Annotated in this window: 31 protein-coding genes; 19 read left to right on the top strand and 12 right to left on the bottom strand. The window is 59.3% G+C overall.

Annotated elements, in window-relative coordinates:
- Positions 1-61 precede the first annotated feature (61 nt).
- The 5 genes from msrA to aceE all read right to left on the bottom strand — a co-directional run bounded on the left by msrA (position 62) and on the right by aceE (position 9,649).
- Positions 62-709: a peptide-methionine (S)-S-oxide reductase MsrA gene (gene msrA, locus NTD86_RS21345; RefSeq protein ID WP_262205266.1), complete on the bottom strand. Its 648-nt coding sequence runs from the start codon at positions 707-709 to the stop codon at positions 62-64.
- A 67-nt stretch (positions 710-776) separates the two neighbouring features.
- Positions 777-3,464 (bottom strand): putative bifunctional diguanylate cyclase/phosphodiesterase, encoded by a 2,688-nt coding sequence (locus NTD86_RS21340; RefSeq protein WP_262205264.1) that lies wholly within the window; start codon positions 3,462-3,464, stop codon positions 777-779.
- A 186-nt stretch (positions 3,465-3,650) separates the two neighbouring features.
- Positions 3,651-5,039: an alkaline phosphatase D family protein gene (locus NTD86_RS21335; protein ID WP_262205262.1), complete on the bottom strand. Its 1,389-nt coding sequence runs from the start codon at positions 5,037-5,039 to the stop codon at positions 3,651-3,653.
- 306 nt (positions 5,040-5,345) lie between these two features.
- Positions 5,346-6,992, bottom strand: a complete 1,647-nt coding sequence (gene aceF, locus NTD86_RS21330) for a dihydrolipoyllysine-residue acetyltransferase (RefSeq protein WP_262205261.1) — start codon at positions 6,990-6,992, stop codon at positions 5,346-5,348.
- Positions 6,993-7,003: 11 nt separating this feature from the next.
- Entirely contained in the window at positions 7,004-9,649 is a 2,646-nt protein-coding gene (aceE, locus tag NTD86_RS21325) for a pyruvate dehydrogenase (acetyl-transferring), homodimeric type (protein WP_262205260.1), read from the bottom strand.
- A gap of 384 nt (positions 9,650-10,033) precedes the next feature.
- Here aceE and glnE point away from each other — a divergent pair, with 384 nt between their 5' ends.
- The 8 genes from glnE (at position 10,034) to NTD86_RS21285 (ending at position 20,117) form a co-directional block, all read left to right on the top strand.
- Positions 10,034-12,976, top strand: a complete 2,943-nt coding sequence (gene glnE / locus NTD86_RS21320; RefSeq protein WP_262205258.1) for a bifunctional [glutamate--ammonia ligase]-adenylyl-L-tyrosine phosphorylase/[glutamate--ammonia-ligase] adenylyltransferase — start codon at positions 10,034-10,036, stop codon at positions 12,974-12,976.
- 195 nt (positions 12,977-13,171) lie between these two features.
- Positions 13,172-14,206, top strand: coding sequence for a lipopolysaccharide heptosyltransferase II (gene waaF / locus NTD86_RS21315; protein WP_262205257.1), 1,035 nt, complete (start codon positions 13,172-13,174; stop codon positions 14,204-14,206).
- Positions 14,207-15,268, top strand: a complete 1,062-nt coding sequence (waaC, locus tag NTD86_RS21310) for a lipopolysaccharide heptosyltransferase I (RefSeq protein WP_262205256.1) — start codon at positions 14,207-14,209, stop codon at positions 15,266-15,268.
- Positions 15,268-16,389, top strand: coding sequence for a glycosyltransferase family 4 protein (locus NTD86_RS21305; protein ID WP_262205254.1), 1,122 nt, complete (start codon positions 15,268-15,270; stop codon positions 16,387-16,389). The genes waaC and NTD86_RS21305 overlap by 1 nt, the downstream gene beginning before the upstream one ends.
- Positions 16,389-17,195 carry a lipopolysaccharide core heptose(I) kinase RfaP gene (gene rfaP, locus NTD86_RS21300; RefSeq protein WP_262205253.1) on the top strand — a complete coding sequence of 269 codons (807 nt, stop codon included), beginning with the start codon at positions 16,389-16,391 and terminating at the stop codon, positions 17,193-17,195. The genes NTD86_RS21305 and rfaP overlap by 1 nt, the downstream gene beginning before the upstream one ends.
- A complete protein-coding gene (locus NTD86_RS21295; RefSeq protein WP_262205251.1) occupies positions 17,195-17,929 on the top strand; it encodes a lipopolysaccharide kinase InaA family protein in 735 nt (244 codons plus the stop codon). Before rfaP ends, NTD86_RS21295 begins: the two co-directional genes overlap by 1 nt.
- Positions 17,926-18,678 carry a lipopolysaccharide kinase InaA family protein gene (locus tag NTD86_RS21290; protein WP_262205249.1) on the top strand — a complete coding sequence of 251 codons (753 nt, stop codon included), beginning with the start codon at positions 17,926-17,928 and terminating at the stop codon, positions 18,676-18,678. Before NTD86_RS21295 ends, NTD86_RS21290 begins: the two co-directional genes overlap by 4 nt.
- Positions 18,678-20,117, top strand: coding sequence for a lipopolysaccharide kinase InaA family protein (locus NTD86_RS21285; protein ID WP_262205248.1), 1,440 nt, complete (start codon positions 18,678-18,680; stop codon positions 20,115-20,117). Before NTD86_RS21290 ends, NTD86_RS21285 begins: the two co-directional genes overlap by 1 nt.
- A 394-nt stretch (positions 20,118-20,511) precedes the next feature.
- Here the strand turns inward: NTD86_RS21285 and NTD86_RS21280 are convergent, their stop codons facing one another.
- Both NTD86_RS21280 and NTD86_RS21275 read right to left on the bottom strand, forming a co-directional pair.
- Positions 20,512-22,590 carry a TonB-dependent receptor family protein gene (locus NTD86_RS21280; protein WP_262205246.1) on the bottom strand — a complete coding sequence of 693 codons (2,079 nt, stop codon included), beginning with the start codon at positions 22,588-22,590 and terminating at the stop codon, positions 20,512-20,514.
- 125 nt (positions 22,591-22,715) lie between these two features.
- The gene (locus NTD86_RS21275) at positions 22,716-24,071 is read right to left on the bottom strand and encodes an MATE family efflux transporter (RefSeq protein WP_262205245.1); all 1,356 of its coding nucleotides are present in this window, start codon (positions 24,069-24,071) and stop codon (positions 22,716-22,718) included.
- Positions 24,072-24,386: 315 nt separating this feature from the next.
- Here NTD86_RS21275 and NTD86_RS21270 point away from each other — a divergent pair, with 315 nt between their 5' ends.
- The 7 genes from NTD86_RS21270 to NTD86_RS21240 all read left to right on the top strand — a co-directional run bounded on the left by NTD86_RS21270 (position 24,387) and on the right by NTD86_RS21240 (position 32,591).
- Positions 24,387-26,144, top strand: a complete 1,758-nt coding sequence (locus NTD86_RS21270; RefSeq protein WP_262205244.1) for a carbamoyltransferase — start codon at positions 24,387-24,389, stop codon at positions 26,142-26,144.
- On the top strand, positions 26,128-27,258 hold the full coding sequence (locus NTD86_RS21265; protein ID WP_262205243.1) for a glycosyltransferase: 1,131 nt from the start codon (positions 26,128-26,130) through the stop codon (positions 27,256-27,258). Before NTD86_RS21270 ends, NTD86_RS21265 begins: the two co-directional genes overlap by 17 nt.
- Positions 27,258-28,154, top strand: coding sequence for an antimicrobial resistance protein Mig-14 (locus NTD86_RS21260; protein ID WP_262205241.1), 897 nt, complete (start codon positions 27,258-27,260; stop codon positions 28,152-28,154). Before NTD86_RS21265 ends, NTD86_RS21260 begins: the two co-directional genes overlap by 1 nt.
- Before the next feature lie 83 nt (positions 28,155-28,237).
- Complete coding sequence (locus NTD86_RS21255) at positions 28,238-29,662, top strand: PIG-L deacetylase family protein (RefSeq protein ID WP_262205239.1); 1,425 nt, start codon at positions 28,238-28,240, stop codon at positions 29,660-29,662.
- Positions 29,659-30,615, top strand: a complete 957-nt coding sequence (locus tag NTD86_RS21250; RefSeq protein ID WP_262205237.1) for a glycosyltransferase — start codon at positions 29,659-29,661, stop codon at positions 30,613-30,615. Before NTD86_RS21255 ends, NTD86_RS21250 begins: the two co-directional genes overlap by 4 nt.
- 66 nt (positions 30,616-30,681) lie before the next feature.
- Entirely contained in the window at positions 30,682-31,443 is a 762-nt protein-coding gene (locus NTD86_RS21245) for a glycosyltransferase family 2 protein (protein WP_262205236.1), read from the top strand.
- A gap of 47 nt (positions 31,444-31,490) precedes the next feature.
- Entirely contained in the window at positions 31,491-32,591 is a 1,101-nt protein-coding gene (locus NTD86_RS21240) for a glycosyltransferase (RefSeq protein ID WP_262205235.1), read from the top strand.
- Here NTD86_RS21240 and NTD86_RS21235 read toward each other — a convergent pair.
- Positions 32,588-33,145, bottom strand: coding sequence for a lipopolysaccharide kinase InaA family protein (locus NTD86_RS21235; RefSeq protein ID WP_262205234.1), 558 nt, complete (start codon positions 33,143-33,145; stop codon positions 32,588-32,590). The two genes, NTD86_RS21240 and NTD86_RS21235, sit on opposite strands and share 4 nt — an antisense overlap.
- Positions 33,146-33,282: 137 nt before the next feature.
- Between NTD86_RS21235 and NTD86_RS21230 the strand changes: the two genes are divergently transcribed.
- From NTD86_RS21230 to hldE, 3 genes are all read left to right on the top strand, one after another.
- Entirely contained in the window at positions 33,283-34,449 is a 1,167-nt protein-coding gene (locus NTD86_RS21230) for an O-antigen ligase family protein (RefSeq protein ID WP_262205233.1), read from the top strand.
- Positions 34,450-34,464: 15 nt separating this feature from the next.
- Positions 34,465-36,273 (top strand): lipid A export permease/ATP-binding protein MsbA, encoded by a 1,809-nt coding sequence (gene msbA, locus NTD86_RS21225; RefSeq protein ID WP_262205232.1) that lies wholly within the window; start codon positions 34,465-34,467, stop codon positions 36,271-36,273.
- A 108-nt stretch (positions 36,274-36,381) separates the two neighbouring features.
- Entirely contained in the window at positions 36,382-37,803 is a 1,422-nt protein-coding gene (gene hldE / locus NTD86_RS21220; protein ID WP_262205231.1) for a bifunctional D-glycero-beta-D-manno-heptose-7-phosphate kinase/D-glycero-beta-D-manno-heptose 1-phosphate adenylyltransferase HldE, read from the top strand.
- A gap of 158 nt (positions 37,804-37,961) precedes the next feature.
- On the opposite strand, the gene NTD86_RS21215 is transcribed toward hldE, so the two are convergent.
- From NTD86_RS21215 to NTD86_RS21200, 4 genes are all read right to left on the bottom strand, one after another.
- Complete coding sequence (locus NTD86_RS21215) at positions 37,962-38,918, bottom strand: metal ABC transporter ATPase (protein ID WP_262205229.1); 957 nt, start codon at positions 38,916-38,918, stop codon at positions 37,962-37,964.
- A gap of 41 nt (positions 38,919-38,959) precedes the next feature.
- Positions 38,960-39,772, bottom strand: coding sequence for an aldo/keto reductase (locus tag NTD86_RS21210; RefSeq protein WP_262205227.1), 813 nt, complete (start codon positions 39,770-39,772; stop codon positions 38,960-38,962).
- On the bottom strand, positions 39,769-40,950 hold the full coding sequence (locus NTD86_RS21205; RefSeq protein WP_262205225.1) for an NAD(P)/FAD-dependent oxidoreductase: 1,182 nt from the start codon (positions 40,948-40,950) through the stop codon (positions 39,769-39,771). The genes NTD86_RS21210 and NTD86_RS21205 overlap by 4 nt, the downstream gene beginning before the upstream one ends.
- A gap of 135 nt (positions 40,951-41,085) precedes the next feature.
- Positions 41,086-41,418 carry a DMT family transporter gene (locus NTD86_RS21200; RefSeq protein ID WP_262205222.1) on the bottom strand — a complete coding sequence of 111 codons (333 nt, stop codon included), beginning with the start codon at positions 41,416-41,418 and terminating at the stop codon, positions 41,086-41,088.
- Between the two features lie 147 nt (positions 41,419-41,565).
- Between NTD86_RS21200 and waaA the strand changes: the two genes are divergently transcribed.
- On the top strand, positions 41,566-42,843 hold the full coding sequence (waaA, locus tag NTD86_RS21195) for a lipid IV(A) 3-deoxy-D-manno-octulosonic acid transferase (protein WP_262205221.1): 1,278 nt from the start codon (positions 41,566-41,568) through the stop codon (positions 42,841-42,843).
- Positions 42,844-42,881: the final 38 nt, after the last annotated feature.

Genomic DNA, 42,881 nt, shown 5'->3' with positions numbered 1-42,881 from the left:
AAAAAAAAAAAAAAAAAAAACCCCCCCCCCCCCCCCTCGCTCCTACAGGAGGGGTGTGGCGTCAGATCGGGCAGGTCACGCCTGTGCCGCCGATGCCGCAGTAGCCTTGCGGATTTTTCGCCAGGTATTGCTGGTGGTACGCCTCGGCGAAGTAGACCGTTGGAGCCTCTTCGATTTCGGTGGTGATGGTGCCCAGGCCTGCTTTGTTCAGTTCAGCCTGGTAGGCGTCTTTACTGGCTTTGGCTGCGGCCAGTTGCTCTGGCGTGGTGCAGTAGACCACCGAGCGGTATTGGGTGCCGATGTCGTTGCCCTGACGCATGCCCTGGGTCGGGTTGTGCAGTTCCCAGAACATTTTCAGCAGGTCTTCGTATTTGACCTTGGCCTGGTCGTACACCACCAGCACCACTTCGGTGTGGCCGGTCAGGCCCGAGCAGACTTCTTCATAGGTCGGGTTGGGGGTAAAGCCACCGGCGTAACCCACGACGGTGCTGACTACGCCATCACGCTGCCAAAACCGGCGTTCCGCACCCCAGAAGCAGCCCAGACCAAAGATCGCGAAACCTACGTCGTCCAGAAACGGGCCCAGCAGCGGGTTGCCGTTAACGAAGTGGGTTTCGGGCAGTTGCATCGGTGTTTCGCGGCCCGGCAGGGCCTGATCTTGAGTCGGTAGCACGTTTTTATTCACCAGGATTTCCGAGCGTAAGACCATGTTTCAAGTCCTCTCAGTCAGATTGTAGGAAGTTAGACAGGTAGTGTGCCCGAGTGTTGCAGCCCTGTCAGGTCAGCGGTCTGCGCGGGTAGCGTTTGAGTCTGTGTTGCAGTTCGGCGCCGGGGATCGGCCGGTCGAACAGGTAACCCTGGCCTACGTCGCAGCGGTGGCGGCGCAGGAAGGCCAGTTGGGCGGCGGTTTCGACGCCTTCGGCAACCACTTTGAGCTTGAGGTTATGGGCCATGGCAATCACTGCAGAGGTGATCTCCATGTCGTTCTGGTTGTCGGGGATGTCTTTGATGAAACTGCGGTCGATTTTAATGATGTCGATCGGGAATTTCTTCAGGTAGCTGAGTGAGGAATACCCGGTACCGAAATCGTCCATGGCCAGGGTCAGGCCCAGTTCCTTGAGCTGATCCAGCTGCAGGCGGGTGTCGTCGGTGGCTTCCAGCAGCAGGCCTTCCGTCAGTTCCAGCTCCAGCAACGCCGGGGACAACTGTTCTTCTTTGAGGATGCTGGCAATCGAGGCGACCAGATCCGGGTCTGAAAACTGTTTGGGTGACAGGTTGATCGCTACCTGCAAGTTGCCAAACCCCGCCGCACTGAGTTGCTTGCTCATGCGGCAGGCCTCACGGGCGACCCATTTACCAATCGGGATGATCAGCCCGGTTTCTTCCGCGACGCTGATGAACTGGTCGGGGCGGATCATGCCTTTTTCGGGGTGGTTCCAGCGCAGCAGGGCTTCCATGCCCAGCAGTCGCCCGGTGCGCAGACAGAGCTTGGGCTGGTAGAACACATCCAGTTCGTTTTGGGTCAGGGCGCGGCGCAGGTTGTTTTCGACGAACAGTTTATAACTGGCCTCGGCGTTCAAGGTTTCGGTGAACACCTGCACCTGATGCTTGCCGTTGGCTTTGGCCTTGTGCAGCGCCAGCCCGGCGTTACGCATCAAGGTTTGTGGGTCGAGCCCGTGCAGGGGCGCGCAGGCCACGCCGACAGAGCCCGTAACGCTGATCAGTTGGTTATCGACGAACATCGGTTTGTCGAGGGTCATCAGCAACTGGCTGGCGGTTTGTTGGCCGACATCAAGGTGAGTGTTGTCCAGCAGCACCGCAAACTCGTTACTGGCGAAGCGGGCCAGGCTGGCCTCAGGGTTCAAACTGTTGCGCAATCGACGAGCCAGGCTGATCAACAGCTTGTCGCCGGTCTGATGGCCGAGGCTGTCGTTGATCCGCTTGAAGTTGTCGATGTCCACCAGCAGCAGGCAGACGTGGGTCGTGCTGTCACGCGCAAAACGCTCATCGAGGTTGCGGATAAAGGCAGGGCGGTTGCCGAGACCGGTCAGGTTGTCGGTGTAGGCCAGGCGCTCGATGCGCTGTTGCGCCAGTTTGGCCTCGGTGATGTCTTCGTAAATACCGATGTAATGGGTCAGTTCTCGGTTGTCGCCATACACCTTGGAGATCGACATCTGGCCCCAGTATGGCTCCAGGTTTTTGCGCCGGCTCTTGAATTCACCTTGCCAGCTATTGCCTTTGCTCAGGCTTGAGTGAGCATCGAAGAGCAAGTCGCTGAGGTTCTCCAGCGCCAGAAGTTCAGACAATTTGTGGCCTTGAACTTCCTCGGAGCTGTATTGGGTGATGGCGGTAAAGCTTGGGTTGACGTATTCGACCACGCCGTCGCAGTTGACCAGCAAAAAGGCATTGGCGCTTTGCTCGACGGCGCGCTGGAAGAGGTGCAAGGCGTTGGTGGCAGCGCGTCTGTTGTGGTTGTTGATCACCTGGGCGAACTGGTCAGCGAGTTCGCCCGCAAAGGCAATTTCATCGGCTTGCCAGGCCCGGGTCTTGCCGGTTTGTTCAAGGCACAGCACGCCGATCACCTGCCCGTCGATACGGATGCTGGCATCGAGCATGGCATTGGTGTCAAAGGGATTCAGGCAGGCCGCCAGCGCGCGGGTGCGCGGGTCGCGGTTGGCGTTGTGCGCATCGATGGAGCGGCTGGTGTGCAAGGCTTCGAGGTAGTCAGGAAAAAGACTCACGTCGAGCGCGTCTTGCACCACATAAGCCTGACTCTCGCGGTGATACGCAGAAATCGGCAACAGTTGGTGGCCATCGAGGGTCCAGAGGCTGGCGGCGTCAATCTGGTAGATGTCACAAGCGCTGCGGGTGATCAGTTCGGCGGCTTCTTGCAGCGAGTTGTGCTGGCTGTAACGGTGGCGGGCCAGGCGCAGAATCAAATCCTGTTGAGCGCGAACACGCTCCAGGTGCTGCAACTGTTCTTGCTGGGCGCGCTGGTTGAGTTCCAGGGCAATGTGCAGTCGGCTGTTCTGGGTTTCCAACTCGGCAACCGGCGCAGGGCTGCTGATCGGGTTTTCGAGCACCAGCAGATAGCCGCGCAACAATTGGCGGTTGTGTTGTTTGTAGGATTCGCCGACTTCCATCAGGTTCAGCGGCCCCTGGGTCGTGTGCAAGGTGTAATGCACCACGTAGTGGGAGCTGGAGCGCAGTTGCAGCTCAATCGCATCATGCAGGCGATAGCGCGCCTTGGGCTCCATCAGGCTGGCGTAGGGCGAACCCACCAGCGCGCACAACTCAGAGGCGGGCAAGCCGAAATGGCGCTCGCAGTTTGGATCAAGGTAAAGCAAGGCCCAACTGGCCTCATTAAGCCGCTCGAAACGCAGCATCCCGAGCCGCGAGGGCACGGGTAACTGCGTCACGACCTCGGCTGCCGTTCGCAGGGCAGCATCGGATGGGCTTTTCATGGGGGCACTCGCTTCACACTTGCGGATGGCATAGGGCCTCGAGCCCTGTTCCTGCGGTCTGCGGCAAGGTTGCATCATGCGTACTGAGCTGACAAGTGAACATGATTGCCACAGCACGCTAAAAGGTTAGCTTCAGGGCGGCGAGTTGCAACAGGCTGGCGCTCGCGAGTTTCAGGTTTATGACCGCTACTTCAGCTCAATCGTCACGGACGTGAGCACCTGGCCCGTCGGGTTGTAAAAATCGACCTTCAGTTGTTGGCCTTCAAGCGTCAGGCAGGCGAAGTTGTCTTCGCTGACCATGGTGCTGGTGAGTGCAACCGAGTAAAGGCCTTTCTCGTTACTGGCAAGGGGGGCGTCGAGCACTAAATTACTGGCTTTGGCATAAGGCAGCATTTTGGTGTTGCACAACGGTGACGACACGATGCCGTGCACCACAAAGTCCGGGTTCTCGCTGTGGGTGAGCTTGCAGGTGAGCGAGCCGTGGATGTCTCCGGACACCAGGATCACGTTTTTGAGGCCGTTGGCGCGAATGGTTTCGAGGAGGCGGTGACGTTGTTCGGCAAAGGACTTCCAGCCATCACCACCATGACTTTTCTGGTCGGGCATGAACATGACGCTGCTGACGATGAACTTCACTTTCGCGGTGCTGTTTATCAGCCATTTGAAGAGCGCGTACTCTTGCTCGACACCGATCATCCTGCGGTCAGCTCCGGTTAAAACGCGCTCGGTGCGACAGTCCAGGACAAACCAGTCAGTGTCGCCATCAGCAAAGGTGTACCAGTATTGGTTTACGCTGCGGTCGATGCGCCCATCGGCAAGCAATTTGTGGGCGGGGCTGTGGCTGCACTGGAAGTTTTCATAGGCCCGTATTGCATTGCGGTAGAGAGGGGCGTCCGTGTCGCTGCGGTTGGAAGGCCAGTTATCTTCGATCTCATGATCGTCGAGGATCATGTAGGTGGGGGTGCCGGCCATGAGCTGGCGGATATGGGGTTGTGAAAAGGCGGCGCGGTATTTGAGCGAGATGTCCTTGTAACTGCGATCCGGGGCCACGACATTCAAGTCATCGACGTACACCTGGTCGCCCACCATCAGCACGCCATCCAGCGGGCTGGTGGCTTTCACGGCGTTGATGGCGTTGAAGACCTTGTCGCCAAGATCGGGGCGCGACGGGACGCCCAATGTGAGCCTGAGATAGCGGCATGAGCCCACGACGTATCGATGCACCCGGTCACGTTGGGTGGACGCGCTCTTGAACTGGTAAATCGTCGAAGGCCATTGCAGCGCAATCTGTTTGACCGTCTCAGGGGTGTGGCCGGGGTGGGAAGTTGTGAACCAGCCTGCCTGGTATTCGTACTGGGTGTCGGCGCTCAAGCCGTGCAAAACCAGTGTGTCAGACATGTCGTAAGTGTCACTGAGCGCCGAATACACGCCTTCAGACCATTGCTGTGTGCCGGCCTTGCGGTGACGAATACCGGCGAAAACGCTATCTCTTGGGTCCTTTGCCCCCCTCAGGAAAATACGCGCGTGCTCCGGGGTGGTGTAGCCCACAATGGGCCCAACGGTTGGTTTTTCCACATCGAATTCCTTTCTGATGTTTAGCGATCACAGTCGCGGTGGTTAAGTCCTTTTGTTAACCGTAGAGGGGCTGCTGAGGATCCTCGCTTCCTGAAATCAGCGGGATTTGTAGTGCCGAGGTGCTGTGTGTTGAGGGAGTTTTCTGGTCACGGAATCAAGAGATTGGCGCGCACCCGCTTCTGCGGGGTGTGGGTAAGTGTTGAGGCAAAAAAAAGCCCCGCTTATTGGGCGGGGTTGAGGTACGAGCGTGGCGCTCGGAAAACAGGGCGCAGCCCCGGCCTTCGGTGAGGAAGGCCGGGACGTGGCTTACAGCAAGATGGTGCGGATGTCGCCCAGCAACTGGCTCAGACGCTGGGTGAAGCGTGCAGCTGCAGCGCCGTTGATCACGCGGTGATCGTAGGACAGCGACAGGGGCAGCATCAGCTTCGGCTGGAAGGCTTTGCCGTCCCAGACGGGCTGCATGGTTGCCTTGGACACGCCGAGGATCGCCACTTCCGGTGCGTTGACGATCGGCGTGAAGCCGGTGCCGCCAATGTGGCCGAGGCTGGAAATGGTGAAGCAAGCGCCCTGCATGTCGTCAGCGGTGAGCTTCTTGTCACGGGCTTTGGCAGCCAGTGCAGCCGCTTCCGCTGCCAGTTGCAGCAGGCTCTTCTGATCAACGTTCTTGATCACAGGCACCAGCAAACCGTCCGGGGTGTCGACGGCGAAGCCGATGTGGACGTATTTCTTGCGGATGATCGCTTTGCCGCTTGGCGCCAGCGAACTGTTGAAGTCCGGCAGTTCCTTGAGCAGGTGTGCACAGGCCTTGAGCAGCAGCGGCAGGACGGTCAGTTTCACACCGGCTTTTTCTGCAACGGCTTTTTGCGCAACGCGGAAGGCTTCCAGGTCGGTGATGTCAGCCTGGTCGAACTGAGTCACGTGCGGGATGTTCAGCCAGCTGCGGTGCAGGCTCGACGCGCCGATTTGCATCAAGCGGGTCATGGCCACTTCTTCAACTTCACCGAAACGGCTGAAGTCGACGGTCGGGATCGGCGGAATGCCAGCGCCGCCGGTAGCAGCGCCGGCAGCCGGAGCTTCCTTGGCTTTCTGCAGAGCGGTTTTGACGTAGGCCTGCACGTCTTCTTTCAAGACGCGACCGTGTGGGCCACTTGGGCTCACCGCGCTCAGCTCAACGCCGAACTCACGGGCCAGTTGACGCACGGCAGGGCCAGCGTGAACTTTGGCACCGCTTGGCGCAGGGGTAGCAGCCGGTGCCGGAGCAGGGGCGGCTTCAGCCTTGGCGGCTGGCGCAGGAGCAGCAGCCGGGGCTTCAGCTTTCGCAGCCGGGGCTGGTGCGGCCTGGGCCGGAGCAACAGGCGCCGCAGCGCCCGCTACTTTCAGCTTGAGGATGAAGTCGCCAGTGCCGACTTCGTCGTCCAGCTTGACCGCAATGCTTTCCACCACACCGGCGGCTGGCGATGGGATTTCCATGCTGGCCTTATCGGATTCGAGGGTGATCAGCGATTGATCAGCTTCAACGGTGTCGCCAGCCTTGACCAGAATTTCGATGATCTTGGCCTTGCCCGACGAGCCGATGTCCGGCACGTGAATGTCCTGAACAGACTCGCTTGCCGGTGCTGCAGCCGGGGCCGCAGGGGCCTCGGCGGCAGGGGCGGCAGCCGGTTTTTCAGCTGCAGCGGCCGGTGCAGGTGCTGCAGCTTGAGGCGCCTGTTCAGCGCCACCTTCAGCTTCCAGCTCAAGCAATTCGTCGCCTTCTTTCAAGCGGTCGCCCAGCTTTACTTTCAGGCTTTTGACGATACCGGCTTTAGGCGCAGGAATTTCCATGCTCGCCTTGTCCGATTCCAGCGTCAGAATGCTCTGATCCGCTTCGACACGGTCGCCGACCTTTACAAACAGTTCGATGACTTCGCCGTCACCGCTGCCGATGTCAGGTACTCGAATGAGTTCGCTCACAAAAATTCTCCTCAGCAGTCCAGTGGGTTGCGTTTTTCCGGGTTGATGCCGAACTTGACGATAGCGTCTGCTATCACCTTAGGTTCGATTTCACCGCGGTCAGCCAAGGCTTCCAGGGCTGCCAACACCACGAAGTGACGGTCTACTTCAAAGAAGTGACGCAGTTTTTTGCGGCTGTCGCTGCGGCCGAAACCGTCAGTGCCCAGCACTTTGAATTCCTTGACCGGTACCCACTGACGAATCTGCTCGGCGAACAGCTTCATGTAGTCAGTCGAAGCGATGACCGGACCCTTACGGCCAGTCAGGCACTCTTCAACGTAGGTACGCTGTGGCTTCTGGCCAGGGTGCAGGCGGTTGTGACGCTCAACGGCCAGGCCGTCGCGACGCAGTTCGTTGAAGCTGGTAACGCTCCATACGTCAGCGCCGACGTTGAATTCATCACGCAGGATTTTCGCAGCTTCACGCACTTCACGCAGGATGGTGCCGGAGCCCATCAGTTGAACGTGGTGAGCGGCTTCCTTGGTGTCTTCTTCGAGCAGGTACATCCCTTTGACGATGCCTTCTTCAACACCGGCCGGCATGGCAGGTTGCTGGTACGACTCGTTCATCACGGTGATGTAGTAGAAGACGTCCTGTTGCTCTTCGGTCATCTTCTTCATGCCGTCCTGGATGATCACCGCCAGCTCATAGCCGTAGGTTGGATCGTAGGTGCGGCAGTTCGGGATGGTCGAGGCCAGGATGTGGCTGTGACCGTCTTCGTGTTGCAGGCCTTCACCGTTGAGCGTGGTACGCCCGGCGGTGCCGCCGATCAGGAAGCCACGGGTGCGGCTGTCGCCAGCGGCCCAGGCCAGGTCGCCAATACGCTGGAAGCCGAACATCGAGTAGAAGATGTAGAACGGCAGCATCGGCTGGTTGTGGTTCGAGTACGAAGTACCGGCGGCGATGAAGGAGCTCATGGCGCCTGCTTCGTTGATGCCTTCTTCGAGGATCTGACCTTTTTTGTCTTCCTTGTAGAACATCACCTGGTCTTTATCGACTGGCTCGTAGAGCTGGCCGACGGAGGAGTAGATGCCCAACTGACGGAACATGCCTTCCATACCGAAGGTACGGGCTTCGTCCGGGATGATCGGCACGATGCGCTGACCGATGTCCTTGTCCTTCACCAGCTGCGCCAGGATGCGCACGAACGCCATGGTGGTGGAAATTTCACGGTCGCCGGAGCCGTCAAGGATGGCCTTGAGGGTGTCCAGAGGCAGGGTCGGAATGCTCAGGCTCTTGGCGCGACGCTGCGGTACGAAGCCGCCCAGTGCTGCACGGCGCTCGCTCAGGTAGCGGGCTTCAGCGCTGCCTTCTTCTGGTTTGAAGAATGGCAGGTTTTCGATTTCTTCGTCTTTGACCGGGATGTCGAAGCGATCGCGGAACAACTTCAGGCTGTCGACATCGACTTTCTTGGTGTTGTGCGCTGTGTTTTTCGCTTCGCCAGCGCCGGTGCCGTAACCCTTGATGGTCTTGGCCAGGATGACGGTTGGCTGGTCTTTGTGGTTGACCGCTTCGTGGTATGCCGCGTAGACCTTGTACGGGTCGTGGCCGCCACGGTTGAGTTTCCAGATCTCGTCGTCGGACAGATCAGCAACCATCGCCTTGAGTTCTGGCGTGTTGAAGAAGTGTTCACGTACGAACGCGCCGTCTTTGGCTTTGTAGTTCTGGTACTCGCCGTCGATGACTTCGTCCATGCGGCGTTGCAGGATGCCGTCGACGTCTTTGGCCAGCAGTGGGTCCCAGAAACGGCCCCAGATGACTTTGGTCACGTTCCACTGAGCACCGCGGAACACGCCTTCGAGTTCCTGGATGATCTTGCCGTTGCCGCGAACCGGGCCGTCGAGGCGCTGCAGGTTGCAGTTGATGACGAAGATCAGGTTGTCGAGGTTTTCGCGGCCAGCCAGCGAGATGGCGCCCAGGGATTCCGGCTCGTCACACTCGCCGTCACCCAGGAAGCACCAGACTTTTTGCTTGCCTGCAGGGATGTAGCCGCGCGATTCCAGGTACTTCATGAAACGCGCCTGGTAGATCGCCTGGATCGGGCCAAGGCCCATGGATACCGTCGGGAACTGCCAGAAATCAGGCATCAGCCAAGGGTGCGGGTAGGACGACAGGCCCTGACCGTCGACTTCCTGGCGGAAGTTGTTCATTTGTTCTTCGCTGATGCGACCTTCCATGAACGCACGGGCATAAACGCCTGGAGAGGTGTGGCCCTGGAAGTAGATCAGGTCGCCGCCGTGTTCTTCGGTCGGGGCCTGGAAGAAGTAGTTGAAGCCGATGTCGTACAGGGTTGCGCTGGAAGCGAAGCTGGAGATATGACCGCCCAGGTCAGAATCTTTCAAGTTCGTGCGCATAACCATAGCCATGGCGTTCCAGCGTACCAACGAGCGAATGCGGCGTTCCATGAACAGGTCGCCAGGCATGCGTGCTTCGTGGGTAACAGGAATCGTGTTGCGGTATGGAGTCGTGATGGCGTACGGCAGTTGCGAACCGGTGCGAGTAGCGAGCTCACCCATACGGGTCATCAGATAGTGAGCACGGTCTTCGCCTTCTTTGTCGAGAACCGATTCCAGGGCGTCCAGCCATTCCTGGGTTTCGACGGGATCGAGGTCTTGCATGGCTTGCTCCAGGGCGGAAAGGCTTCCAGAATCGGTTGCCTGAGTTTGCGACTGGCCTTGTGGGCAGACGACATAAATTCTTGGATGACCGGAAGGTTGATTCCGGCGTCGTGTAGTTTTACTACAAATCGTTGCTCATTTCAGCCTTTCAAGTGTTTGAACCAGTAGTAAAACTACAGCGCAGCCTTCGGTGGCCACCTGTTGAGTTGTGCGATAAATCGATATTGTTGGTGCTGTACTTGGTTTTTTGCCGTCGTGACAATGTTTTTTTGCTAAAGAAATACCTTTTAAAGCTATTTATAACCTTTGTTCGACAGTCGGATTTAACCGCTGTTTCTTCCTGTCACCGTACTCGGCATTACCATCGCCGATCAAGGATAGACCATGAGCCTTCCCTCGCTTGCCGCAATTCCCCCCCTTTTATTGCCCCTTGCCAGCCGTGCCGAAGAGTCGTGGCGCAACGCGGTGGCCGGTTTGGAAGGCGAACAGGGAGTCGACGAATGGTCATCTGAACGCTGGTCCGATTTCGCCCGAGTGAGCGCGGCTAGCGACTTCTTTATTGAACAGGCCTTACGTGACCCTTTGATGTTGCTTGAGCTGGTGAGTTCAGGTGAGCTGGATCGCAGTTTCGCCTCCGGCGAGTTGTGCGGGCAGATCGCCGAGGCCGCCCAGCAGGCGCAAACCGACGATGAACTGGGGCGTACACTGCGCCGTCAGCGGACGCGCCAGCAGATCCGCATTATCTGGCGTGACCTGACCCGACAGGCGGATCTGGTCGAAACCTGCCGCGATCTGTCGGACATGGCCGATGCGAGCATCGACCAGGCTTATCGCTGGCTGTACCAGCGCCATTGCCAGCAGTTCGGCACGCCGACCGGGCGGCGTAGCGGTGAGCCGCAGCAGATGGTGATTCTGGGCATGGGCAAGCTTGGCGCGGTCGAGCTGAACCTGTCGTCGGACATCGACCTGATTTTTGCCTACCCCGAGGGGGGTGAAACGGTCGGCTCCAAGCGCCCGCTGGATAACCAGGAATTCTTCATCCGCCTCGGCCAGCGCGTGATCAAAGCGCTGGACCCCATGACCGTGGACGGTTTTGTGTTCCGCGTCGACATGCGCCTGCGCCCTTACGGCTCGTCGGGCGCACTGGTGCTGAGTTTTAACGCGCTGGAGCAGTACTACCAGGATCAGGGGCGTGACTGGGAACGCTACGCGATGATCAAGGCGCGCGTGGTGGCCGGTGACCAGGCCATGGGCGCACAACTGCTCGATTTGTTGCGCCCGTTTGTCTATCGGCGCTACCTCGACTTCTCGGCGATTGAAGCGCTGCGCACCATGAAACAACTGATCCAGCAAGAAGTGCGGCGCAAGGGCATGGCCGACAACATCAAGCTGGGCGCCGGCGGGATTCGTGAAGTCGAGTTTATTGCCCAGGCCTTTCAATTGATCCACGGCGGTCGCGACCTCAGCTTGCAACAGCGACCGCTGCTAAAAGTGCTGGGCATCCTCGAAGGCCAGGGTTACTTGCCGCCTGCTGTCATCGTCGAGCTGCGTGAAGGGTATGAATTTTTGCGTTACACCGAGCACGCGATCCAGGCTATTGCCGACCGCCAGACACAAATGTTGCCTGACGATGAGCAGGATCAGGCGCGCATCGCCTTCATGATGGGCTTCGACACTTGGGCGCAATTCCATGAGCAACTGATGGCGTGGCGTGGGCGAATCGACTGGCATTTCCGTCAGGTGATTGCCGACCCGGACGAGGAAGAAGACTTAGATGAAGGCGAGCTGATTGTCGGCGGCGAGTGGTTGCCGTTGTGGGAAGAAGTCCAGGACGACGCCGCTGCCTGCGCGCAGCTGGAAGAAGCCGGCTTTGTCGATGCGCCCAAAGCCTTGAAACAACTGGCCAGCCTGCGCTCCAGCCCGCAGTTGCGGGCGATGCAGCGTTTGGGCCGCGAGCGTCTGGATGCGTTCATCCCGCGCTTGCTGGCACAAGCGGTTGAACATGCCAACCCGGATCTGGTGCTCGAACGGGTGTTGCCGCTGGTTGAAGCGGTGGCCCGCCGTTCGGCCTATCTGGTGCTCTTGACCGAGAACCCGGATGCGCTGCGCCGCCTGCTGACCCTGTGCGCGGCCAGCCCGTGGATCGCAGAACAGATCACCCGTTTCCCGCTGCTGCTCGATGAGCTGCTCAACGAAGGGCGCCTGTTCAAACCACCGTTGGCGCCAGAGCTGGCCGCTGAGTTGCGTGAGCGGCTCACGCGTATCCCTGAAGATGACCTGGAGCAGCAGATGGAAGCGCTGCGCAACTTCAAGCTGGCGCACCGCCTGCGGGTTGCGGCATCGGAAATTGCCGGCAGCTTGCCGCTCATGAAAGTCAGCGATTACCTGACCTGGCTGGCCGAAGCGATTTTGGAGCAAGTGCTGGCCCTGGCCTGGCGCCAGACCGTGGCCAAGTACGGCACGCCGCAGCGTCCGGACGGCAGCCTGTGCGATCCCGGCTTTATTATTGTGGGCTACGGCAAAGTCGGCGGGATCGAGTTGGGCCATGGTTCGGACCTGGACCTGGTGTTTATCCACGACGGCGATCCGAATACCGAGACCGACGGCGCCAAGCCCATCGACAGCGCGCAGTTTTTCACCCGGCTGGGCCAACGGATCATCCATTTGCTGACCGCGCAAACCAACTCGGGCCAGCTGTATGACGTCGACATGCGCCTGCGGCCGTCAGGCGCGGCGGGGTTGTTGGTCAGCTCGCTCGGAGCGTTTGAGCGCTATCAACAGAATGAAGCCTGGACCTGGGAGCACCAGGCGTTGGTGCGGGCACGGGTGCTGGTGGGCTGCAAGCAGGTCGGTGCGGCGTTTGAAAAGGTCCGGGCGCAGGTGTTGGGCCGCGAGCGCGACTTGCCGAGATTGCGTCAGGAAGTCAGCGAGATGCGCGCCAAAATGCGCGACAACCTGGGCACCCGCAGTACTGCCGCGGGCACGGCTGAGAACGCCTTTGAGCCTACGGTGCCGTTCGACCTCAAGCAGGACGCCGGAGGTATCGTCGATATTGAATTTATGGTGCAATACGCGGCCCTGGCGTGGTCCAGGGAACACCCGGAGTTACTGCGTTACACCGATAACATCCGCATTCTGGAAGGGTTGGAGCAGGCAGGGCTGATGCCCGCCACCGACGCCAGCCTGCTGCGTGAGGCGTATAAGGCCTTCCGCGCCGTTGCTCACCGCCAGGCCTTGCAAAAGGAAGCGGGTGTGGTCAGCGGGGATCAATTGGTGGACGCGCGCCGTGATGTGCGGCGCATATGGGCGCAACTGGGCTTGAGCTAAGCTACAGCTAGCAATTACAGCGGGGAGGCAAGCGTCTGAAGCCTGTCAGTAACGTGAACGCGGTCTGTGTAGGAGCGAGCTCGCCTCGCGATCTTTTGATCTTTAAAAGATCGCGAGACGAGCTTGCTCCTACAGTTGAGTGTTCTGGCTGACGAGCATCAGGCCACTGCCTCCCTTGCTTGTTTATGGAAACTTATGAATATTTTGATCGTTGGGCCCAGCTGGGTCGGTGACATGGTGATGGCGCAGACACTGTTCCAGTGCCTGAAACAGCGCCACCCACAGTGCGAAATCGATGTGTTGGCCCCCGAGTGGAGCCGCCCCATCCTTGAGCGCATGCCTGAGGTCCGCAAGGCCTTGAGCTTTCCGCTCGGCCATGGCGCCCTTGAGCTGGCCACGCGCCGCAAGATCGGCAAGTCCCTCAAGGGGCAATACGATCAGGCCATCTTGCTGCCTAACTCGCTCAAGTCGGCGTTGGTGCCGTTCTTCGCCGGGATCGCCAAGCGCACCGGCTGGCGGGGCGAGTTCCGTTACGGGTTGCTCAACGATGTGCGCACGCTCGATAAAGAACGCTATCCGTTGATGATCGAGCGCTTCATGGCCCTGGCTTACGAGCCGGGTGCCGACTTGCCCACACCTTACCCGCGCCCTGATCTGCAAATCGATCCGCAGAGCCGCGAAGCCGCCCTGCGCAAGTTCGGGCTGGAGCTCGACCGTCCGGTGCTGGCGCTGTGTCCGGGTGCCGAGTTTGGCGAGTCCAAGCGTTGGCCGTCCGAGCATTACGCCAAGGTCGCCGAGCAAAAGATCCGCGAAGGCTGGCAAGTGTGGCTGTTCGGCTCGAAAAACGATCACGGCGTGGGCGAAGACATCCGCTCGCAACTGATTCCCGGTTTTCGCGAGGAGTCCATCAACCTTAGCGGCGAAACCTCGCTGGCCGAAGCCATCGACCTGTTGTCGTGTGCCGATGCCGTGGTGTCCAACGATTCAGGCCTGATGCACGTCGCCGCGGCGCTCAATCGCCCGTTGGTGGCGGTGTACGGCTCCACCTCGCCGGGTTTTACCCCGCCGTTGGCTGATCAGGTAGAAATCGTGCGCCTGGACCTGGAATGCAGCCCGTGCTTTGAGCGCACCTGTCGCTTCGGCCACTACAACTGCTTGCGCGAACTGATGCCAGCGCCGGTGATTGAAGCCTTGCAACGTCTGCAGGTCACCCCGGTCGAGGTCAACTAGGTGCGTGTTCTGTTGGTTAAAACCTCATCCCTTGGGGATGTGATTCATGCCTTGCCGGCACTGACCGATGCGGCCCGGGCTATTCCGGGCATCACCTTTGACTGGGTGGTTGAAGAAGGCTTTGCCGAGATTCCGACCTGGCACCCGGCGGTCGGCAAGGTGATCCCGGTGGCGATTCGCCGCTGGCGCAAAAATATCTGGCAAACCCTCAAAAGCGGCGAGTGGAAGCGCTTCAAGCAAAGCCTGCGCGCCGAGAAATACGACCTGGTGATTGACGCCCAAGGGCTGGTCAAAAGTGCCTGGTTGACCCGGTACGTCAAGGCCCCGATCGCCGGGTTGGACAAAAACTCTGCGCGTGAGCCACTGGCCAGCCACTTTTATCAGCGCCGCCTGGCGGTGGCCCGCGGGCAGCATGCGGTCGAGCGTATCCGCCAGTTGTTCGCCGTGGCGCTGGGTTACGACTTGCCAAAGGGGCTGGGCGATTACGGCCTCGACGTCGAGCGCCTGATTGAATTGCCGCGCAACAAGCCTTACGTACTGTTTTTGCACGGCACCACGTGGGACACCAAGCACTGGCCCGAAGTGTACTGGCGGGATTTGACCGTGCGCATGGGCCAGCGGGGCATCGAGGTGCGTTTGCCGTGGGGCAACCCGGCTGAAAAGGCCCGTGCCGAACGCATCGCCCATGGCCTGAAAAATGCCGTGGTGCTGCCCAAGCTGAATCTTGCAGGTGTGGCTAAAGTATTGGCCAATGCCAGCGCCTGTGTGGCGGTGGATACCGGCCTTGGGCATTTGGCGGCAGCACTGGATGTGCCGACCATTTCCCTGTTCGGCCCCACCAACCCCGGGCTTACGGGTGCCTACGGCAAGGTGCAGATTCACCTGGCCAGCGATTTCCCGTGTGCACCTTGCCTGCAGAAAAAATGCACTTACCAGCCGACTGCACAGGATCAGCAGCGGTTTGATCTGAAAAACGAGTGGCCGTTGTGCTTCACTCGTCTGAACCCAGAGCGTGTCGCAAGTCGATTAAGCACGTTGTTACTGGCTGAGGAACTGCGCTGATGCAACTGGCTTTTGTGCTGTACAAATATTTCCCGTTTGGCGGTCTGCAGCGCGATTTCATGCGAATCGCCCTGGAGTGCCAGAAACGCGGGCACCAGATCCGTGTGTACACGATGATCTGGGAAGGCGACATCCCGCCGGGCTTTGAGGTGCTGGTGGCGCCGGTCAAGGCGTTCCACAACCACACTCGCAACGAAAAAATGCTCGCCTGGATGCAGGCTGACCTGGCCAAGCGCCCGGTCGACCGCCTGATCGGCTTCAACAAAATGCCGGGCCTGGACGTTTATTACGCGGCCGACGGCTGCTTTGAAGACAAGGCGCAGAACCTGCGGCATTCGTTTTACCGCTTCTTCAAGCGCTACAAACACTTTGCCGAGTACGAGCGCGCGGTGTTCGACAAGAACGCCAAGACCGAAATCCTGATGATTTCTGAAGTCCAGCAGCCGTTGTTCATCAAGCATTACGACACCCCGTTGCAGCGCTTCCATTTGCTGCCGCCGGGCATCGCGCTGGACCGCCGGGCGCCGCCGAATGCGGCTGAAATACGCGCCGAGTTCCGTCGTGAATTCAATCTGGCAGACGATGACCTGCTGCTGGTGCAGATCGGTTCGGGGTTCAAGACCAAAGGGGTCGACCGCAGCCTCAAGGCCCTGGCCGCCTTGGCGCCCGAGCTTAAAAAACGCACCCAGTTGTTAGTCATTGGCCAGGACGATCCCAAGGTCTTTCAATTGCAAAGCGCCACGTTGGGGCTGGGCGAGCATGTGCAGTTTCTCAAGGGGCGCAGTGACATTCCGCGTTTCCTGCTGGGCGCCGACGTGTTGATCCACCCGGCCTACAACGAAAACACCGGAACCGTTCTGCTTGAAGCCCTGGTGGCGGGTTTGCCGGTATTGGTCAGTGCGGTGTGTGGGTATGCCCATTACATCAGCGACGCCGATGCGGGCCTGGTGCTGGACGAACCGTTCGAGCAGACACAACTCAATGACTATCTGACCCACATGTTGTCCGACGATGCTGCACGTGCGGCCTGGAGCCAAAATGGCCTGGCCTACGCGCAGACGGCCGACCTCTATAGCATGCCGCAGCATGCTGCGGATGTGATTCTGGCGGAGCAACACTGATGAAACTGATACTTGCCGAACCCTTCAAACGCTTGTGGGAAGGACGCGATGCGTTCACCGAAGTCGAGCAACTGAAGGGTGAGGTTTACCGTGAACTGGATGGCCGCCGTACCCTGCGTACGGAAGTCGACGGTCGCGGTTACTTTGTGAAAATCCACCGGGGTATTGGTTGGGGCGAGGTCTTCAAAAACCTGTTCACCGCCAAATTGCCAGTGCTCGGTGCCGGCCAGGAATGGCGAGCGATCAAGCGTTTGCACGAAGTGGGTGTGCCGACCATGACCGCTGTGGCCTATGGCGAAAAGGGCAGTAACCCGGCGCAGCAGCACTCGTTCATCATCACCGAAGAGCTGGCGCCAACCGTCAGCCTCGAAGACTTCAGCCTCGATTGGCTCAAGCAGCCGCCGCAGCCCAAGCTCAAACATGCGCTGATCGCTGAAGTGGCGCGCATGACCGGCATGATGCACCGCGCCGGGGTGAACCATCGCGACTGCTACATCTGCCACTTTTTGCTGCACACCGACAAGCCGGTGACGGCCGATAACCTGCGCTTGTCGGTCATCGACCTGCACCGTGCCCAGACCCGCGCCGTGATAAGCCGTCGCTGGCGCAACAAAGACCTGGCCGCGTTGTACTTTTCGGCGCTGGACATTGGCCTGACTCAGCGCGACAAGCTGCGCTTCCTGCGCGGTTACTTCCAGATGCCGCTGCGCCAGATCCTGCGCGAAGAAGCCCGTTTGTTGGCCTGGCTCGAAGGCAAGGCGCAAAAACTCTACGAGCGCAAAGTGCGCTATGGAGATGCACTGTAATGGCGGGTTGGAACCTGGAACCTGCTTACCGCGCGTTGGCACATGATTTTGGCAGTCTCGATGCTGTGTTTGCCCTGCAAGGCGAGCACCTGACCCGCGATCCGTTGTCGCAAGTGATCCGTGTCGAGCGTGATGGCGTCAATTACTACGTCAAGCGCTACACCGGGGCGGGCAAGGGGCTGCGCCGTTATCTGGGGCGCCCGCGGGTGAAGTCCGAGTGGCAGAACCTCAAGCGCTTTGCCAAGTGGGGCATACCCACAGCCGAGGTGGTTGCCTGGGGCCTTGAGCGCAAGGGGTTTGCCTTTGCGCGGGGCGCGATGATTACCCGCGAACTGCCCAACACCCGCGATTTGTCGGATCTGGCGGACAATAACGATCCGCTGCTCAAGGACCGTGCCTGGGTCGACGGCGTTAGCCGCCAATTGGCGCGCTACACCAAGACCATGCACGATCATCGCTTCACTCATAACGACTTGAAGTGGCGCAACCTGCTGATCGACGATCAGGCGCACCTGTACTTGATCGACTGCCCGAACGGCGACTTCTGGCGGGGTTTCTGGCTCAAGTACCGGATCACCAAAGACCTGGCGTGCCTCGACAAAGTGGCCAAATACCACCTGAGCGCCACCCAGCGTTTGCGTTTCTATTTCCAATACACCGGGCGCACCACACTCAACGCGGCAGACAAAGAGCGAGTCCGTCATATCGTGCGTTTTTTTGAGGGCCGGGAATGACTGATTTTTTGGCAGGAGCCGAAAGGGCTTTACTGGAACGCAATGGATTGGCTGATTTCGACGCCCTGTGGAACCTGCAACTGGATGCGGTGGACGAGCCCAACACCAGCCGGGGTGGCTGGAGCACAGTGTTTCGCATGGACCTCGAAGGGCACGGTTTCTACCTCAAGCGCCAGAGCAACTACCTGACCCGCACCTTGCACAGCCCGTTCGGCGAGCCGAGTTTTGCCCGCGAGTTTCGCAATATCCAGCGTTACCAGCAGTTGGGCATTCCGGCGCTCCAAGCGGTGTTTTTTGGTGAGCGCAAAGTGGCCGGTGAGCGTCGCGCGATTTTGATGACACGCGCGCTGGACGGCTGGAGTGACCTCGACTCCCTGCTCGAGCAATGGCCGCAACTGACTCCAGTGCAGCAGCAAGCCATTTTGCGTACCTGTGGCCAGTTGGCGCGCCACCTGCACGCTTCGCGTCAGGTGCATGGGTGCTTCTATCCCAAACACATCTTTTTGCAGGCGGACGGGGCGGGCTATCGCGCCCAGTTGATCGACCTGGAAAAAACCCGGCCTTTGCTGCTGGGCCAGCGTGACCGGGTCAAAGACATCGAGCCGTTGTTGCGCCGGGCCCAGGTCTGGAACGCTGACGAGGTGCGCACTCTGCTCGCGGCGTATCTGGAACAACCGGTTGAAAGCGGATTGGTGGATGCCTGGTTTGAGCGGCTGAATGTTCGTCGCAGCCACAAGGAGAGTCGCTGATGCGCTTGTCCGAATTGCAAAAGGCCGGTCGCACGCCGTCGTTGCCGCTCAGCATCGAGCTGGCTGACGCGGCCGGGCCTGCACAGTTGCAGTTGTTGAGCCTGCTGCGGGTGCTGCCGGGGCAACGTTACGTCGGTGCCGGTGTGTGGCGCGGGCGCACGGTGCTGGCCAAGTTGATGGTCGGCAGCAAGGCGGCGCGTAACTTTCAGCGAGAACTGGCGGGCGTGCGCCTGCTGGCGGAGCAAGGCCTGACGACCCCGCAACTGCTCGCCGATGGCTTGCTGGAAGGCGAGGGTGGCTGGCTGCTGTTTGAGTACCTTGAACAGGCACAAAGCCTGGGCGATGCCTGGAGCGCGGTGCAATCGCTCCCGGTATTGGCTGACGAGCAGCAAGTCGTGCTGGCCGAGGCCCTGGAAGCGATTGGGCAGATGCATCTCAAGGGGCTGTGGCAGGAAGACCTGCACCTGGACAACCTGCTGCGCTGCAACGGCAAACTGTATTTGATCGATGGCGCGGGTATTGGCGTCGAAGAGGCGGGTAAACCGCTGTCGCGGCAAAAGGTGCTGGAAAACCTCGGCGTGTTCTTCGCTCAGTTGCCCAAGAGCCTTGAGCCGTTCATTGAAGAGTTGCTGGTGTATTACCTGCTGAGCAACGGTGAACACGCCTTGCCACTGGAAGCGTTGCTCAAGCAGGTCGAAAAGGTGCGCGCCTGGCGTCTGAACGACTTCATGAACAAAGTCGGCCGCGACTGCACGTTGTTTAGCGTACAGCGCGGAGCGTTTGCCTTGCGCGCGTTTGCTCGCGAAGAAGAAGCGGCGATGTTGCCGGTACTGGCCAAGGCCGATGCGTTGCTCGATCAGGGGTATTTGTACAAGACCGGCGGCGCGGCCAGTGTCGGCAAAGTCGACGTGGCGGGCCGCACGCTGGTGGTCAAGCGCTACAACATCAAAGGTTTTGCGCACTGGCTCAAGCGCTTTTGGCGCCCCAGCCGAGCGTGGCATTCATGGCAGGAAGGCAATCGGCTGCTGTTTCTCGGTATCGCCACGCCCAAGCCGCTGGCGCTGCTGGAAACGCGTTTTTTGTGGCTGCGCGCCAAGGCGTATCTGGTGACCGAATACCTGCCCGGGCCGGACATCATCGAGCGTTTTGCGCCGTATCAGGACAGCGGCGACGCCCCGCAAGCCGAGTTGCAGGCGTTGGATCAACTGTTTGCCGACCTGATTCGCGAGCGCATCAGCCACGGTGACCTCAAGGGCCATAACGTGTTCTGGGATAACGGCCGTTGGGCGTTGATCGATCTGGACTCGATGTGTCAGCACTCATCCCGCAGCCAATTTGCCTCGGCCTACGCCCGCGACCGTGCACGCTTTATGCGCAACTGGCCGGTGGGCAGCGCTTTGCATCAAGTGATTGACGGGCGTTTGCCGAAAGAGGTGTAACCCAACCCTGTGGGCGCTGCTGTCCAGTCTTCGACGCCGTGCTGTCGCGCAGCAAACAGGCCACCGATTACCGACAGCATCCCCCAATCGGTTCCCTCTCCTTCGGGAGAGGGGGCTCTTGATTTTTTGTACGTATCCATTGCTGCGGCAACGGCCACTTAAGTTTCTGGCCTTACGCGGCGTTACTTTGAAAAGCGCAAAGTAACCAAACGCTTTTTACTCCAACCCCTCGGTGACTCGCTGCGCAACACTTGCGTTTGGCCAGCGTAGTTTAACGGGGCTCCCTAGATCAAAAGCTAGATCAAGATCAACAGCTCGCGAGGCAAGCTCGCTCCTACAGGGCTTTTAGAATCAATCACTTATTTTGTATTTGATAAGAGCGAGGGGGGGCGACTCAGAAGCTGTACTGCGCCCCGGCCCCGGCGTACCACGAGCGGCCCGGCGCGGCTTCGTAGAAGCGGTTATTGCCATCGGCCACGATCACCGAACCCACGTATTGGCGGTCCAGCAGGTTGTCCAGGCGCAGGGTTTGGTGGAAGGTCCAGTGGTCAACCTTTTGCTCAAATTTGGCGCGCCAGTTGAAGACGCTGTAGGCCGGTGCGGCTTTTTGCGTGTTGGTGTCTTCGACATAGACTTTGCTGCGGTACATGCCTTCTATGGCGGTGCTGAGCCAGTCGACGGGTTTCCAGTTCACCTCGGCAAACAGGGTGGTCTGCGGCACCCCCGGCAGGTAGTTGCCCTTGTCCACGGTACCTTTGGGGCTGGCGAAGTCGCGGTCATAGGTGGCTTGCAGGCGGGTGTAGGCCAGGGTGGTGGTCCAGTCGTCGGCAAGCTGGCTCTCGATGCCCAGTTCAAAGCCGCGGCGCAGCGTACGGCCCGCGTTCTGATACGTGGTGCGACCGCCGCTGTTGCTCAGAACGACCAGTTCGTCGGTGGTGGTGATCTGGAAAATAGCCGCATTGATGCGGGTGTTGTCGACCTGTGCTTTGAGGCCCATTTCGTACTGTGTGCTTTCAGAGGGCTTGAGGCCAAAGTTGAAACCATTACCGCTCGGTGAGTACGCCAACTCGGCCTGAGTGGGTGTTTCAAAGCCCTTGCCGGCGCTGACATAGCCATGCAGTTCGGGGGTAAAGGCGTACATCACGCTCATCGACGGCGTGGCTTTTTCGTAGCGCTTGGTGCCGCTGTCGTCGCCGTTGCTTAAAAATTGATCATGCACGTCCAGTTCCATGGTGCTGTAGCGCAACCCGGCTTGTACCGTCCAATCGTCGATGGCCCAGTTAGCTTGTACGTACGGATCAAGGCTGCGAGCGGTGTCGATCTCGTCTCGAACCAGTGCGCCTTTTATCCCCAACTGATCGCCCACGAAGTTGTTGTAACCGTGGCGGCTGTCCCGGCTCTGATCGTAATCCAGGCCGCCAATCAGGGTCAGGTCGCCGGGCACGCTGTGCACCGGTTGCAGCCAGCGCAGGCTGCCGCCATAGAACTTGCGGTCGAATTGCACCACGCCGCCGCCCTGGTTGTTGCTGGGCGTACCCTTGGGAATCGCCAGGTACTGGATCACGCTGCGGGTGCCGGTGTAAGCATTGACCTGCAGGGTCGCGTCGCCGATGTAGCGCTCGTAGTTCAGGCCTACTTGTTGGTGGTCGATGCTCTTGCGGGTGTTGTAGGTCAGGGCCGCAGGCGTCACGGAACGCGGGTCGGCTTTGTAGGCTTCCCAGGTTTGCCCTAGCGGGTCCTGGGTGCCGTTCTGCTCCAGGCTGCTGTAGATCAGCGCCAGTTTGCTGTCTTCGTCGGGCTTGAGGTTGAGCTTGGCAAAAGTCTGGTCACGGCGGGCGGCGCTGTGGTCACGGTAGCCGTCGGTGTCCATGCGCGAGGCGTCGAGCACAAAGCCTACGTCATCTGTCGCGCCTTCGGCCGTGAGGTGGTTTTTGCTCATGCCGTCGCTGCCGACCAGGGTTTCGGCGCCAATGCGCGGCGGCCCTTCGCCGTCGCGGGAGAACATTTGAATCACTCCGCCAGCATTGCTGCCGTACAGCGTGGCCGCCGGGCCGCGCAGCACTTCGATGCGCTCGGCGGTGTCGAGGTTGAAGGTCGCAGCTTGGCCCTGGCCGTCCGGCGTACTGGCTGGAATCCCGTCGGCAATCAGCTTGATGCCCCGCACGCCAAACGCCGAGCGAGCGCCAAAACCCCGGGAGGAAATTTGCAGGTCCTGCGCGTAGTTCTGCCGGTTTTGTACCACCAGCCCCGGCACCCGGGTCAGCACTTCCGAGGCGTTGATGCCCAATTGACCGTCGCTGATTTGCTGCTGGTTGATGCTGTCGACTGAGTAAGGCAGGTCAAAGCTTGGGCTGGCGCTGCGCGAACCGGTGATCACGCTGGGGTCGAGTTCCAGCGTTTCGGCGAAGCTGGTGGGGGCGAGGCAAAGCCCCGGTAGCAGAAGGGCAAAACGGGCGGGGACAAAAAAATTCATGGGCAGTATCGGGGTTCCGTGTGACGCGACCCGTCTGGGCGACGGGTATCAGGCTAGCAGAGGGTGGGCAGTTTAGCGGGCGCAAGCGCGTGCAGACGAGCATTTAAGCGCGTGCGCCCGGCGTCTCAGGTGGGCTGGCGGCTGCTGAAGACGAAGCGCCAGCTCATCAGCAGGGTTGCCAGGGTCAGGGCGCTGATAAGGCCCAGCCACACCCCTTGCGGTCCCCAGTGCAGGCCGAAGCCCAGACCTACGCCCAAGGGAATGCCCACGCCCCAGTAGCAAAAAACCGCAATAAACATGGGTACCCGGGTGTCTTGCAGACCTCGGAGCGCACCGGCAGACAGCATTTGCAAACCATCGGGAAATTGCAGCGCGGCGGCATACATCAGCAGGGTGGACGCCAGTGCCAGCACCGACACGTCGGCGGTATAGAGGCCGGCAATCATCTGGCTACCGGTCAGTAGTACCACCGTCGAAAACAGTTGCGTGGCACCGACGAGGGCGTAGCCGGCCCAGGCCGCCTGGCGGACCGCATTGTAGTCGCCGCGCCCTAGCGCATGGCCGACGCGAACAGTTGTTGCCTCGGCCACGGCCACCGGGATCATGAAGCACAGTTGGGCCGCATTGACTGCAATCTGATGGGCCGCCAGCACCGTGGCGCCCAATTGGCTGAGCAACAAAGAGGTGGCGATAAACAAACTGCCCTGCATCAGAATCGCCACCCCAATGGGCAAGCCGACGCTGAGCAGTTGCTTGATTGTGGGCAGGCATGGCCACTGGAAATGGCTAAACAGGCGCAGGTGTGAAAAGCGCGGTGTGCGCCATAAATACACGGCAAACAGGATCGCCTGAACCCACATCATGGTGGCGGAGGCAATGCCCAGGCCCAGCGCCCCCAGCTCTGGAAAGCCCAGCTTGCCGTTGGTCAGCCCGTAGCCGAGTGGGGCCAGAACCAGCAAACCGCCGAAACCGAAGAACATGGTCGGGCGCATCCAGTGCATGCCTTCGCACACATAGCGCATGCAGAAAAAAAGGGTTAGCGCCGGGCTCCCCCAGCGCACTGCCGAGAGGAAGGCCTGGGCGCCCGGGATGATCTCCGGTGCGATGCCGACAGTGCCCAGCAAAGCGGACGCCAGACTGAGAAAGGTAAACATGATGAGCCCCAGCACCAGTGCCAGCCACAGGGCCTGCTGAAACCACGGCGCAACTTCCTCCGCCTTGCTGGCCCCGCACAACGCCGCGACTTTGGCGGTCAGGGCAATCAGGATGCCAATCGGCAACAGCATCGGCAGCCACAGTAAGGCGGTGCCGACGGTCACGGCGGCTAGTGTGTCCGTCCCGTGGTTGCCAGCAATGATGTTGTCGATAAAGGCGATCAACCCCGTCGATACGTGGCCAATCAGTAGCGGTATGACCAGTACTGCCGTTGTGCGCACTTCTTTTAGAAAACCAGAGGCTCCGGGCGCCACAGAGACTTGCATAGGGCAGTCCTTTTTGGGGGAAAGTGAGAGGCTTTTCAGCGTTGCGGTTTATCCCACCCGGTTGGAAAGTGCGGCAAGTCGGACGCTTCCTGAATTGCGTCATGCGTGTGCGCTTATAGGCAGTGAATATTCCTACGCCAGTGAAGACGCCCGTTACGGGCACTTCGCCAGCAGCAGGGCGTGGCAAATAGGGCTGGGTCATTCCCGTGCGCTTTACGCTATAATCCCGCCCTTTAGTTGTTTCTGTGCATTGCGCGCAGTACACCCTTTTTTCAGGCGCCCGCCGCCTGCCTGCATTTTTAAGAGGCTAATCCAGTGGCATTGACGATCCTTGGCCTGTCCGGCGCCCTTAGCCATGATCCCTCCGCAGCCCTCTATATCGATGGCAAGCTGGTCGCAGCGGCTGAGGAAGAACGCTTTGTGCGCGACAAGCATGCAAAGAACCGCATGCCGTACGAGTCCGCAAAATTCTGCCTTGAGCAAGCGGGTATCAAACCTTCCGACGTTGATGTGGTTGCGATCCCATTCGCTCCAATCAGCTTGTTCGGCAAGGCCCGCTGGCACTACGCCAAGCGTTACTGGTATGCCCCGGATCGCGCCCTTGACGCGATTCTGATGGGCAACCGTCGCTACAAACGCTATCGCAACAAGATTGTGTTCTGCCTGCAGCAACTGGGTTTTGATCCGAAGAAAATCAAGATCGAGCCGGTTGAACACCACCTTGCGCACGCTTCCAGCGCCTACCACTGCTCGGGTTTCAAAGAGAAAACCGCGATTCTGGGCATTGATGGCAAAGGCGAGTACGCTACGACCTTTTTCGGTTATGGCGAGAACGGCAAGATCACCAAGATCAAGGAATTCTTCGACCCGGACTCCCTCGGCGGCCTGTATGGCGCGATCACCGAGTTCCTCGGTTTCGAGATGCTCGACGGCGAGTTCAAGGTCATGGGCATGGCGCCGTACGGCGACGCCAGCAAATACGATTTTTCGCGCCTGGCCTCGTTTGAAAACGGCGAACTGGTGATCAACACCGAGTACGCCAACGTCATCGGCCTGCGCCGTTATAAAGAGAAGGGCAAGGGCTTCTACTTCTCGCCAAAACTGATCGAATGGCTGGGGCCAAAGCGTGAAGGCGATATCGCCGACGAGCCTTACATCCACTATGCCGCCAGTATGCAAGCGCTGTTTGAAAAGCTGGCGCTGCAGATGATCGACTACTACCTGGGCGACATCCTCAAGGAAACCGGCAAGCTGGCGTTTGCGGGCGGCTGCGCGTTGAACGTGAAGCTGAACCAGAAAATCATCGCTCGCCCTGAGGTCAAAGAGCTGTTCGTGCAACCGGCGTCCGGCGATGCCGGTACCGCAGTGGGCGCGGCGGCCTATGTGTCCGAGGCGCGCGGCGTACCGGTCGAGAAGATGGAACACGTCTACCTCGGCCCTGCGTACAGCAACGAAGACGTGATCGCCGCATGTGCCCGTCACCCGGGCAAACCGGCCTGGCGCAAAATCGACGGTACCCCTGAGAAAATCGCCAAGATCATGGTGGACGGCAACCCGGTGGCCTGGTTCCAGGGCCGCATGGAGTTCGGTCCGCGTGCCCTGGGTGGTCGTTCGATCATCGGTTGCCCAAGCAGCGTGGGCGTGGCTGACCGGATCAACGAACAGATCAAGTTCCGTGAGCGCTGGAGGCCTTTCTGCCCGTCGATGCTCGACACCGTGGGCCCGCAGATGATCAAGGTCGACCACCCGGCACCTTTCATGACCTTCACCTTTGAAGTGGCTGAAGAGTGGAAAACCCGCGTGCCGGAGGTTGTGCACGAAGACGGCACGTCCCGTGCCCAGGTGCTCAAGCGCGAATACAACCCGCGCTACTACGACATGATGAAGGCCCTTGAGGTGCTGACCGGCAACGGTGTGTCGTTGAACACCTCGCTCAACCGTCGCGGTGAGCCGATGGTGTGCTCTCCGACTGACGCGCTGAACATGTTCTTTGGCTCGGATCTGCAGTACCTGATCATGGAAGACATCCTGGTGGTTAAAGAAGGCGCCGAGCGTTATGAATCGCTCGACTGAGCGTCATGTGCTGCAGTTCTGCCACGGCTATGACGGGCCGTTTCTGGACTGCGCGCGCCAGTACGCCAGCCTGTTTGCCGGCAGCGGGTACAAGGTCACCACGGTCTTTTTGACCGGGGCAGCCGACCCCGAAGTCGCCGCAGGCTGTGCGTCGGACGAAGTGCTGTTCATGGAGTTCAGCTCCAAGGCCATTCGTGGCCTCAAGCTGGGCGCTATCGCGAAGCTGCGTAAAATCGCAGCGTCGCGGCCTTTCAGTTTCTGCATTGCACACCGCTTCAAGCCGATTTATATCGCTTTGTTGGCCACCGGTTTGCCGGTGATCGGCGTGCATCACGCGTTTGGCGACTACCAGCGTGGCAGCCGCAAACTGTTCGCTAACCTGTTTCGTAAACGCCTGAGCCTGCTCGGTGTGTCTGACGCGGTGCGCGACGACATGCGCCAGTGCCTGCCCAAGTGGCCGACCGGGCGCATCAGTACGCTGTACAACCGCATCGATATCCAGGCCGTGCAAGCCAGCCAACTGCCGGGCACCCAGGCGCGTGAGGCGCTGGGGTTGTCCATTGATGGTTTTATCGTCGGTAACGTCGGACGTCTGCATCCGGACAAAGACCAGGCCACGTTGATCAAAGGCTTTGCCAGCGCACTGCCGGAGTTACCGGCCGATAGCCAGTTGGTGATTCTCGGCAAGGGTCGTCTGGAACACGACCTCAAGCAACTGGCCGAAGAGCTGGGCATTGCCCGGCAAGTGAAATTCCTGGGGCAGGTACCAGACGCACGCCGGTATTTTCGGGCGTTTGATGTGTTTGCCCTCAGTTCCGATCACGAGCCGTTCGGCATGGTACTGCTGGAGGCCATGGCCGCTGGTGTGCCGTTGCTGGCCACTGCCTGCGGTGGTGCCAAGGAGGTGGTCGAGGGCGTGGGGATCCTGTTCCCGCTGGGCGATGTCGAGCCTCTGGCCCAAGGCATCAAGCACCTGTCGACCCTCACCGATGAGCAGCGCCATGCCTGTGCAGACCTGATGCTGGCGCGCCTGCAAGAGCGTTTCAGCGACCAGGCCGTGCATGATCGGTTTTGGCAACTGCCGCAAGTCACCGACCTGACTGCGGAGGCCTGATGCTGAACTTTTTCCAAGGCTGGCGTGAGCGCGGCTGGTGTGTTGTTGACGCGAGCGTTTATGCGGCCGCCTGGCAGCGCTTTGGGGGCAGTGTCGCCACGCACCCTATGGTGGTTGAGCGTTTGGCCCAATTGGCGGGCATCCCGGTGCGGTATCTGGCCTGGGAGCAGAATGGCGAGGTGAAAGCCGCGATCCCGACTTGGGGCCGCGACTTGGCGTTGTCCAAGGACGTGCTCAAGCGTGCCGGCAAAAAAGGCCTGTTCGACCTCGGTAATGCCGAGATCATCCTGCCTGCAGCGGCGGATGCCAATGTGCCTTTGCGCCACCGTGGCCGTTACCTCTCGCAGCTCAACGAAGGCCGTTTCAGCACCCTGATTCAGCAGCCCGAACAGTTGGCCATGGCGCGAACACCCGAAGAGCTGTCGAAAAAATTCCGCTACAACCAGCGCCGCGAATTGCGTCTTCTGGAAGAGGCGGGGGGCGTGGTGCGTCCGGTGACGGAATTTTCCAGCAGCGAGCTGGCGGCTATCTACTGTGATCTGTTCATGCGTCGCTGGGGCTTTGTGGCCACCGGTGCCGAGCGCATGGCCGATGTTGTCGAACTGTTGCGTGAGCTGTTGATCGGTTCTGTCATCTTTTTAAACGATGCACCTATTGCCATTCAGTTGGTGTACCGCGTTGAATCTCCCGAGTGGATCAGCGTTGAGTACGTCAATGGGGGCGTTGATCCGCAAACCCGCGATTTCAGCCCTGGCAGTGTGTTGAGCTTTCTCAATACCCAGTCGGCCTGGGAGCAGGCGCGCAGCGTCAGCAAGCCTTTGCGTTTCTCGTTCGGCCGCGCCGACCGCGAATACAAAGAGCGTTGGTGCAACCCGGTACCGGTCTTTAAAACGTAAACGATCCGTTGTAGGCGTGAGCTTGTTCGCGATCTTTAAACGCTCGAAAGACTGCTAGCAAGCCCGCTCCTACAGGAGAAAACATGAGCCGCAAACAGCAACTTCTCAAGCGTCATCGGCGCAATAAACGACTGGGCTTGCTGATCGGTCTGCTAGTGCTGATTGTCAGCGGGTTCGTGCTGGCCTGGTGGGTGCCGCTGGTCCTGGCGGTGCTGGGCTGGGTGGCTCATGAGGCCTGGTTCGCGGACCATCTTTTCTATTCCCCTCACGATGACTACCAGTATGCCTTCGACCCAGACGGCGAGCGCCTTGGCGTGCGTCTTGACGGTGAGCGCCTGGTGCTCGAGCAACCGTTGAGCCTCACGGGCAATGAAACCCTGGTCCTGGCCATCAAGGTCAGCAGTCGTGGGCTGGGACGCTTGATTGACCCGAGCGTTCAGTTGCTCGGCGGCGAACATCCCGACCAGCAGGCTTTCGAGCGCGGGGTCGACGGGCTGCGTTATTTGAATTTGAGTGAGCAGGCTGATGCATTGGGCCGTGGTGAATTGCGCCTCAAGGGGCGTCATTGCCGTGTGTCGGGGCAGCCGCAGTTGTGGGTTTTTCGTCACGCGGATTATCGCGAGCAGCGGGTGATGGTGATCGCCCCCCATGCCGACGATGCCGAGCTGGCGGCTTTTGGGTTGTACAGCCAGGCCAAAGAGGCGTGGATCGTCACCCTGACCGCCGGCGAAATCGAAGCCGAGCATTATCAGCAGATGGGCCTCGAGCGAGCCGAAGCCGCACGCCTCAAAGGTCGGTTGCGCGCATGGGACAGCCTGGCGGTACCGCGTTGGGCTGGTGTGCCTGAAGCGCAGTGCGCGCAACTGGGTTATTTCTGCCTGCAACTGCCAGCCATGCAGGCCGCCCCCGATCAGCCGATTGCCTCACGCGAGGCTGATTTGAGTGATACCCGATTATTTCGCCAACTCAATCCGTTCCCGCTGCCCGGCGATAGCGACGGAGCGCCGACCTGGAATAACCTGCTGGCGGATTTGCGCGCGCTGATCCTGCGTGCCCGTCCTGAGGTCATTGTGTTGCCGCATCCCTCGCTGGACCCACACCCCGACCATATCTGTGCACAAGCCGCAGTGCTTGAGGCTCTGCAAGGGCTTGAGTGGCAGCCGACGACGATTTTGGGCTACGCGAACCACCTGCACGACAATGACCGCTGGCCAATGGGCAACAGTGGTGACGGGGTTGCCTTGCCGCCGGTGTTCGATGCTTCGCTCAGCGTGTATCCATGCAGTTTGCCGCTGACGTTGCAACAGCAGCGTGACAAGGCCATGGCGTTGGGCATGATGCATGATTTGCAGCCGCGTGCTGCTCTAAAGCGCAGGCTACGCAGGTCAATCCAGGCGCTGCTGGCGGGCAGACGGCCATCGCCTTATGGCGAGAATGAATATTTTCGTAAAGCAGTTCGACGGCATGAGCTGCTCTGGCGCCTCAAGGCGTCGCAAGGAAACCCATGAGAGTTCTATTTCTAGTACAGAAAGAGCAGCGGGCCATTCTGGATCGCTTGTATGACGGCATCTCAGCGCATTGCGAGTGCGATACACGCTGGCTGAGCAGTGCCGAACAGCGCAACTTGCGCGGCTACTTTCGCCGCGAAGTAGACGTTTCGCGTTATGACCGCATCGTGTTTTTCTTGCGTTTTAAACAAGAAATCCGCCAGGTCGGCTTTATCCGTACCGTGCCCAACCTGGTCATCCTTGAGCACGATGCGTATCAGAATTACATCGAATGCAAATACACCGGTAAATTCAGCGCTCATTACCGGCAATTGCCGTGGGCCCGTGTGATCACTTCGGGTTTCATGGTCACCGAGCGCTTGCGCGAAGAGGGGTTTGACGCCGTTTTCGTGCCCAAGGGCTACGACCAGACTCTGTTGCATGACCTGGGTCGTGAGCGCGACATTGAGCTGGCGTTTGTTGGCAGTACCAACAGCGTGGCTTACAGTGGCCGCAAAGCATTGCTCGACGAGTTGGCCAGCGTAGAACCGCTGGTGGTGACGCGCACCAAGTCCGGTGATGACTACCGGGACACCCTTAACCGCATCCGTTTTTTTGTCAGCGCGGACGTGGGTATGGGTGAATACATGATCAAAAACTTTGAAGCGATGGCCTGCGGTTGTGTACTCCTGGCGTTTGATCAGGGTGAAGCCGAAAACCGTGCGTTGGGCTTTATCGACATGCACAACATTGTTTTTTATCGCGACATTTCAGAGCTGCAAAGAAAACTGCAACAACTGCGTAATGATCCGCAACTGGCTGCCGATATCGCTCTTCGTGGTCGTGATCTTGCGGTGTCACAGTACAGCTTCGGCCGAATTGGCCAGCGCATTGTTGAAGAGCTGCAACCGGTACTACGTCCGCATCCGCCCTTGTCCTGGGTTGATCGGGTGCGATTGAAACTGGGGGTTTAAAACAGCCACCGGCTCAATCGTGGTGATACCCAATGGACTGAAACTATTAATGAGAGGAGGCGAACCGTGCGGTTCTGCCAAGAAAGTGACATCACCCTGGTTGTGACCAGCTGCGGCCGTCTTGACCTGCTCAAGCTGACGCTCGAAAGCTTTGACCGGTTCAATACCGCCCCCATTCGTGAAGTCTTTATTACAGAAGACTCGGGCGATGAGGCCGTACGCGAGGCCATTCCGCCCAACTGGCTTGAGCACTGCACGGTTTTCGTGAATAAACCGAAGCTGGGGCAGTTGGCCTCCATTGATCTGGCCTACTCTAAAGTCAGCACGACTTACATTTTTCATTGTGAGGACGATTGGGAGTTTTATCGTCCGGGCTTTGTCGAAGACTCAAGAGTCATTCTGGAGAACAAGCCGGAGATTTTGCAGGTCTGGCTACGCAGCTACGCTCACGACTTGCGAATTCACAGCCCTTACCTACATTACGGTAAGCGAGAAGTAATTGGAGGCGTTGCGTGCTACCCGGTGCTGTCGGATAAACCTGACTGGCAGAGCTTTTCGCTCAACCCTGGATTACGCCGTTACAAAGAATATTTGTTGTGTGCGCCTTTTAGCAGTCATGGTGGCGAAAAATCGCTATCCAAGCGCTATGCAGAACTTAATCTGCAAGCGGTGGCACTAGAGGCTGATGCGGTGTTACACACAGGCTTTGGCAATCATGTCGAGCTGCCTGAAGAGCGCCAGCGCAAGTTGCGTCGCGGCCGTCGTGAGCGGGTCAAGTTGTTCGTTACGTTGTTGGTGGGCGTGTTAATAGGCGTCCTTATCAGTTAGCAGGTACAGGTTTGAATGGTGATGATTGAACGGCGAGGAAGCGTGTGATGAGCATCATTAATGTGATGTGGTCAGGCGGTTCTCCTTATGCGTCTGTACACAAGGTTCACCAGCAAATCCTCTCTCAGGCTGCACTGGGCACTCCGGTAAAGACCTGGCTATTACAGCACTCTGCCCCGGTTTGCCTGCAGGAGCTCGGGCAGGTTGAGGCTTTGAAATTGTCATCGCGCTTTTTAAAAGGGCGCGGCATCTGGGCGTTATCGCGCCCTTGGCGTAATAGTTTTTTTCGCAAGGCTCTGCTCAAAAATGATGCCCGGCAGGTGCTGATTGATGGGCTGGGCGTGGCTCGGGTGCTGTTGCCTGCATTGCGTGCACTGCCGCAGGTACGGGCGGTGGTGATGTTTCACGGCTCCACCCGTTTGCAATGCAAGGATGTCAGGCTGCTACGTCAGTTCTCGAGTGCGCAACTGACCTTATGCGCTGTCTCGCAAACCCTCGCAGACTCCATTTCGGCCGATGTTAAGTTGCCGGTGTTCACGCTGAGCAGCATGCTCAACCCGCAAGTATTTGAGCAGCAGTTATTGCCCCGTGATCAGGCGCGCCAGCAACTGGGCATTCCTGCGCACATTCATAAGGTGTTCGGTGCCGTAGGCCGGCTGGTTGATTCCAAGGGCTTTGACACCTTGCTCAGCGCCTTCGCCAAAACCCTCGTTACCCATCCCGATCGACTGCTGCTGATCATCGGTGAAGGGGTCATGCGCGCTGAGCTGGAGGCGCAGGTCAATGCGCTCGGGCTACAAGGCAACGTCATGTTGCCGGGCTATGTCGACAACGTGACCAGCCTGTATCGGGCATTTGACTGGGTGCTGATACCGTCACGGGCAGAAGGCCTGGGCCTGGTCGTCCAAGAAGCCGTCATTGCTGGCGTGCCGATACTGGCCAGTGACCTGCCCGTGTTTTACGAGCAGTTGGGCGAGGCGGGCAACTACGTAACGGTCGGCGATGAGTCGGCATGGACACGGGCGATTGAAGCCAGCGACGCGCTGTCGACAGCAGAAGTGGCTGCGCGCCAGCACGCAAGCCTAGATCCGGAACATGCCTGGCTACGTTTCAGGCAGGCATGTACCACGGTGTTGTCAGGCCTTTAAAAAGCGTCTTTGAGGGCTTGGGCGGGGAAATTATCGCTGAGGCTCTCGCGCTCGATGTAACGCAAGAAGTGTTGCAGGTTGCGCTGAACCAATTTTTTAGACAGTGGCGCCTTAACGAAACTCATGTCGGCGACATCAATCAAACCCCACGCGTTCTCGGGGGTTACCACTATGTTGCCCAAGTGCAGAGAGCGGAAGTAAATACCGGCCGCGTGCAATCTGCGAATCAGATCGATAAGCTTCGGCAGATTTTCTTTCCAGTTAAAACCGTTTTTTTCTGCAATCTGACGCAGGGTTTCACCGGGCAGCGGGCGATACAGCACCGCGGTCATGCCGGGTTTTTCCAGGCGGTAAAACGCCAGCACCTTGAGGGTGGGAATACCGAGCTTCTCGAGTTGCGTCGCGTTGTCGATAAAACGTTTTGAATAGGGGCGTAGCAAGGCAGACGACAGAAGACGCTTGCGACGGAACAGTTTCAGTATATTCCCGTCTTGCAGCAGGTAGACTTTTGCACCATAACTGTCCGCCTCAAGAATTTTGGCGCCTTCAATCATTTGATTTAAAGCGGCTTGTGGAAGCCGTGAGCATTGCATCGTAGAACCCTTGCGAGCAGTCAGACACGTAATGATGCCGAAAAAGTGGCGCTTTAACCATGCCAGGTTGGCCGGGTAGACGATTTAGGAGCGGGATGATGTACGAAAGTCGTTGGGCTCAGACCCTTATGACCTGCGGCGTGCTGTGGTTCATGTTGGCGATTGCCTTTGCTCCTACCAACAAAATTTATCAGCAGGGTCTGGTGTTGCTTGTCTGGTTGCCGACTCTGCTGGTGGCCTGGTCTGCACGCTCTGTCTTGGCGCAGGTCTGGCACGCGCAAAGAGCACTGTGCCTGGCACTTATCAGTTTGGCCGCGTGGGCCACCCTCAGCTTGAGCTGGAGTGGCCAGCCCCCGAGTCATGCCAAACAATTGCTCTATATCGTCCTGTTTGTGGTGTCATTGCCGATTCTGGCCAATGGCCGTCCTGAACGCGTGGTGTGTCTGCTGCAGTGGGGCGGGCTAGGGCTGGCAGTCATGGCGGCAGCGGCGATAGTGCGTTTCTATTTCATTGACGCGCACCCCTTGATGGATCGTCTGGAAGGCCTGGGCGAGTTGGCGCACCCCATTTTGGGCGCTTATGCAGTGGGTATCGCCGGCGTCTGGATGTTGCACTGGATGCCCCGCGAGGGTGGGATCAAAGCCTTGTGGTGGGTCGCGCTTGCGTTGTTAGGCGCCTTTGTGGTCTTGACCCAGAGCCGGGGGGCGGCAGTGGCGCTATTGGTTACGGTGCTGGCCATGCCGCTTTGGCGTTGTAATCGTCAGACCGTGGTGATCTCAGTGGCCGGGCTGCTTGGCGCCGGGATCGTGTTTTGGTGCATGCAGGCGCAAATGATGTCGCGCGGTTCGTCTTATCGGCCCGAGCTATTTATGTCCAGCATCCAGATGATCAAGGCGCATCCATGGCTCGGCCTGGGGCTTGAGGCGCCATTTGGTGTGCCGGCGCTGGGGATTATGTTTGATCATTCGCACAACCTGTTCACCAGTGTGGCGATCAGTCTGGGCTTGCCAGGTTTGCTGTTGTGGAGCATCGCCTGGTTTTCGATATTGGTATATGGCTGGCGCGCACGCGCCTCTTTACTGGGCCAGGGATTGGTGGGCATGTGGGTATTTTCGACTGTGGCTATGCAGTTTGATGCGGCCAGTTTGCTCGATACCCCGCGTGCCGAATGGTTTATCACCTGGCTGCCCATTGCCGTGGCGACTCTTTTGTCGTTCAAGACGGCGCAGGGTAAAGCCTGTGATAAAATTTCGCGTTTTCCTTAATCAGTGAGCTCTACGATGAGTGATTCACCGTCCGAAGAAGGACAGAGTTCAAGCCTGAAAATCTACTTCCGGCTCTTGAGTTATGTGAAACCCTACATCGGCCTTTTCCTGCTGAGTATTGTCGGTTTCCTGATCTTCGCTTCGACTCAACCGATGCTTGGTTACATCCTCAAGTATTTTGTCGACGGCTTGTCCAACCCGGATGCAGTGCTGTTTCCGAACGTGCCTTACCTGCGTGACATGCGCCTGCTGCAGACCGTGCCTATATTGATTGTATTGATCGCGGCCTGGCAGGGGCTGGGCTCCTTCCTGGGTAACTACTTCCTGGCCAAGGTCTCGCTGGGGCTGGTGCATGATCTGCGGGTTCAGTTGTTCAACAACCTGCTGGTGCTGCCTAACCGCTATTTCGACAAGCACAACTCGGGGCACTTGATCTCCCGGATCACCTTTAACGTAACCATGGTCACCGGTGCTGCCACCGATGCGATCAAGGTGGTGATCCGTGAAGGCATGACGGTGGTGTTCCTGTTTGCCTCGTTGTTGTGGATGAACTGGCGTTTGACGCTGGTGATGGTGGCGATCCTGCCGCTGATCGCCGTGATGGTGAGTACGGCCAGCAAAAAATTCCGCAAGCAAAGCAAGAAGATCCAGGTGGCCATGGGCGATGTGACCCACGTGGCGTCCGAAACCATTCAGGGTTACCGGGTGGTTCGAAGCTTTGGCGGCGAGAAATATGAGCGCGAGCGTTTCCTGAAGGCCAGCCAGAGCAACACCGACAAGCAACTGCGCATGACCCGCACAGGGGCGATCTATACCCCGATGCTGCAATTGGTCATCTACGTCGCCATGGGTATCTTGATGTTCCTGGTGCTGTACATGCGCGGCGATGCTTCGGCTGGTGACATGATCGCTTACATCACTTTGGCTGGCTTGCTGCCCAAGCCGATCCGTCAGTTGTCGGAAGTCAGTTCGACCATCCAGAGGGGGGTCGCCGGTGCTGAAAGTATCTTTGAGCAACTGGACGAAAAACCGGAAATCGACACTGGCACGGTCGAGCTTGACCACGTGAGCGGTCGTCTCGACGTGCGCCACCTGAACTTCACCTACCCCGACACCGAGCGCCAGGTCCTCAAGGATGTGACGTTCTCGGTCGAGCCAGGGCAGATGGTGGCGCTGGTAGGGCGTTCGGGTAGCGGCAAGTCGACGCTGGCGAACCTGATCCCGCGCTTCTATCACCACACATCGGGTGAAATCCTGCTCGATGGGGTCGAGATCGAAGACTACCGTCTGCTCAACCTGCGTCGTCATATCGCGCAAGTGACCCAGAACGTGACCCTGTTCAGCGACACCGTTGCCAACAACATTGCCTACGGTGATCTGGCCGGAGCGCCGCGTGCTGACATTGAAAAAGCCGCGCGTGATGCCTACGCAATGGACTTTATCGAGCAGTTGCCAAAAGGCTTGGACACGCCCGTCGGTGAAAACGGCGTGCTGTTGTCGGGTGGTCAGCGCCAGCGCCTGGCCATCGCCCGCGCGTTGCTCAAAAATGCGCCACTGTTGATCCTCGATGAGGCCACCTCGGCACTCGATACCGAGTCTGAGCGCCACATTCAGGCGGCTCTCGATCACGTGATGCAGGGCCGTACAACGCTAGTGATCGCGCACCGTCTGTCAACCATCGAAAAGGCTGACCTGATTCTGGTCATGGATCAGGGCCAGATCGTTGAGCGAGGCACCCACGCCGACTTGCTGGCGCAAAACGGCTACTACGCCCGCTTGCACTCAATGGGCCTGGATGCGCCATTGGCTGGCGATATTGCTTGAATATCGGTGGGAGCGGGCGTGCTCGCTCCCACAAGATGCTTACGGCGCTGACGTGGGTTCACCCTGTGTTAATATCGCGCCCCTGTTCATTTTGTATGTGGGTTCTCCATGAAGTTGTCCATGCCGCGATTCGATCAAGCCCCAGTCTTGGTGGTAGGCGATGTCATGCTCGACCGTTACTGGCATGGCGGAACCTCACGGATTTCCCCTGAGGCGCCCGTGCCGGTGGTCAAGGTCGAGCAAATAGAAGACCGTCCGGGTGGTGCTGCCAACGTTGCCCTGAACATTGCAGCCTTGGGCGCACCGGCTTCGCTGGTCGGTGTGACGGGCAACGACGAAGCCGCCGAAAGCCTGGCCAACAGCCTTGAAGGCGCAGGCGTACGTGCGTTGTTCCAGCGCATTGAGCATCAGCCAACCATCGTCAAACTGCGTGTGATGAGTCGTCACCAGCAACTGCTGCGTATCGACTTTGAAGAACCTTTTGCCACTGACGCCCTGGCGTTGGGCGATGAAGTCGAAAGCCTGCTCGACGGCATCAAAGTGCTGGTGCTGTCTGACTACGGCAAAGGCGCATTGAAAAATCACCAGGTCTTGATTCAGGCTGCGCGTGCCCGGGGCATCCCGGTGCTGGCCGATCCGAAAGGCAAGGATTTCTCGATTTACCGCGGTGCGAGCCTGATCACGCCGAACCTCAGCGAGTTCGAAATCATCGTGGGTGGTTGCATCGATGAAGCCGATCTGGTGGCCAAGGGCGCCAAGCTGATGGCTGATCTGGAGTTGGGCGCCTTGCTGGTGACCCGTGGCGAGCACGGCATGACCTTGCTGCGTCCGGGCTTCCCGGCTATGCACCTGCCGGCGCGTGCACGAGAAGTGTTTGACGTGACCGGTGCCGGTGACACGGTGATCTCGACCTTGGCCGCTGCCATTGCGGCGGGTGAAGAGCTGCCTCACGCCGTGGCGCTGGCCAATCTGGCTGCGGGTATCGTGGTGGGCAAGCTGGGCACGGCGGCCATTAGCGCCCCGGAGCTGCGTCGCGCCATTCAGCGCTCGGAAGGCTCCGAGCGTGGCGTGCTGAGCCTCGACCAGTTGCTGCTGGCCATCGACGATGCGCGGGCGCACAACGAGAAGATCGTCTTTACCAATGGCTGCTTCGACATCTTGCACGCCGGCCATGTGACCTATCTGGAGCAAGCGCGGGCGCAAGGTGATCGTTTGATCGTTGCGGTGAACGACGATGCTTCCGTGAGCCGCCTCAAAGGTCCCGGGCGTCCGATCAACAGCGTGGATCGCCGTATGGCGGTACTGGCGGGCCTGGGTGCGGTGGACTGGGTGATCAGCTTCCCGGAAGGCACTCCGGAAAACCTGCTGGCCCAGGTCAAGCCGGATGTGCTGGTCAAGGGCGGTGATTACGGGATCGACCAAGTGGTGGGAGCTGACATCGTGACCGCGTATGGCGGGACGGTGAAAGTACTCGGGCTCGTAGAAAACAGCTCGACCACGGCTATCGTCGAGAAGATCCGCGGGCAGTAAAGGCATTGCCCACCCCAACCCTCTCCCGGAGGGAGAGGGAGCTCTATCGAGGTGCTTTCAGGTTCAGCGTTTCACTGACAGAGCACAGCATTTCTTAAGCGTCCCCCAATCGGTTCCCTCTCCCTCCGGGAGAGGGCTAGGGTGAGGGTGCTTTTGATTCAAGCTTTTTTTACGACCTTCCTGAACATCTGCCGTGCCTTGCCCGTGAGGCGCTTGAGCCGCGAGTCCTTATTGGGTGCGCTCAAACCTTGCTGCCTGAGCCAGTCCTTCCAGCGAATACGCTCCTCGCTCACGACCCAGCCTTCCTGCGGTGCAAAACTTTCCGCCAGGTACAAGCCTCGGGTGCTGGCCGGTTTCAGTTGATCCTTGTGCAAGGTGTACAACTCGGCGCACGGTTTGCCGTCGGTCAACGGCATCAGGTACAGGTCTGGGCGCTTGCGGTTGAGGCGGGCGACCAGTTGATCGCCCTCCAGTCGCTCGTCCACATGAAACAGGCTCAGTGACTTGGCCTCTCTGGGCACCTCAAGGCGCAGGTCGTAGATCAGTTGCAGGGAGGCGGTGGGCAAGTGCACATAGGCTCGCGGTCGCTCAAGCAATGGCTGGTTGGCGCAGCGCACGGTGCGGGCCGCGCCGGAAAAGGGCGTCAGACGAAAGGACACGGCTTCGCGGTAATGCAGTGCGCTGGCGTAAGGCACTGGCAGCCAGGTGTCGTTGAAGCGCCCGCCGAGCCAACCTTCAGGGGTTTCCAGCAGGCACTCTTCGGCCACTTCCTGGACCGCCGTGTGCAGCGGCAAATTGACCTCGTGGGCCGGTACGTAGCCCGAGATCAGCTTGAGTACCACATCGCCGCGGTCCTGACGCCGCTGGCGCACCAAGACCCAGTAATCGCGGCCTTGCCAATTGAGTGTCAAACGCACCGACACGCCAAGGTTGGCCAGTTCCAGTGCGAAGCGTTCCGGGTCGCTTACGCTCACCTGACGGCGTTTGCTCAGGGTTTGCGCGAAGTTTAGCGGCATGCCGACACTTTGATAGCTCAAGCCTTCGGCTGTCGCCTCGACAAACAACGGCAACGTTTTGAAGTCACTGGGGTTCTTGCGGATCAGCATTCGCGGCATGTCGGCTCCTTCTTGCGTCGGGGTCGGCCGAATCGGCGGCTTTAAGCGCTACGCAGAACCTGCGCAACCATTGCCACGTTATGGGCCAGGTGCAGCGGATTGATAGTACCGACAATAGCACTCGCAACCCCGTGATGGCCAAACACCAATTCGAAGCTGGCGCGCACCGGGTCAACACCGGGTTTCAGGCAGACATGGCCACTGGCCAAAGCCTTTTTCACCAGAATGGCTTTGCCATGGGCTGCGGCATAGTCGATCACTGGTTTTTCAGCTTGCTCATTCAGGTTGTAGGTGACCATGGCGCAGTCGCCGTTTTCAAGGGCTTTGAGGCCACCTTCCACCGTTTTGCCCGAGAAGCCAAAGCCGCGAATTTTACCTTCGCGCTTGAGCTCGGCCAGGGTTGCGTAGACCTCGCTCTCATTGAGAATCGCCAGATCGTTGCCGTCAGAATGCACCAGCACCAGATCGATAAAGTCTGTTTCCAGGCGCTGCAAGCTGCGCTCCACCGAGCGCCGGGTATGGTCGGCGCTGAAGTCGTGGTGTGACACACCGTTGTCGAACTCTTCGCCGACTTTGCTGACGATCACCCAGTCCTTGCGCTGACCACGCAACAGCGGCCCCAGGCGTTCTTCGCTACGGCCATAGGCGGGCGCAGTGTCGATCAGGTTGATACCCAGGTCGCGGCTCAGTTTGAGCAGCATCTTGGCTTCGTGGTCATCCGGGATTTGAAAGCCGCTGGGGTATTTCACCCCTTGGTCGCGGCCCAACTTCACTGTGCCCAGGCCCAGCGGCGAGACCAGCAGGCCGGTGCTGCCCAGCGGGCGAAGACAGTTATGCAGGGTTGCCTGGCTCATGGCAGCAATTGCTCCCAAGCGGTTTTGCCCAGCGGCGGGCGGGGGAAGTCTGGCAGCGCAGGCAGGTTGCCCGGCTTGATGCCGTCTTGTTCCAACGCCGAGATCACCCGATCCGAGAAGTCCGGTGCCAGCGCCAGCTTAGTTGGCCAGCCCACCAGCAAACGGCCCGTATCTGCGAGGAACGCGTTATCTGGGCGTACCAGGCCGGACTGCGCCGGTTCGGCACGATCAACCCGCAAGGTGGCCCATTGCGCTTGGCTCAAATCGACCCACGGCAGCAAGTTGCCCAGCTCTTTTTTGGCCTCGGCAATTTGCTCGTCTGGGGTGCGGGCCACGCCCTCGGCTTCGGCGATATCGCCGCCCACGTACCACACCCACTCACCATTGGCGGCCGGGTGCGTGGTCACAGTAATGCGCGGCTTGGGCCCACCGCCCAGGCAGTGAGCGTACAGCGGCTTAAGGCTAGGACCTTTGACCATCACCATGTGCAGGGGGCGCAGCTGTTGAGCGGGGACGTTGATGCCGAGGCTGGCCAGTAACTCGGCGTTGCCCTGGCCGGCGCTGAACACGATGCGTTGCGCCAGAATATCCAGGCCATCGACCCGCAGGCCGATCAGCTTTTCATTTTCAAGTAGTGGCTCAATCTTTTGACCTGCCAGCAGGCTGTCACCGGCCAGTTCGGCCAGGCGCTCAACCAGGCTCGGCACGTCCACCACCAACTCGGCCAGACGATAGACCTTGCCCTTGAAGCGCGGATTTTGCAGGGCGGGAGGCAATTGATCGCCCTTGACCTGATCGACCCGGCCGCGCACGGCCTTGCTCGCAAAAAAGCTGGTCAGGTTGCCGGCCAGTGTGCCGGGCGACCACAGGTAATGGGCTTCGGAAAGCAGGCGCACGCCGGTCAGGTCTAGCTCGCCGTCGCCGTCGCCGGCTAGGGCTTCGCGCCAGCGACGCGGCATGTCGGCAATGGCTTCGGAAGCGCCGGTCAACGCGCCGTGCAGCGCATACTTGGCGCCGCCGTGGATAATGCCCTGTGATTTCAAGGTCTGTGCGCCGCCGAGCGACTGGTCTTCAACCAGCACGGTCGAAAAACCCTGACGACGCAGGCGAGCATTGAGCCAGAGGCCAGCAACACCAGCGCCGACAATCAGCACATCGGTGGAAATAACAGATGCCATGGGCGACCTCAGCGTTTAAAGACAAAGACGCAGTATAGAGAAGCTGCAAGCTGCAAGCTGCAAGTAAAGGCAAGATCAAGAGCCAGAGATCACATCGCTTCTGATCTTGCCTTTAACTTGTCGCTTGCAGCGGCTTCAATGGCCTGCCGTTTTCGAAAACAGCTGTATCACCACCACGCCCAGCACAATCAGGCCCATGCCCATCATGGCCGGCAAGTCGAGTTTCTGCCCGTAGATAAACAGCGCCGCAACGCTGACCATCACAATGCCCATGCCCGCCCACACGGCATAGGCAACCCCCACCGGGATGGTGCGCACCACCAGCGTCAGCATCCAGAACGCCGTGACGTAGCCCGCGATCACCAGTACCAGCGGCAGCGGTGTACTGAAACCCTTGACCGCTTTCATCGAAACGGTGGCAATCACTTCGGCGCAAATGGCGATAGCCAAATAGTAGTAAGCGGTCATGGCGCAATCCTGAATGTGGGTGGGGCAATTTAACAGCAGGGCATTCTAGAGGTTGTAAAAGTCTGTAGGGGGCTTTTTGTTAAGCCTTGAAATGGCACTGTTCGGTGCCATCATCGTGGAGGTCGTTTTCAAGTAAACTCCGGGCCCATGAATAGAACTCTCTACACCTTGCTGTTTCATCTGGGGCTGCCGTTGGTGGCGATTCGCTTATGGCTGCGGGCACGCAAGGCCCCGGCATATGCCAAGCGCATCGGTGAGCGTTTCGCGCTGAACCTGCCAGCCATGCAGCCGGGCGGGATCTGGGTACACGCTGTGTCCGTGGGCGAAAGTATCGCCGCCGCGCCTATGATCCGGGCGTTGTTGCAACGTTATCCACAACTGCCGATTACCGTGACCTGCATGACCCCGACTGGATCGGAGCGTATTCAAGCCCTGTTCGCCGACGAACCACGCATTCAGCACTGTTATTTGCCTTATGACCTGCCGTGGGCCGCCGCACGCTTTCTGGATCGGGTGCAACCCAAGCTGGCCGTGATCATGGAAACCGAGCTGTGGCCTAACCATATTCACCAGTGCGCCAAACGCGGCATCCCGGTGGCGCTGGCCAATGCACGACTGTCAGCCCGTTCAGCCAAAGGCTACGCGCGGTTTGCCAAACTCACCCGGCCGATGCTCGAAGAAATGAGCCTGATCGCGGTGCAAACCGAAACTGAAGCCGAGCGCTTCCGCCAGTTGGGTGCCCGGCCTGAATGCGTAGAAGTGACCGGCTCGATCAAATTCGATCTGACCATTGACCCGCAGTTGCTGATCAAGGCCCGTGCGCTGCGTGAGCAATGGCAGGCGCTGGAGCGCCCGGTGTGGATCGCTGCCAGCACCCATGAAGGTGAAGACGCAGTGGTGCTCGCGGCGCATCGGCAATTGCTCGGCATTTACCCGAATGCCTTGTTGATCCTGGTACCGCGCCATCCTGAGCGTTTCAACTCGGTATTTGAGCTGTGCCAGAGCCAAGGTTTTGCCACGGTGCGGCGCTCGGCTGCAACGCCGGTGGATGCGCAGACGCAGGTGCTGTTGGGCGACACCATGGGCGAGTTGCTTTTCTTGTATGCCTTGGCCGACAGTGCGTTTGTGGGCGGCAGCCTGGTGCCCAATGGCGGGCATAACCTGTTGGAACCGGCCGCGTTGTCCAAACCGGTGTTGAGTGGGCCGCATCTATTCAACTTCCTGGAGATCGCGACGATGTTGCGTGACGCCGGAGCGCTGGAAGAAGTGGACGACGCGCAAGGTTTGGCAGTAGCGGTGCGTCGCTTGTTCGAACTGCCGCAAGACGCGCAGCAGATGGCCGAAGCCGGCTTGAAGGTGATGCTCGCTAACCAGGGCGCCTTGCAGCGCTTGCTGGATGGGTTGGGGCGATTGCTCAATCGTTGACGGCCCTGTAGGAGCGGGGGTTGCTCGGCCGCGGTTTA

The sequence above is a fragment of the Pseudomonas sp. 7P_10.2_Bac1 genome (assembly GCF_025465935.1).
Lineage (GTDB): Bacteria > Pseudomonadota > Gammaproteobacteria > Pseudomonadales > Pseudomonadaceae > Aquipseudomonas.
This window is presented reverse-complemented; position numbering and strand designations above follow the sequence as displayed.

Coding starts and splice junctions, on each gene's coding strand:
- msbA (WP_262205232.1), top strand. CDS start 34,465: ATGAGTGATTCACCGTCCGAAGAAGGACAGAGTTCAAGCCTGAAAATC.
- NTD86_RS21290 (WP_262205249.1), top strand. CDS start 17,926: ATGACTGATTTTTTGGCAGGAGCCGAAAGGGCTTTACTGGAACGCAAT.
- NTD86_RS21275 (WP_262205245.1), bottom strand. CDS start 24,071: ATGCAAGTCTCTGTGGCGCCCGGAGCCTCTGGTTTTCTAAAAGAAGTG.
- hldE (WP_262205231.1), top strand. CDS start 36,382: ATGAAGTTGTCCATGCCGCGATTCGATCAAGCCCCAGTCTTGGTGGTA.
- NTD86_RS21280 (WP_262205246.1), bottom strand. CDS start 22,590: ATGAATTTTTTTGTCCCCGCCCGTTTTGCCCTTCTGCTACCGGGGCTT.
- NTD86_RS21255 (WP_262205239.1), top strand. CDS start 28,238: ATGAGCCGCAAACAGCAACTTCTCAAGCGTCATCGGCGCAATAAACGA.
- msrA (WP_262205266.1), bottom strand. CDS start 709: ATGGTCTTACGCTCGGAAATCCTGGTGAATAAAAACGTGCTACCGACT.
- NTD86_RS21200 (WP_262205222.1), bottom strand. CDS start 41,418: ATGACCGCTTACTACTATTTGGCTATCGCCATTTGCGCCGAAGTGATT.
- NTD86_RS21295 (WP_262205251.1), top strand. CDS start 17,195: ATGGCGGGTTGGAACCTGGAACCTGCTTACCGCGCGTTGGCACATGAT.
- aceE (WP_262205260.1), bottom strand. CDS start 9,649: ATGCAAGACCTCGATCCCGTCGAAACCCAGGAATGGCTGGACGCCCTG.
- waaA (WP_262205221.1), top strand. CDS start 41,566: ATGAATAGAACTCTCTACACCTTGCTGTTTCATCTGGGGCTGCCGTTG.
- NTD86_RS21210 (WP_262205227.1), bottom strand. CDS start 39,772: ATGAGCCAGGCAACCCTGCATAACTGTCTTCGCCCGCTGGGCAGCACC.
- NTD86_RS21250 (WP_262205237.1), top strand. CDS start 29,659: ATGAGAGTTCTATTTCTAGTACAGAAAGAGCAGCGGGCCATTCTGGAT.
- rfaP (WP_262205253.1), top strand. CDS start 16,389: ATGAAACTGATACTTGCCGAACCCTTCAAACGCTTGTGGGAAGGACGC.
- glnE (WP_262205258.1), top strand. CDS start 10,034: ATGAGCCTTCCCTCGCTTGCCGCAATTCCCCCCCTTTTATTGCCCCTT.
- NTD86_RS21285 (WP_262205248.1), top strand. CDS start 18,678: ATGCGCTTGTCCGAATTGCAAAAGGCCGGTCGCACGCCGTCGTTGCCG.
- NTD86_RS21340 (WP_262205264.1), bottom strand. CDS start 3,464: ATGAAAAGCCCATCCGATGCTGCCCTGCGAACGGCAGCCGAGGTCGTG.
- NTD86_RS21305 (WP_262205254.1), top strand. CDS start 15,268: ATGCAACTGGCTTTTGTGCTGTACAAATATTTCCCGTTTGGCGGTCTG.
- NTD86_RS21260 (WP_262205241.1), top strand. CDS start 27,258: ATGCTGAACTTTTTCCAAGGCTGGCGTGAGCGCGGCTGGTGTGTTGTT.
- NTD86_RS21230 (WP_262205233.1), top strand. CDS start 33,283: ATGTACGAAAGTCGTTGGGCTCAGACCCTTATGACCTGCGGCGTGCTG.
- NTD86_RS21265 (WP_262205243.1), top strand. CDS start 26,128: ATGAATCGCTCGACTGAGCGTCATGTGCTGCAGTTCTGCCACGGCTAT.
- waaF (WP_262205257.1), top strand. CDS start 13,172: ATGAATATTTTGATCGTTGGGCCCAGCTGGGTCGGTGACATGGTGATG.
- NTD86_RS21205 (WP_262205225.1), bottom strand. CDS start 40,950: ATGGCATCTGTTATTTCCACCGATGTGCTGATTGTCGGCGCTGGTGTT.
- NTD86_RS21215 (WP_262205229.1), bottom strand. CDS start 38,918: ATGCCGCGAATGCTGATCCGCAAGAACCCCAGTGACTTCAAAACGTTG.
- NTD86_RS21240 (WP_262205235.1), top strand. CDS start 31,491: ATGAGCATCATTAATGTGATGTGGTCAGGCGGTTCTCCTTATGCGTCT.
- NTD86_RS21235 (WP_262205234.1), bottom strand. CDS start 33,145: ATGATTGAAGGCGCCAAAATTCTTGAGGCGGACAGTTATGGTGCAAAA.